This window comes from Paenibacillus sp. NRS-1760 (assembly GCF_050467785.1).
Lineage (GTDB): Bacteria > Bacillota > Bacilli > Paenibacillales > Paenibacillaceae > Pristimantibacillus.
Genome location: NZ_JBITPK010000010.1, coordinates 115,344 through 173,014, shown reverse-complemented (window position 1 = coordinate 173,014; position 57,671 = coordinate 115,344). Strand labels below are relative to the sequence as shown.

The 57,671-nt window shown below is 44.3% G+C and carries 55 protein-coding genes and 1 other annotated feature (2 of these 56 cut by a window edge); of the genes, 6 read left to right on the top strand and 49 right to left on the bottom strand.

The genetic code is table 11. The features are described from left to right. The 8 genes from ACIFSR_RS11860 to ACIFSR_RS11825 form a co-directional block, all read right to left on the bottom strand. Positions 1–48, bottom strand: partial view of a glycoside hydrolase family 9 protein gene (locus tag ACIFSR_RS11860; protein WP_430057529.1) — the 5' portion only. Its footprint begins 1,800 nt before the window's first position; 48 of the gene's 1,848 nt are visible here — the first part of the coding sequence; its start codon is at positions 46–48; the stop codon falls past the left edge of the window. A 30-nt stretch (positions 49–78) separates the two neighbouring features. Further along, a complete protein-coding gene (locus tag ACIFSR_RS11855; protein WP_339207601.1) occupies positions 79–774 on the bottom strand; it encodes an SDR family oxidoreductase in 696 nt (231 codons plus the stop codon). A 58-nt stretch (positions 775–832) separates the two neighbouring features. After that, positions 833–1,291, bottom strand: coding sequence for a VOC family protein (locus tag ACIFSR_RS11850; protein WP_339207600.1), 459 nt, complete (start codon positions 1,289–1,291; stop codon positions 833–835). A gap of 249 nt (positions 1,292–1,540) precedes the next feature. Further along, a complete protein-coding gene (locus ACIFSR_RS11845) occupies positions 1,541–2,590 on the bottom strand; it encodes a LacI family DNA-binding transcriptional regulator (RefSeq protein ID WP_430057527.1) in 1,050 nt (349 codons plus the stop codon). Positions 2,591–2,759: 169 nt separating this feature from the next. Then, on the bottom strand, positions 2,760–3,962 hold the full coding sequence (locus tag ACIFSR_RS11840) for a GTP-binding protein (protein WP_430057829.1): 1,203 nt from the start codon (positions 3,960–3,962) through the stop codon (positions 2,760–2,762). 527 nt (positions 3,963–4,489) lie between these two features. Continuing rightward, on the bottom strand, positions 4,490–5,053 hold the full coding sequence (locus ACIFSR_RS11835) for a hypothetical protein (RefSeq protein ID WP_430057525.1): 564 nt from the start codon (positions 5,051–5,053) through the stop codon (positions 4,490–4,492). A gap of 195 nt (positions 5,054–5,248) precedes the next feature. Next, entirely contained in the window at positions 5,249–5,638 is a 390-nt protein-coding gene (locus tag ACIFSR_RS11830; protein WP_339207598.1) for a tautomerase family protein, read from the bottom strand. Positions 5,639–5,729: 91 nt separating this feature from the next. Beyond that, positions 5,730–7,133, bottom strand: coding sequence for a PLP-dependent aminotransferase family protein (locus tag ACIFSR_RS11825; protein WP_339207597.1), 1,404 nt, complete (start codon positions 7,131–7,133; stop codon positions 5,730–5,732). A gap of 103 nt (positions 7,134–7,236) precedes the next feature. Here ACIFSR_RS11825 and ACIFSR_RS11820 point away from each other — a divergent pair, with 103 nt between their 5' ends. Then, a complete protein-coding gene (locus ACIFSR_RS11820) occupies positions 7,237–7,782 on the top strand; it encodes a pyridoxamine 5'-phosphate oxidase family protein (RefSeq protein ID WP_430057523.1) in 546 nt (181 codons plus the stop codon). Positions 7,783–7,814: 32 nt separating this feature from the next. On the opposite strand, the gene ACIFSR_RS11815 is transcribed toward ACIFSR_RS11820, so the two are convergent. The 16 genes from ACIFSR_RS11815 to ACIFSR_RS11740 form a co-directional block, all read right to left on the bottom strand. Next, positions 7,815–8,294, bottom strand: coding sequence for a GNAT family N-acetyltransferase (locus ACIFSR_RS11815; protein ID WP_430057522.1), 480 nt, complete (start codon positions 8,292–8,294; stop codon positions 7,815–7,817). Positions 8,295–8,414: 120 nt separating this feature from the next. Then, positions 8,415–10,277: a glycoside hydrolase family 127 protein gene (locus ACIFSR_RS11810; RefSeq protein WP_430057521.1), complete on the bottom strand. Its 1,863-nt coding sequence runs from the start codon at positions 10,275–10,277 to the stop codon at positions 8,415–8,417. A 9-nt stretch (positions 10,278–10,286) separates the two neighbouring features. Continuing rightward, a complete protein-coding gene (locus ACIFSR_RS11805; RefSeq protein ID WP_076267977.1) occupies positions 10,287–11,117 on the bottom strand; it encodes a carbohydrate ABC transporter permease in 831 nt (276 codons plus the stop codon). Next, positions 11,114–12,052 (bottom strand): carbohydrate ABC transporter permease, encoded by a 939-nt coding sequence (locus tag ACIFSR_RS11800; protein WP_076268074.1) that lies wholly within the window; start codon positions 12,050–12,052, stop codon positions 11,114–11,116. Before ACIFSR_RS11800 ends, ACIFSR_RS11805 begins: the two co-directional genes overlap by 4 nt. A gap of 84 nt (positions 12,053–12,136) precedes the next feature. Then, the gene (locus tag ACIFSR_RS11795; RefSeq protein ID WP_430057519.1) at positions 12,137–13,573 is read right to left on the bottom strand and encodes an ABC transporter substrate-binding protein; all 1,437 of its coding nucleotides are present in this window, start codon (positions 13,571–13,573) and stop codon (positions 12,137–12,139) included. Between the two features lie 124 nt (positions 13,574–13,697). Continuing rightward, the gene (locus ACIFSR_RS11790; RefSeq protein ID WP_430057517.1) at positions 13,698–15,470 is read right to left on the bottom strand and encodes a sensor histidine kinase; all 1,773 of its coding nucleotides are present in this window, start codon (positions 15,468–15,470) and stop codon (positions 13,698–13,700) included. Positions 15,471–15,472: 2 nt separating this feature from the next. Next, a complete protein-coding gene (locus ACIFSR_RS11785; protein WP_339207591.1) occupies positions 15,473–17,065 on the bottom strand; it encodes a response regulator transcription factor in 1,593 nt (530 codons plus the stop codon). 226 nt (positions 17,066–17,291) lie between these two features. Further along, the gene (locus ACIFSR_RS11780) at positions 17,292–17,861 is read right to left on the bottom strand and encodes a histidine phosphatase family protein (protein ID WP_430057515.1); all 570 of its coding nucleotides are present in this window, start codon (positions 17,859–17,861) and stop codon (positions 17,292–17,294) included. Between the two features lie 39 nt (positions 17,862–17,900). After that, entirely contained in the window at positions 17,901–18,857 is a 957-nt protein-coding gene (locus ACIFSR_RS11775) for a serine hydrolase domain-containing protein (RefSeq protein WP_430057513.1), read from the bottom strand. Then, positions 18,854–21,256, bottom strand: coding sequence for an ATP-binding cassette domain-containing protein (locus ACIFSR_RS11770; protein ID WP_430057511.1), 2,403 nt, complete (start codon positions 21,254–21,256; stop codon positions 18,854–18,856). The genes ACIFSR_RS11775 and ACIFSR_RS11770 overlap by 4 nt, the downstream gene beginning before the upstream one ends. A 120-nt stretch (positions 21,257–21,376) precedes the next feature. After that, positions 21,377–22,396, bottom strand: coding sequence for a DUF4871 domain-containing protein (locus ACIFSR_RS11765; RefSeq protein ID WP_339207586.1), 1,020 nt, complete (start codon positions 22,394–22,396; stop codon positions 21,377–21,379). After that, entirely contained in the window at positions 22,393–22,947 is a 555-nt protein-coding gene (locus tag ACIFSR_RS11760) for a sigma-70 family RNA polymerase sigma factor (protein WP_339207584.1), read from the bottom strand. Before ACIFSR_RS11760 ends, ACIFSR_RS11765 begins: the two co-directional genes overlap by 4 nt. A gap of 16 nt (positions 22,948–22,963) precedes the next feature. Then, a complete protein-coding gene (locus ACIFSR_RS11755; RefSeq protein WP_339207583.1) occupies positions 22,964–23,866 on the bottom strand; it encodes a phosphotransferase in 903 nt (300 codons plus the stop codon). A 209-nt stretch (positions 23,867–24,075) separates the two neighbouring features. Continuing rightward, entirely contained in the window at positions 24,076–24,807 is a 732-nt protein-coding gene (gene pyrH / locus ACIFSR_RS11750; protein WP_339207582.1) for a UMP kinase, read from the bottom strand. A gap of 206 nt (positions 24,808–25,013) precedes the next feature. Beyond that, positions 25,014–26,087 (bottom strand): Gfo/Idh/MocA family protein, encoded by a 1,074-nt coding sequence (locus tag ACIFSR_RS11745; RefSeq protein ID WP_430057509.1) that lies wholly within the window; start codon positions 26,085–26,087, stop codon positions 25,014–25,016. 4 nt (positions 26,088–26,091) lie between these two features. Next, complete coding sequence (locus ACIFSR_RS11740) at positions 26,092–27,219, bottom strand: Gfo/Idh/MocA family protein (RefSeq protein ID WP_339207580.1); 1,128 nt, start codon at positions 27,217–27,219, stop codon at positions 26,092–26,094. A gap of 177 nt (positions 27,220–27,396) precedes the next feature. On the opposite strand from ACIFSR_RS11740, the gene ACIFSR_RS11735 reads away from it, so the two are divergent. The 3 genes from ACIFSR_RS11735 to ACIFSR_RS11725 all read left to right on the top strand — a co-directional run bounded on the left by ACIFSR_RS11735 (position 27,397) and on the right by ACIFSR_RS11725 (position 30,047). Continuing rightward, entirely contained in the window at positions 27,397–28,251 is an 855-nt protein-coding gene (locus ACIFSR_RS11735) for an AraC family transcriptional regulator (protein WP_430057507.1), read from the top strand. Between the two features lie 99 nt (positions 28,252–28,350). Further along, a complete protein-coding gene (locus tag ACIFSR_RS11730; protein WP_339207578.1) occupies positions 28,351–28,803 on the top strand; it encodes a MarR family winged helix-turn-helix transcriptional regulator in 453 nt (150 codons plus the stop codon). Positions 28,804–28,832: 29 nt separating this feature from the next. Next, positions 28,833–30,047 (top strand): MFS transporter, encoded by a 1,215-nt coding sequence (locus ACIFSR_RS11725; RefSeq protein ID WP_339207577.1) that lies wholly within the window; start codon positions 28,833–28,835, stop codon positions 30,045–30,047. On the opposite strand, the gene ACIFSR_RS11720 is transcribed toward ACIFSR_RS11725, so the two are convergent. Next, entirely contained in the window at positions 30,039–31,811 is a 1,773-nt protein-coding gene (locus ACIFSR_RS11720) for a PAS domain S-box protein (protein ID WP_339207576.1), read from the bottom strand. The genes ACIFSR_RS11725 and ACIFSR_RS11720 overlap by 9 nt on opposite strands. Before the next feature lie 9 nt (positions 31,812–31,820). Here ACIFSR_RS11720 and ACIFSR_RS11715 point away from each other — a divergent pair, with 9 nt between their 5' ends. Further along, positions 31,821–32,036: a hypothetical protein gene (locus tag ACIFSR_RS11715; RefSeq protein ID WP_339207575.1), complete on the top strand. Its 216-nt coding sequence runs from the start codon at positions 31,821–31,823 to the stop codon at positions 32,034–32,036. Between the two features lie 55 nt (positions 32,037–32,091). Here ACIFSR_RS11715 and ACIFSR_RS11710 read toward each other — a convergent pair whose 3' ends face one another. The 19 genes from ACIFSR_RS11710 to ilvB all read right to left on the bottom strand — a co-directional run bounded on the left by ACIFSR_RS11710 (position 32,092) and on the right by ilvB (position 53,761). Continuing rightward, on the bottom strand, positions 32,092–32,295 hold the full coding sequence (locus tag ACIFSR_RS11710; RefSeq protein WP_339207574.1) for a hypothetical protein: 204 nt from the start codon (positions 32,293–32,295) through the stop codon (positions 32,092–32,094). 43 nt (positions 32,296–32,338) lie between these two features. Further along, positions 32,339–32,710, bottom strand: a complete 372-nt coding sequence (locus ACIFSR_RS11705) for a carbohydrate ABC transporter permease (RefSeq protein WP_430057504.1) — start codon at positions 32,708–32,710, stop codon at positions 32,339–32,341. Then, positions 32,707–33,093 carry a hypothetical protein gene (locus ACIFSR_RS11700; protein WP_430057503.1) on the bottom strand — a complete coding sequence of 129 codons (387 nt, stop codon included), beginning with the start codon at positions 33,091–33,093 and terminating at the stop codon, positions 32,707–32,709. The genes ACIFSR_RS11705 and ACIFSR_RS11700 overlap by 4 nt, the downstream gene beginning before the upstream one ends. A gap of 185 nt (positions 33,094–33,278) precedes the next feature. Next, positions 33,279–33,557 (bottom strand): hypothetical protein, encoded by a 279-nt coding sequence (locus tag ACIFSR_RS11695; RefSeq protein WP_430057501.1) that lies wholly within the window; start codon positions 33,555–33,557, stop codon positions 33,279–33,281. Between the two features lie 228 nt (positions 33,558–33,785). Then, positions 33,786–35,015 carry a 2-oxoglutarate dehydrogenase complex dihydrolipoyllysine-residue succinyltransferase gene (gene odhB / locus ACIFSR_RS11690; RefSeq protein WP_430057499.1) on the bottom strand — a complete coding sequence of 410 codons (1,230 nt, stop codon included), beginning with the start codon at positions 35,013–35,015 and terminating at the stop codon, positions 33,786–33,788. Between the two features lie 6 nt (positions 35,016–35,021). After that, positions 35,022–37,937, bottom strand: a complete 2,916-nt coding sequence (locus ACIFSR_RS11685) for a 2-oxoglutarate dehydrogenase E1 component (RefSeq protein ID WP_339207570.1) — start codon at positions 37,935–37,937, stop codon at positions 35,022–35,024. 293 nt (positions 37,938–38,230) lie between these two features. Further along, a complete protein-coding gene (locus ACIFSR_RS11680) occupies positions 38,231–39,235 on the bottom strand; it encodes an acetylxylan esterase (protein ID WP_339207569.1) in 1,005 nt (334 codons plus the stop codon). Between the two features lie 166 nt (positions 39,236–39,401). Then, complete coding sequence (locus ACIFSR_RS11675) at positions 39,402–40,109, bottom strand: DNA alkylation repair protein (protein WP_430057496.1); 708 nt, start codon at positions 40,107–40,109, stop codon at positions 39,402–39,404. Positions 40,110–40,201: 92 nt separating this feature from the next. Further along, on the bottom strand, positions 40,202–41,725 hold the full coding sequence (locus ACIFSR_RS11670; RefSeq protein ID WP_339207567.1) for a leucyl aminopeptidase: 1,524 nt from the start codon (positions 41,723–41,725) through the stop codon (positions 40,202–40,204). Between the two features lie 232 nt (positions 41,726–41,957). Beyond that, positions 41,958–43,328 (bottom strand): ATP-binding protein, encoded by a 1,371-nt coding sequence (locus ACIFSR_RS11665; RefSeq protein WP_430057494.1) that lies wholly within the window; start codon positions 43,326–43,328, stop codon positions 41,958–41,960. Between the two features lie 198 nt (positions 43,329–43,526). Continuing rightward, a complete protein-coding gene (locus ACIFSR_RS11660) occupies positions 43,527–44,846 on the bottom strand; it encodes an anti-sigma factor domain-containing protein (protein ID WP_430057493.1) in 1,320 nt (439 codons plus the stop codon). After that, the gene (gene sigI / locus ACIFSR_RS11655; RefSeq protein WP_430057492.1) at positions 44,843–45,658 is read right to left on the bottom strand and encodes an RNA polymerase sigma factor SigI; all 816 of its coding nucleotides are present in this window, start codon (positions 45,656–45,658) and stop codon (positions 44,843–44,845) included. Before sigI ends, ACIFSR_RS11660 begins: the two co-directional genes overlap by 4 nt. Positions 45,659–45,889: 231 nt before the next feature. Continuing rightward, positions 45,890–46,306: a hypothetical protein gene (locus ACIFSR_RS11650; protein WP_076268004.1), complete on the bottom strand. Its 417-nt coding sequence runs from the start codon at positions 46,304–46,306 to the stop codon at positions 45,890–45,892. 311 nt (positions 46,307–46,617) lie between these two features. Further along, the gene (locus ACIFSR_RS11645) at positions 46,618–47,166 is read right to left on the bottom strand and encodes a peroxiredoxin (protein ID WP_076268005.1); all 549 of its coding nucleotides are present in this window, start codon (positions 47,164–47,166) and stop codon (positions 46,618–46,620) included. 144 nt (positions 47,167–47,310) lie between these two features. After that, positions 47,311–48,390 carry a 3-isopropylmalate dehydrogenase gene (gene leuB, locus ACIFSR_RS11640; protein WP_430057490.1) on the bottom strand — a complete coding sequence of 360 codons (1,080 nt, stop codon included), beginning with the start codon at positions 48,388–48,390 and terminating at the stop codon, positions 47,311–47,313. A 362-nt stretch (positions 48,391–48,752) separates the two neighbouring features. After that, positions 48,753–50,297 carry a 2-isopropylmalate synthase gene (locus ACIFSR_RS11635; RefSeq protein ID WP_339207562.1) on the bottom strand — a complete coding sequence of 515 codons (1,545 nt, stop codon included), beginning with the start codon at positions 50,295–50,297 and terminating at the stop codon, positions 48,753–48,755. 120 nt (positions 50,298–50,417) lie between these two features. Then, positions 50,418–51,410 (bottom strand): ketol-acid reductoisomerase, encoded by a 993-nt coding sequence (ilvC, locus tag ACIFSR_RS11630; RefSeq protein ID WP_076268008.1) that lies wholly within the window; start codon positions 51,408–51,410, stop codon positions 50,418–50,420. A 123-nt stretch (positions 51,411–51,533) separates the two neighbouring features. Continuing rightward, positions 51,534–52,019, bottom strand: a complete 486-nt coding sequence (gene ilvN / locus ACIFSR_RS11625; protein WP_076268009.1) for an acetolactate synthase small subunit — start codon at positions 52,017–52,019, stop codon at positions 51,534–51,536. Next, on the bottom strand, positions 52,016–53,761 hold the full coding sequence (gene ilvB / locus ACIFSR_RS11620) for a biosynthetic-type acetolactate synthase large subunit (protein ID WP_339207561.1): 1,746 nt from the start codon (positions 53,759–53,761) through the stop codon (positions 52,016–52,018). The genes ilvN and ilvB overlap by 4 nt, the downstream gene beginning before the upstream one ends. A 514-nt stretch (positions 53,762–54,275) precedes the next feature. Between ilvB and ACIFSR_RS11615 the strand changes: the two genes are divergently transcribed. Continuing rightward, positions 54,276–54,776 (top strand): GNAT family N-acetyltransferase, encoded by a 501-nt coding sequence (locus ACIFSR_RS11615; protein ID WP_339207560.1) that lies wholly within the window; start codon positions 54,276–54,278, stop codon positions 54,774–54,776. Positions 54,777–54,790: 14 nt separating this feature from the next. Here the strand turns inward: ACIFSR_RS11615 and ACIFSR_RS11610 are convergent, their stop codons facing one another. From ACIFSR_RS11610 to ACIFSR_RS11590, 5 genes are all read right to left on the bottom strand, one after another. Then, a complete protein-coding gene (locus ACIFSR_RS11610) occupies positions 54,791–55,171 on the bottom strand; it encodes a hypothetical protein (protein ID WP_339207559.1) in 381 nt (126 codons plus the stop codon). Positions 55,172–55,357: 186 nt separating this feature from the next. Then, positions 55,358–55,717: a 50S ribosomal protein L20 gene (gene rplT / locus ACIFSR_RS11605; protein WP_054028358.1), complete on the bottom strand. Its 360-nt coding sequence runs from the start codon at positions 55,715–55,717 to the stop codon at positions 55,358–55,360. A 50-nt stretch (positions 55,718–55,767) separates the two neighbouring features. Beyond that, positions 55,768–55,965, bottom strand: a complete 198-nt coding sequence (gene rpmI, locus ACIFSR_RS11600; RefSeq protein WP_053374531.1) for a 50S ribosomal protein L35 — start codon at positions 55,963–55,965, stop codon at positions 55,768–55,770. 34 nt (positions 55,966–55,999) lie between these two features. Next, the gene (gene infC / locus ACIFSR_RS11595) at positions 56,000–56,497 is read right to left on the bottom strand and encodes a translation initiation factor IF-3 (RefSeq protein ID WP_144376751.1); all 498 of its coding nucleotides are present in this window, start codon (positions 56,495–56,497) and stop codon (positions 56,000–56,002) included. Positions 56,498–56,553: 56 nt separating this feature from the next. Next, positions 56,554–56,711, bottom strand: a sequence feature (ribosomal protein L20 leader region). 66 nt (positions 56,712–56,777) lie between these two features. Continuing rightward, on the bottom strand, positions 56,778–57,671 hold the 3' portion of the coding sequence (locus tag ACIFSR_RS11590; RefSeq protein ID WP_076268014.1) for a glycosyltransferase family 2 protein. The gene runs 345 nt beyond the window's last position; only the last 894 of its 1,239 coding nucleotides appear in the window; its start codon lies beyond the right edge, outside the window; the stop codon is at positions 56,778–56,780.

The following is a 57,671-nucleotide window of genomic DNA, read 5'->3' as shown; positions in this document are numbered from 1 at the left end:
AGTAATGATTCCGCCTATGACATACAAAGTACGTCTGCGTATGCTCATCAGCCACCGCCAATTTTATTTTGTTCTGCCTTACAGATTCATAGGAGCGCCGTTATGATCAATAAAAAGTGCATCTGCTTCCGTTTTCCCCTCGACGATGTTCAAGATGCCAGCTGCAGATACTGTCGCATCTCCAGGCGCTTGCTCGCCTCCCATATCTGTTCTGATCCAGCCGGGATGAAGCGCATGAACAACAAATCCTTGCGGTGCAAGCTCGTTCCGCAGCTGAGCTGAGAACATGTTCAGAGCAGACTTAGACAACGCATACGAGTAGTCGCCCCCATAAGCGCCTGTAAAGCTTCCTGCTTCCGAGCTAATATTAATGATGCTTTGCCGCTCTCCTTTACGAAGCATAGGCAAAAAATGCTTGAGCACAACGATCGGCCCAAAAAGATTAGTCTGGAACGATTGCTCTACTTGCTCCAAGTCGAGCTGCTCCAGCTTCTGATCCCGTCCCAGCAATATCGCTGCACTGTTTATAACCGCATCCAGACTGCGAACTCGGTTTTCTGCTTGCTCGGAAGCGTAGCGAACCGAATTCTCATCCGTAACATCAAGCGGCAGGATCGTTACTTGATCCGGAAATTTTGCGAGCAGCTCTTGCAAGCCCTCTGCGGATGATCCCGGGCTGCGAACCCCAGCTAACACATAATGCCCTCGTTCGCATGCTTCACTAGCAATCGCTAAGCCAAGACCTCGATTGGCGCCTGTAATTAATATGTTCATACTGCTCATTCCTCCTATTCATTCATCACCTATATTGGGAAGCTTGTTATCGCATCATTTACTTTTTATCGTTTTCCAGCAGCTCCAGCATGATCTTCAAATTTTTAAAAGTATCCATATAAGCGTATCGTCCGCCGGTATACTCTCCCTTTTGAACCAATGCCATTCCGTTTTTCTCCATGGATGCTACAATTTCTTTCATGCCGTCAACGACAAACGCGATGTGATGCGGGCCTTCACCATGCTTGTCGAGATGCTCTCTCCACGTACTTGGATGTTCATCCGGCTCGATAAGCTCAAGCTGCAAGGAACCCATATCAAAAAAAGCAAGCTTAGCGCGAGCCACGGACGACTCCCCATTGTATTCCGTTTGTGCTTTATCTACCGTGTCAGTCCAAAACCAATTCGGCTTTTCTATTCCAAAAAAATCGGCATACGCCTGCGAGGTTGTATCAATATCATGAACTAATAATCCAATTTGAGTTACTGTACGTGTTCCAATCAAGTTTTTATCCATGCCAGTTTCCCCCTGTAGGTTGATTTTATCGTTATAAGTGCTGTAAAAGCCGTGTAATCACTATTCAATATCCGGATACTCCAATTCATTGAAATTCCTTCACCTACATCCGCATTCCCCCTCTCACAAAACTACAAAACGTGAACGCGCGTTCATTTGAAAGTAAAAAATAATGTGCAGTTCAAACCTAACTTTAGAAGCCATTATGCAAACCATAACGACCTCTAACTACGTAGGTCCTGGTCTTAACTATGAATCTTCTCTTGCCCTTTGGCAGGAATCACGGACAACAAGCTCCGTGCTTGCCGCAACCGGCTGATAGTCGCCCGAACCATTCTCAATGCTGGAGATCAAGGTTTTCGTTAATTTGTCCATCATGTCTGCAAAATCAACCCGAATCGTCGTTAATGCCGGGCTGGAATGTGCACTCAATATATGGTCATCAAAACCTACGATCGATACATCCTGCGGCACACGAATACCGGATTCCTTCAATGCTCGAATAGCTCCGAATGCAACGCTGTCGTTTGCCGCAAATAACGCTGTCGGCAATTCCATCTTGGATTTCATAAATTCCTTAATGGCCATGTAGCCGCTTGATTCGTTAAAATCTCCCGGCAGCATCCACTGCTGCACGAGCGGTAATTGATGCCTTGCCATTGCTGCTTGAAAGCCGCGCCACTTGGATGGTCCGGAGTATCTATTCATATCTCCGTTAATCATGCCAATTCGCTCATGTCCCAAGCTGACTAAATAATCAATCGCTTGCCCTACACCCGTTTCGTTGTCAAAGTTGAACACAATACGATTGGATTCGGTCCGTCCTGGCAAGTGCTGATCTACGATTGCCACCATAAATCCTTCGGCTATAAGCTCTTCAATAAGCGGTTCATGATTAGCTGCTCCAATGAACACGCCTCCATCGATTCTGCGCTGATAGAAGCTCTCCTTAATTGTACGAGCCTCATTCTGATCTTTCATATCGTGAACGATATGAGTCAGCACATAATATCCATGCGAAGAAGCGTTTTCAATAACCCGGGCAAGCAGCAAGCTTGAAATGCTGTCGCCGGATACTCGCCCGGAATCGGCCATAAACAAACCAATCGTTCGCGTGCGTTTGCCTGCCAGCACCTGCGCGGATAGATTAGGGTAATAATTGTATTGCTGAATAACCTTCAATACCTTTTGCTTTGTCTTCTCAGGAACATTCGCATAATTGTTAATAACACGGCTGACCGTGCTTCTGGAAACACCTGCTAGCTTAGCAATTTCCGTACTGTTAATTTCCTTGCTCAATCCTAGTCCCTCTTTCCGTAAACACGCGTTTATGAAAATATGGTACCAATGTTCCGAAGCGCTGTCAATTTATAATTGCAAGCTGCTTTAAAGATATTAAAATAGAAGCAGCCTCAAAGGTTTCCCTGAGGCTGCTTCTTATATAAAAACAACACTGACAGCCGAAATATCAGTACATCTGATCATTCATCGCATTCGGAAATTCATCAAGAAACACGTTCCAGTCAAGCGGCAGCTCCTCGTCTCTCAGCAGGCAGTGGTCGAGCGAATCGGTCAGCTGCTTACGATTCATCGCGATGCCGATAAGTACAAACTTATTAACACGATCACCATATTCCTCGTGCCATACGTTTGCGAGCTCTGGGTCTTCGAGCTGTAATTCTTCTCGTTCCGCATCCGGCAATGCAGCAGCCCATAAACCAGCCGGTCCAAACTGTATGGAAGGCCCTGCTTGGCTCAAGCTTTGGGCATACGCGCTACGAGTCGCAAGCCATACAATACCTTTGGCTCGAACGACTTCCTCTGGCCAGCGCTCCATCCAAGCTTTAAGACGCTGCGGATGAAATGGCTTCGCACGTTCGTATACGAAGGAGGATATACCGTACTCTTCCGTTTCCGGTGTATGTGATGGAGCTTCCAATTCCTTTATCCACCCTGCTGAACGACTAGCTTCGTCAAAATTAAACAACGACGTATTCAAAATTTCTTTCGGATTAACTTCGCCTTTGGAAGTACGAATAAACTTGGCGCGCGGCTGCATGGTCCGGAGAACCCCTTCTAGTTCCGCCAATTCCTCATCATCAACAAGATCACATTTGTTCAAAATAAGCACATCGCAAAACTCGATCTGATCAATCAACAAATCAACTACCTCGCGTATATCGTCTTCGCCAACGGCTTGACTGCGATCAAGCAATGTTTCACCTGATGCGTAATCATGCCAGAAGCGATAAGCATCAACGACCGTTACCATACAATCCAGCCTGCAATATTGTGTTAAATCAATCCCTTGCTCTTCATCGATATAGGAGAAGGTCTGAGCTACGGGAACAGGCTCACCAACACCAGTTGATTCAATCAGAATATAATCAAAGCGATTTTCTTTCGCTAAGCTCTCTACTTCCTTAAGCAAATCTTCCCTAAGCGTGCAGCAAATACAGCCATTGGACATTTCGACAAGCTTTTCTTCTGTCCGTGACAAGCCGCCCCCATCTTTAATAAGACTAGCGTCTATATTCAATTCACTCAAATCATTTACGATAACAGCAACTTTCAAGCCATCGCGATTATGTAGGATATGATTCATAATCGTCGTCTTGCCAGCGCCCAAATATCCGCTCAATACAGTTACAGGCAGTTTTTTAACAGTCATCATTGGCACCTCCAATTAATTTAAGCTTTCGATTAAACGTAATAATTACGATTATATAGCAAATAAAAAAAGCGAATTCAATTAATAGTAATCATTACGCTTAATGAGTATAACGATATCTTGCTAACTCGTCAAGATCGTATTTATTACAATTAAACAACCATGCTTTTTGTCCCATTTATCGTTTTTCCATAAAAAACAAACTTAATTGAGCATTAATTAATTTTGTTCGGAATATCTGATATCCTGCTATTTTATAAAGTTGAATGTATTATTTCCCCCATCCGAATACAATCTATATCCGTATTATCATTTAACACGACTAGTTTATTGCTGTTCGGCTCCAATAACTTGAAAATTTGCATCTTTTCCTTCTTTTTATGATTATAGTTCCACACGTACATTCTCCATATAGATTTGTTTGTAATTCCCTTTTTCAAATCCAAGCTTCTGTACAATAAATCTTTTTTGCACGAATGCACACAAACGAGCCCCCCTACTTTATTCAAGTTCATTCTCTCTATCCTTCAGTCATATCCGCCTTCTGCTTCTGGCAGTTTCTGATAGGCTTCCTTCCCTGCAACGATTTGATGAATGAACTGTCGCAGTTCCAGCAATTGTTTTGCATCCTTTGTTAACTCGCAATATTTCTCGGTCCAAGTAAATGTCTTGGATTCCCCGTTTATACTAACCTCCCAGCTGTCTTCCCCGTAAGGAGTCCGTTCACACCCTATAGCAGCAGGCTTTAAGTTTTTTGTTCCCATTATATTTATTTCTCTCATTTTCTCATAAATGATGCGCATCTCTTCTGTCGTAAACGCAATTTTTGCAGATGCAGTCCCGTTCATCACTAAATCCTTTGTAGCTGTATCTAAGAAAGTATTAATTTCATTTTTGTTTATTTCGCTGTATCCGTAACGCACCATGAAATCAAAATCACTCGGCATTTCTTTAGGCATATTGTTTGATTCTATAACGATACCATTTGTTGGTTGATGCTGATCAACCGTGTTTATCCCTGCACTCGTCCCCTTGCTGCAACCACTTGCGATAACTGCAAATAGGAGTAAAACTGAGCATAAACGTTTCATTTTAATGCCCCCCAATTGAATTTATGCAATGTTAAAGACGTAATTGGGAGATATTAGTTGCATCTATCCATCTCGTTCCTTTGTGAAATTATTCATATCCTCGCACCTCGCTAAGTGTATGATCATTACACAAAAAAAGCCGATGACCCCTTTGCTTTGGATTCATCGGCTTTCTATATTTGGACTCTCTCTGCACTACACATTAACATTATAGGAAAGCTGCAGTTCATCCCCTGGCAGGCCGCGAATGCCCCAGTTATATTTTGGAGTTTCAAAAATTGTTATTTCGATATCTTCAGGAGAAATATGCAATTGTGCTTGAATGTGATCAAAGAGCGAACGAATAAGCTGTTTTTTGGAATCGATGGAACGACCTTCAAATACGCTTATTTCGATAATCGTATACGCCTCGGTCCGTCCAGGAGCGTAATAAAAATCTTCTTTCTCCATTGCGAAAAAACGATGAAACTTCTTATCGAGCGGCATCTTAAATACATCCACTACACAGGAATGAATAACTTCTGATAATTGTTGTTTTATCGGATTTAATTGATCCTTAAGTCCAAAAACTTTCACCTGAGCCATTCTACTAATCACACCTTCCTTATTTCAACGGTTATTAGTTTAATCTTGTATTTTCAGTAAAATTATAGCACATGCAATTAGAATAAATCTCTTATGCTGAGCCAAACCAAGCATGGCTTAGCAAACGAATGCCTTCTTCAATATCATCCTCGCTCATTCCGCCAAATCCGAGCCATACAAGTGATGCCGGACAGCGCTCACTATCCATCCAATGTACATTCGGAGAATACACCTTCACCCCATTTTCTGCTGCCCGTTCGATCAGCTGGCCGCTTTCTCTGTCCTTAACATCAAGCAGCAAATGCAGTCCTGATTTGCTCCCAATGATACTTACACGATCTCCCATATACAGTGATATCGCAGTAACTAAAGCTTTATGCTTCGCTTGATACAGTCTTCTCATTTTGCGTATATGTCCAGCAAAATGTCCGCGATTCATAAACAAAAACACGGCCTGCTGAATGATAGGTGATGCAGGCTGACTGTAAACGGAAAATATCTCATCCCGCTTTTCTAGCATGTTTGTTGGCAAGACGATATAGCTTAATCGGGCCGCAGGTAAAAACGATTTCGAAAATGTCCCCATATAAACGACACGTTCTCTTGAGTCCAATGCTTTAAGAGAGGGAATCGGCTGGCCAACATATCGAAACTCACTATCGTAATCATCCTCGATAATGACAGCGTCGTTTTGGTTTGCCCACTGAAGCAGCTTCATTCGTTTCTGTACTGACATCACCATGCCTAATGGAAATTGATGTGATGGTGTCACATACACTGCGTTGGCATTGCTTAATTGCAGCTCTTCTATGTTCAAGCCATCAGAATCGACCAAAATGGGCGTAATTTTGCAGCCATGATTTTTAAAAATCGTTCGAACGCCATTATAGCCGGGTTCTTCCATAGCTATGTTTTGCCCCCCTAGAGAGAAAAACTGTAATAACATGCTAACGGCAGGTTGTGTTCCGGAACAAATGATAATTTGATTGGAGCTGCACGATACTCCGCGAGATTGAAATACGTATTTTGCAATTTCTTCCCTAAGCTCCTCTTCTCCTTGTGGATGTCCATAACCCAATATTCGATAAGGGTCACCATTTAAACCATCCGACAAACATTTTTTCCATATCTTCATCGGGAAACGATGCCATTCAATATCACCATAGTTAAAATCATACCGATACCTTTTCCAATTAATATCCTTAGTGGAGCCCACTTGAACTGAATCTCGATTGGTATTCACATCCTCTAGCGGCAGCACTCTTATCCCATTCCGACTTTTACTATCCACATACCCTTCTGCAAGCAGCTGCTGATAAGCAGCTTCTACAGTGTTTTTGCTAATCTTCAAATAGTGTGCCAACTCACGAATCGATGGAAGCTTAGTACCTTCAGCCATTAATCCAGATTCAATTTGATCCTTAATATACGTATACAGCTGCGAGTATAAAGGATGTTTTCCCTGCTTATCGAGTAAAGGAGTAATCTCAATCATATGCAGCACCTGACCCCATGAAATATTCGGAATCTGCCCCTTTTCACAGGGACAATTGTTCATTACTATTACATTATCATAAAGACAAAGGGTGTGCCTAAATATGTTTCCTGTAAGATTACAGAAAAGAGAGTGTACTGATCAGGGCAAGATTCAATCCTTTTTATTAAACGCAAAAACAGGATTCCTTGGCCTATCTGCCGATGGAATCCCTTACGTTGTTCCGTTAAATTTCACTTGGCTGAACGACACTGTTTATTTTCACGGTGCTGCTGAAGGGCGGAAAATCTCCTATATCGAGCAAAATCCAGAAGCTTGTTTTACCGTAAGCGAAGAATATGGAACATTAACTGACCCCGTGCCTGCTCATACCGATACCTCTTATATGAGCGTTATGGTTTCTGGGAAAATACAGTTTGTTAATGAAATAGACGAGGCTTCAAAAGCTATGCAAAGCATGCTGGACAAATATGTGCCTGGCTACTATAAGCAACCGTTGTCCAAATCGCATTTGGAAAAATACGAATCATCTTTGGGAAGTAAAACCAAAGTTTTTAAATTAATAGCAGCTTCCATCTCTGCGAAAGAAAACGAGAAAGTAGAGAGCGCTATGTTTTATCCAGGTAAAACGGTACACAACGATTTGTAATAACGATTAGACAACGAAACTCGTAATCATCATTACCGATGAGCAATCGTCAATTGGAACTTTTGCCTTGAACCGCCTTCGGGACCGTTTGGAATCGATTCCTCCAAGGGAATGAAACCAAATTTTTCATAAAGGCGCCTTGCAGGCATCCCGTCTGGAATATCATCGCCAAATGTTGTGACTGCTATTTCTGAAGGAACATCTACAAGCGTTAGAACATGATTCAGCAATGCCGATGCCACGCCTTTATTTCTTGCTTTAGCGGAGACAGACAACCAGCCGATTTTGTAGCTTGGGGCGTTAGATGTAGAAAGCAATAGTCCCCCTAACAGGCTGCACCCTGGCGAACCATCATATTCCCGCACGCAGAACGCGCGATTTTGAAGTATATTTCTCTCTAGTGCCAGAACAAAGTTTGGATCATCTACCATTGGGCCAAAGAGGTACTCCACCTCAGCAGCCAGCTCTAACCATCCATTTAGATCTTCTAATGTTGCGTTTACGACATTCATTTATTATGTCTCCCTTTAACTGCTTCCTGAACAAAAAACCGAAAGATAGACACTTTATAAAAAAGCGTCTTGTCTCTCGGATTTTTGCTTATCTATCTATTTCATTTTAAAGCATTCTGCTTAATAACGATATAAGTGACGATCTTCTTTTTCACGAATCCATACCTGCATGAAGCCCGCATCTCGGTTATCCCATGCATAATAAGGAATAAATAAACAAGCGCTGCCTTCAGCCACTTTTCCTTTCAGAACAGTCACGCCGCCAAGCCATTCTGCTCGGTGCTCAATGAATAGCGGGTCATGTGCTGCAAGAGAAAATTCATCGTAGGATAACTCCATATTATCAGTCTGCTCTATGCAGTACACCACAGGTCCGCGCTGCAGAGCAATTCTTCCAATGTTAGCTTCCACCTCCGGCCGTGACCGAATAACTTCAACTGGCATATCCAGCTCTAATACAATGGAGTCTCCCTGTGTCCAGCAGCGATTCAATACGAGATAACCATTTTCGATCTTTCCTTCCGATGGCTGCGGCTGCTCCCCTAGAAGCGATAGCTTATATCCTCTGCACCAGCCAGGAACACGAAGCCGGATATCGAACGTTTCCGCTTGATCCAAGATTACCGCAACTTCGATTTTTCCATCCCAAGGATACGCGGTTGTCTGCTTAAGTTTGACGGTTGTCCCGCCTTTTATTTCCAAAGCAGTTTCCCCGTTCATGTATTGATTGACGACTACTCCAGCATCCGTAGCAGCATAAGCATATTGTCCAATGGATGGTAAAAATCTAACTAGGTTAGTCGGGCAGCAAGAAGTGCCAAACCAATCGACTCGATGATGCTCGCCCTTTGATGCAAGCGGATTGACGTAGAAAAATTTGTCGCCAGACAACGAGATTCCCGCTAAAGCGCCATTGTACATTTCCCGCTCTACAACATCAGCATATTTGGCATCGCCAAACAACAAGTTCATCCGGTGATTCCAAAAAACCATAGCGATCGCCGCACAGGTCTCGCAGTAAGCCGATTCATTTGGTAGATCGTAATCATGTGTAAAGCCTTCATTATGCTGAGATGGCCCGATGCCGCCTGTCACATACATATTCCTTTCAACCGTATGCGACCAAACGCGGTGCAGCGCATCAATATACGTCTGATCACCGGAAGCATGCACGACATCAGCCATCGCGGTGTACAAATACATCGCTCGTACAGCATGTCCTGTTACCTTCTCGATATCGCGAACAGGTACATCATCCTGGCAGTACGCAGGGCCCCATTTCTCTTTGTCCCAAATGGCACCTTTACCATGACCATGACCTCGTTCTTCAAGCAGCCAAAGCGCCAGCTTCCAATAACGATCCTCGCTGGTCGTGCGGTAAAGCTTCACAAGCGCAAGCTCAATTTCCTCATGCCCTTCCACCCAGTGCCGCTTGCCAGGGCCAAATACGCGATCATAATGATCAGCCATTTTGCATGCTACATCCAGCAGCTTCCGCTTTCCTGTCGCTTCGAAATAAGCAACCGCTGCTTCAATCAGATGGCCGCCATTATACATCTCGTGTTTTTCCATATCCGACCATTTGAGATCAGGCGCTTCAAGCGTGTAATAAGTACTTAAATATCCATCCGCTTCCTGCGCCGCAGCTATGAGCTCAATAATCCGATCGATCTCTGCTTCCAGTACTGGATCACGATCCGTCATAAGTGCATAAGCGGCACCTTCAAGCACCTTATACACATCGGAGTCGTTGTAATACATCCCTTCAAATTTGCCTTCCAGCAGTCCGCCTGCTATTGCAAAATTGTCAATTCGGCCTGTCTCCTCGCATTTGACTAAACATGTCTTCATCGTAATATTTTTGAGAACTTCCAGCCGCGGCCTCCAGAAAGCATCATTGATCTCAACTTTCGTAAAAGGTACGTTTTGCCAGCCTTTTATCGCCTTCGTTTCCGTTAATGTCATGTCTAACCATCCTTTCATCGCTAATTGTTATCCTTTCAATCCCGTTAACGTAATGCCTTCCAGAAAATAACGCTGGCCGATTAAAAATACGAGCACGCAGGGCATAACGACAGTTGCTGAAGCCGCCATGAGCAAATCCCATTGCGCTGTATAGCTGCCTTGAAACATTTGCAAGCCAAGTGCTAGCGTAAAGCGGCTGTCACTCTTCAAATAGATAAGCGGCCCCATGAAGTCATTCCATGAACCTAAGAAGGTAAATAGCGCAACGACGATAACAGCCGAACGGCTAAGCGGCATAAGAATACGCCAGTAAATTTGAAAATAATTAGCCCCGTCCACAAAAGCAGCCTCGTCAAAGTCACGCGGAATCGTCATGTAGAATTGGCGCAGCAGGAAGATATTAAAGATACCTCCGCCAAAGAACGCCGGTACGATAAGCGGATAGAACGTATCATAGAAGCCCAGTGTTTTCCATCCAAGAAAGCTCGGAATTAACGTAACCGCAGCAGGCAGCATCATGCTGGTCATGAGGATTGCAAAAATCGTGTCTCTGCCTTTCCACTGAATACGAGAGAAACCAAAGGCTGCGATCGTACTCGTCAGCACAGTTCCGATAATAACGCTGAAAACTATAATAAGCGTATTCTTGAAAAATTGTCCGAAAGGCAGCACGGTAAGTGCTCTCTCGTAGTTATCCCATTTAAAAGGATTTGGAATCCATTCCGGCGGCATAACGAAAATTTGCGATAAATCCATCACTGAGCTTCGAATCAGCCAAACGAACGGAATAATAAACATAACTGAAATAATAATAAGGGCCGCATAACCTGCTGTCAGCTTGAGCTTGGACTCTCTCATGATTTTTCCCCCTCGTAGTAAACCCAAGATTTCGAGGTTTTGAATACGATAAACGTAAAGAACAAAATAATGATAAATAGAATCCATGCCAGGGCAGATGCATAACCCATCTCTGTATCACGGAATGCTGTACTCCACAAATAAAACACGAAAAATAAACTTTTATTATTCGGCCCGCCCTGTGTCAAAATGTAGGCTTCGCTAAACACCTGGAAAGAACCGATAATCGTCATGATGGTATTAAAGAAGATTGTTGGCGTTACCATCGGGATCGTAATATGGCGCAGCTTATGCATCCAACCTCCGCCATCGACATCAATGGCTTCATAGTACTGCTTCGGAATACCCGAAAGCCCCGCTAGAAAAATAATGACCGTGCCGCCTATTCCCCAAAGCGTCGTTAAGACAACAGATGGAATAACACTGCTCTCGCCAAACAACCAGTTGCTTGTCGGCAAATGAAGCCATGCGAGCACCGTATTAACTAAACCAAGGTCTGGATTAAGCAGCCACAGCCATATCATGGACGATGCAACCGCTGGAACGATACTTGGCAAATAAATAATGGTGCGGAACAACGATCTACCCTTTACATTCATATTAAGGAGCAGCGCCAACAGAAAAGAGATGATGATAACGGCAGGTACCCGCAAAATAACAAAATAGAAGGTAACGCCTAGTGATTTATAAAATAAATCATCTTCACCTGAGAACAGCTTGGCGTAATTATCGAATCCAATAAATGAGGTTGTATCCTTGAACACGCTGTAATCGGTTAAACTGAGCACCAAACTAGCAATCATAGGACCAAGCGTAAATATGATGAAGCCTAGTATGGCAGGAGCTGTAAACAATAACCCGTAGAATAATGCCTTACGCTCTCTTATGCGACTTTTTTTACTGACTGCTGGAATGGTTTGCGCAGGAATATCCATGCCCATACTTGCCTCCTATCCTAAGAAGACGGCGGTCTTCAGGAAGAACGCCGTCAATCCGACTATAGTTCTTTCTTTAAATGGTTATTGTACGTCACGGCGTCCTTGAACCTGTGCTTGTGCTTTCGCAGCGATAGAATCCATTGCCTCTTGAGCGGTTTGCTGACCTAACCAAACTTTATCAAGTGCTGGATTAACGATATCCATAATTTTATTAAAGTTTTTCACATAAGCGGTTGGTGTTGCATGGCTGTTGCTCAATACCATCTCAACGACCGCATCCTTGTAGCCCGATGGGCGAGAAGGCAGGTTTTCAGTCCATCTGGTTAGGTAAGATTCATCCGTGTACCACTCTTTATGAGATGGCATCCAAGTGCCGGCAGTTAGCAGCTCGATTGAAGCTTCAGGATCAATCAGTGCCTTCAAAAGCTCCCATGCTTCCTCCGGATGTTTTGTTGATTTAAACATCGAGAACATGCCAGAAACGACAGTCGTCATCGGCTGTTTCATAACGGGGAGCACGCCAACGTTAAAATTGAATTTGGATTGTGCCAAGCTTGTGCTTGCCCATTGACCATCAAATGCCATCGCTACTTTTTTGGTTTGCAGCGCAACGTTGGTGCCTGGTATATTTTTCGCTTGAACAGGTGACGGCGCTACATGATGAACATTAATAAGATCGGAAATCTTCTGAATAGCTTCTACAGCTTCTGGCTGGTTCAGAGCAAAGGTTTTGCCGTCCTCAGACAAGAAGTCTCCGCCATTCGAATAGATGAAGTTGCTGTATGCGCCCCACCAAGTTGGTACGTTGACTCCGAATTGTTTAATATTTTTAGGATCAAAGCCTTCTTCTGTCGCATTCTTGCCTTTGTTGTCAATCGTAAGTTTCTTCGTAACCTCTACGAACTGATCCCATGTCCACGCTTCAGAAGCTTTGGCTGGCGGAGGTGTTAAGCCTGCATCCTTAAATACATCTTCGTTATAAAATAAAGCAAAAGATTCTGGGCCAGGCGCAATACCGACTACATTGCCTGGCTCCGAGGAATACATAATGTTAGGAACGAGTCTATCCACAGTCAACTCCGTATCCTTATCAAGGAAATCCTGAAGGTTAACGAACTTGCCTTCTTCCGCTAAAGGAAAAGCGATCGTGCTGGACTCCATCATGGCAATGTCCGGCTCATCGTTGCCGGCTACCATGGTCGTTAATTTCGTATCGTAATCCGCTGAAATGGCTTGGAAATCAACTTTAATATTTGTATGCTTAGCCTCAAAACTAGCGACTGCTTTCTTAAATGCTGCGATCTCATCAGGTGCGCCCCAAGCGGTAAGACGCAGTTTGATCGGATCTTTGGATACATTTTCACCGCTGCCTGTATTTTCGGTGTTGCTTGAGCCATTCGTCGCCCTAGCCTGAGAATTTTTGTTACCCGAATCAGACTTCGTGCAAGCCGATAATACGCTGATTGCCATAAGCAGCACAACTAAGAGAACGGAAACCGATTTCCATTGTCTTCTCATATTCGTAACGAGCCCCTTTCATTTATCCATCTCATTGGCTCATAGCTGCAGTCTATGATGGTTTTATTGTAATCGATAGATAACGCTTTCAAAACCCGAGTATTATTGGAATGGTGGACTATTATTAGGTATCGAGCGGAAGTCTTATCAGAATGCTGGCACCTGATCCTGGCACGGACCGGATCTCGATGCCGTATTCATCACCGTATGCCATCTGTAAACGGGAGATCGTATTTTTAATGCCGACCGAAGAAGATTGTTTGTACAAAATCACCCTGATCATCTCTTCGCTTATTCCTCGTCCATTATCCCTAATCTCAAAAAAACGTTTTCCCTCCTCTGCCCAGCCGCGAATGAGGATAACGCCCCCCTCTTCCATCTGATTAAACCCGTGCAAAATAGCATTCTCAACAAACGGCTGAAACAGCAGCCTAGGCAGCTTATGATCATAAAGGATCGGATCAATTTCATAGTTAACGGTAAACTTGCCTTCGAACCGCGCAGACATAATATAAAAGTAGTTTTTCATCCATTCGATTTCCTCTGACAGATGAACGGCGCCCCATTCCTTCCGAGAAGTATAATGCAGCATATTGGACAAACAGACGAGCATCTTGCTTAACTCCTTCTGATTATTTTCAATCGCTGTCCAATTCATAATATTGAGCGTGTTATACAGAAAATGAGGATTCATCTGCATATTGAGCGCATGAATTTCTGCTTCCTTTTCCTTTAGCTTAATCTCATAGTTTTCTTTGACGAGCAGGTGAATCCGATCATTCATCCGGTTAAATCGCTGCATCAAGATGCCGAATTCGTCATTCGTGCTGACTTCCACGCGGGTTTGAAAATCGCCTTCGCCAACGGATCTCATCGCTCCGAGCAGCTTCTTAATCGGACCTGTGATGCGGCTTAATATAAAATAGGCAAATAAAAATGCAATTCCGCTCAATATAGCAGCTAACACAATCGTTGAGGTTCGAATAACAGGCACAAGGTTGCTTACCAATGCAGACTCTGGCGTTATTACGATCGACAACCATCCGGTTACGGTTGAGCGGTCAAAGCATATGATCATATTCTCGCCGTTCAGCTTCATTCGCTGAGTACCGCTTCCCGTCATGCGGAATGAATCCACCCAATTCTCGTTGAAGCTTTTTGTCACTTGTGACACATCACTGCCGGCAACTACCATGTCGTTCGAATCTAATACCATATAGCGGGAACCGACTGGTATGCTCTTCTCAAACAGGGCATCCAGTACGGTTGATTTGAAGCTTATCGTAAGCACTGGACGCTCCACATTCGGATTCAGCTTAATTAATGTACTGTCTTCCATATGTGAGAAATTGAGCAAACGCGTGGCTGAATATAAATAGCGATAATCGATCATGCTCTTGGAAAGATAAGACTGATCAAACATCTCCGTAAAATCATAGGTAGGATACCAAATCATTTTTCCACCCGCATGCACAGCTTGCTTGTAAATAGTTGAAAGTGTAGGATCTCCTTGCGGCATATTTTGCGAATTGCCGAAGGTGAAGTAAGAAGTCCAAAGCTGATAGGCGTACACATCATTGTTTTGTGAAAAGTATTTGCTGAGAATAGTAGATACGCGTCGATCAGCTGCCAGCAGCTCCTCAGCCTTTGCTGGATTCAGCTGACTGAAAATTTGAAACAGATCCTTGTCTACGAACAAGGCCAAACTGTTCTGATCGACAACTTTGAGCTTCGTATCGATGACTTCATTATTTTTTTTGACGATCTCATAAACATTTTTTTGCGCTTGCTCCGTCACAACCTTAAGGCTTGTTCGATAAAATAAAGTGCTTAACACAAGGAACGGCAAAGCAATTAGAATGATATAGCTGATGAACAACCGTGATCGAAATGTCATATTCATATCTCGTCTCTATTCGTTGTAAGGGATTTGTGCTTATAAGCTTCCGGCGATAGACCATTCTGCTTCTTGAACACTCGGCAAAAATACTTCGTATCGCGATAGCCGCATTGCGCAGCTATATCATAAATTTTCAAATGGCCATCTCTGAGCAATTGTTTTGCCCGTCGCATCCGAGCCTCGGTAATATGGTCAGAAAAAGACTTTCCGGTACGGCTTTTAATCAATGTGCTGAAATAAGACGGATTAAAGGCAAACTGTTCAGCTGCCATCTCTAGTGTCAAATCCTCCATATAATTCTCTTGTATCCAGCTCAAGCACTGTTCCATAATAATCTCGTTTTTCCCTTGCTTCATGTTCCGTAACGCTTGGTGCAGATCACGAATTTGAGACTCCAAGAGCGCCAGCAGCTCACCATAACTATCGCATGCAGGTATTTCCGTTACGACAGTATTCGTGAGGACGCTTCCAAAGTTTCTTTCGACAACATCTCTTGTTCTGCTTTTAAGCTTCATAAGTGTGAGTGAGGCACACTCTTTAATAAGCTGCGGCTCCGTGTGGCCCTCGCCTGCCAGTTCTTGAAAGGCAGATCGGCACAGCATGATGGCAGCCATTGGATCGTTATCCTGCAACGCTTCAAAAAGCCGCTCCCCATCTAAGTGAAAGGACTTGCTGGAGTGGTTCAGCTCATCATGAAATAGGACCCCTTGCCAGCAATCATGGAAATTATACTCACATGCAGTTTGAGCCGTTCGGTAAGAATGCGGCAGCTGCTCTACTAAAGATAAACAGCTCGTCCCCATGCCATGAACAAGCCGGCCATACGGCAGCCACTCCTTGTTTGTTTCGCTAAATGCCAATCGAATCTCATCGCGTCTAAGGAATGGGCTCGGCGTACGCACTATGGTAATCGCTTGGAATACGTCTTCTCGAAGCGAATTAATAGAGAAGGTACTGGCTTGACCGTAGCAGGACCCTAAATGCTCCAGCTGCTGCATCAACGCAGGTGTATAGAGGCTCTTATCCTCGTCAAGATGAATGGTGAGTTCAGAAAAGATAACTGTACCGCTTCCTTGCACAATTTCGAGCGCTTCAAGCTCCACTTGCTCCGCTGCTGATAGATTGCCGCTTAACCATGACAAAAGCAGATTGTTCTGGTAGGCAGAGGAGGTTAACTTAAGCCGATGCTGCAGTTTTTCGGAAGCTTCACTCTGCATGGACTCCGCCGCTAGTTGTGCATCAAGCCGCCCCAAAATATCCTCCACTTTATCTATATCAATCGGCTTCAACAAGTAGTCATAAGCGCCATGACGCAGAGCAGTTTGCGCATATTCAAATAAATTATAAGCCGATACCATAACTACCTTCGGTCGATGTTCCTTATCCTCAAGCCATTTCAATAAAGTCAATCCATCCATATTAGGCATCTGGATATCCGTCAGTACAATTTGCGGTTGATCCTGTTGAATGATAGCGATAGCAGCTGCCCCATCCTTCGCTACTAATATTTCAGCTTTTGGCCGCATCGCACTAACTAATTTAGCCATTCCTCTGAGATGCCTTGGCTCATCGTCTACAATTAGTATTTTCAATTCGCTCACGCTCCATCTTCATGCGGTCGCTTTCACTCATTTACTGATGAATTTCCGCATTAGTTGTTAATTTAATAGCGAGTATAACACTAAATATCTGGTCTGTTGCAAAAAAATAATACATGATCCTATATATGTAATGAACGATCTCGTTGGAATGATAGCATACAAAAAGGCCATCCTTTGCAGGATGACCATTGGTTTCAATGGATTCTCGTCGCCTTACTTAAGTCCATATCCTTTCCACATGCTCAAGCTTATTCAGATTAAATGTTAATTTATAAATATCTGGCTTCGAGGTCGTATTCCAAAAATCAAATCCAAACTTATGATCATAATGGTTCATAATGATCGTCATTATATTTCCATGTGTACCCAAAACAATGTTTTTACCTCGGTGCTCCTCCAGTATTCTCTCTATGACGGGTATCGCTCTTTGTTGTACGCTTCGAGTCGTTTCGCCGCCCTCCAAAGCAAAATCGATATCGATAAAAGATTTCCTTATCGCTTCATACAGAACGTCCCAAGTAGCCTTATAATCCAAACCCTTTATCGCTCTTTCCACCAGTTCTTCATACTCTACAATCGTCATCGCTTTCCGCTTTGCTAAAAGCTCAATCGTCTGCACCGCTCTGGTGTAGGAGCTGGATGCCATAAAATGAATATCGACATCGCCCAGCACCTCTGCAACACGTTTTGCTTCTAAGAAACCCTCCTCCGAAAGCCCGCGCGTTCGTTCTTGTCCAAATTCAAAAGGCGATTCTGCGTGTCTAACCATATAAATGACCGTATTCATAGGTTTATCCTCCGTTAATGTTCAGATCATAAGCAGCTTTTATTTAATCGCTTGGCTAAGAAACAAGTCATGAATATCCGGATACGATTTGCTCGATGGTGTGGGTGTCGCTTGTATGACGGATACAAATTGATGCTCAGGAATGACATTCACCTCTTGCCCGCCAAATCCGCGACATCCATATCCAGCTTGAGACAGCCACCACAAAAAACCATAGGACGGATAGGATGGGGTTATCGCTTGCTTCACAAACGCTGGAGAAACAATCTGTTTGCCATTAATACTGCCATCTCCTAAAAATAGCAAACCTACCTTAGCCATATCTCTAGCAGACAAATCCGATTGTTCTTCACCCTTCATTACCGTATAGGAGAAACCGCATGGACTGCTCGGCCAAATTCCACTGGCGATATCGAGCGGTTTATACATTTCATGATAAATGAGATCGTAGGATGTGCTTCCATAGGCTTTGCCTATGACCGCTGATAACAACATGACATCCCATTCCTTATACTGAAAATTCATGCCAGGAACACTGTGCATGTCAATATCAGCGATATGCGATAGCCAGTCATTCGTACGCATCATTTGCTGCATCATCGGACAATGGTAATGAACACCGCCATTCCAGTAAATGCCTGATGACATCGTTAGCAAATGCCGAATCGTAATCAGCTTATGATAATGATGGTTATGACCAGCAAAGGCGGGCAAATAATTGCCTATCGGTTCTTCCAGATTATTAATCAAGCCTTTGTCCAAACAGATGCCTACAGCGATGGCTAAAATACTCTTCCATACTGATTTAATGGAATGCCTCGTATTTTCATTACACTTATTGAAGTAACGTTCATAAACCAGTTTCCCATTTTTCACAATGATCACGCTGTTTATGAGTCTATATCGCTTTTGCTTCACATAATCATCTATCTGCTCTAGAAGTTTAGCATCCATTCCCTCCGCCTCGGGAGTGGACAACTGCCATTCAAAGCTCATTTCAACACCTGCTTTATATATTTCCCGATGATGGAATGACTGTTCGACATTAGTTCAGTCGGCATACCCTCCGCGATAATAGCTCCCCCGTCACTTCCGCCACCAGGTCCCATTTCGATAATATAATCACAATTGGCGAGCACAGCTGGATCATGCTCTGTAATGATAACTGTATTGCCAGCATCTGCGAGCTGCTGCAGCAATGTCATCAGCCGCTCCGTATCTGAGAAAGAAAGGCCTGTCGTCGGTTCATCCAAAATATATACATTATTTTTCCCGCTTTGCCTGCACAGCTCCTTGGCAAGCTTAATCCGCTGCGCTTCACCGCCTGAAATAGATGGCGTCTTTTGGCCGAGCGTAATATAACTCATCCCTACACTTTCGAGCGTACTGAGCGTGGCCGATATCATTTTGTCATAAGCCAAAGATTGTTCTTTTCCAAAAAAAATGCCGGCCTCTGCGACACTCATCATCATAATTTCCTTAATGTTCTTTCCCTCAAGCCTTACACTTAGAGCCTCTTCAACAAATCCGGTTGCCCCGCACATATCGCACTCTACCTCTATGAAGTTGCCGAAGCCAACATAATGGTTTTTAAAACCTTCGCCCTTGCAGCCTCTACAGCCTCCTTCAGAATTAACGGTAAACAGACCGGCTGTATATCCTTTTTCCACCGCATCAGGTGTTTTGCTGAACAAAGTCCTGATTCGATCAAATATACCCGTATAGGTTGCTGGACAAGAGGTTTTGCTCCTTCCAATGGGCTTCTGGTCCACCACTATACATTTTTTAATCTGCTCGAATCCAAGTAACGTCACCTCGTCTTGCAGCACATGCTCTGTATCATCGTTGTCATATATGAACTTGCTTTGGAGTGATTGCTTAAGCTTTGGTACTAGTGTGTGCTGGATTAAGCTGGATTTGCCGCTGCCCGATACTCCCGCTATTCCCACCATCAGTCCAAGAGGTATCGTCACGGAGACATCCCGAAGATTATGTAGGCTCGCATGCTCCAGCCTAAGTACTTTGCTTGGATCGGCTAACTTATATTGTGTTTTGACATGCAAGGTTTTGGTGCCATTCAAATAAGGGGCTGTTCGCGATCGTTCACAAGCCATAAAATCAAGGTAGCTGCCTTGGAAAATGAGCTCTCCTCCTTGAACTCCCGCTTCGGGTCCAAGATCGACAATGTAATCGGCAGCTTGCATAAATTTATGATCATGCTCTACAGCAACGACTGTGTTTCCTCGCTCCACTAAGCCTTGAATGATGCTTATCAGCATCTCCTTCTCTACTTCATGCAATCCGATTGTAGGCTCATCGAATATAAAAATAATAGAATCCATATCCGCAATAATAAAAGACGCCAGAAACAGACGCTGGATTTCACCGCCTGAGAGCGTAGGAACAGGACGCGATAAAGAAAGATGATGCAGGCCTACATCGACCATACACTTAAGTTTCATGACCATTTCATCCAGCAAGTTTTTGCTTGATACATTGGCCTGCTGCTTTTGCAAAAAACCAAGCAGTTCGTTGATGTACATATCCTCGAGCTCTTTAATCGTTTTCTCATCAATTGTGGTATGAATCGCCTGAAGGCCAAGACCTGTGCCTTTACATTTGGGGCATGGGATCGAATCCGCATTAATCCCCCATAAATTCACTTCTTTGTCTTTGCTGCCATGTCTCTTCACTTTGCTGGCCATATGTTTCATCATATCTGTAAAAACAACAATGGCACCTGCAAATCCACTCTTGCGGCAGCCATACTTAAAGGAATGAAAAACATCATCCGGCAAAACACCGATTTTGTCATTTATATCAATCTTGTATATTTCACAAAACTTTTTGAAGTTTCCTCTATGAAAACGATGCTTGACCAAAAAACCATCAAACACGTTTTTTATTTGTGTTTCCGGATTAAGAATCGCTTCTTCTTGAATCATCTGATGGCTTCCCGTACCAAGACACTTCACACACATTCCCTTAGGTGAGTTCCTCTGAAACAACTCCATGGAGAGCGGCAGCCCGTCATTGTAGGCAGGATCACGTTTGCCATACGTTGCAAACAAAATGGCAAGTAAATTTCCGATTTTTGTCCGCGTGCCTACTGTACTTCTAGGATTGGATTGCCGGACGATACGCTGCTCAATTGCTACCGCAGGGGACAAACCCGTTATTTTATCAAAAGAAGATACCGCATCAACCATATACTGCGTACCCGAGAACAATAGATAGCGCCGCTTTCCTTCTTCATATAACGTATCGAAAGCAAGACTCGATTTGCCGCTTCCCGATACGCCTGTTATGACTGTCAGCTTATTTCTTGGAATACGAACATCGATATCCTTGAGGTTATGCAGCCTTGCTCCTTCTATCTCTATGAACGCTTTCATGCATGCACTCCATTCTGGCATAGATCTCATACCCATAATTTACCGCACATACGTTCTTATGTAAATAGTTTACTAAAAAGGCTGCCTAATGGCAGCCTTCTCGTTTTAAAATAATGAATATCAGCTCGCCGATTCCACCTGAATAGTAATACTGCTAAATAACTTATCTTGAATGTATACGTTTAGCCGCCACATGCCGGCTTCGGGCAGTACCATCGATGATGGAATAACAGCGTCTGCCCCATTCAGCGGAGAGCCCACACTGCGCGCAGAGAAAACTTCAATCTCCTGCGTGGTGCCTTCTTTTACGCCCATAACGTTAAAGCTGCCCGTGAGTTCCTTCTTGCTCCCCCAGAAATACCACATGTACTTATTTCCTTTCCCCGCAACAATCGGCTGCTCGTCGAGGATCAATCCTTGCTCATTTTGATAAGGGCCTACAAGAAATCCAACCTTGTCTTTCTCGCCAGCAAGCACATAGTTGTGAGGCATTCCATCGTTGCCTGTATAAGGCAATTTGAACGTAGATGTGCTTATCCATGGCGAAGGCTCCTGCACTGCCAAAACAAAGTCACCGTAAAATTGTTCATTCAGCTTGACCTCGAATGTCCATGTTCCGCCCAGCGGCAGGCTAAAGCTGGTTGTAAAACGTTCCAACGTCTCATACCCTGAGCTCGGCTCTGTAATGGTCACAGGGGACATAACGGTCAACCGTTTTCCCGATTGCGCATGATAACCTTCAATAGAAATGTTTTTGCCAAGAAAAACATCAATGGGCTGCGTGAAATGGAGAACATAGCCTTGCATGACACCTGCAACCACATTCTCTTCAGGAAATATTTGAAATATCATTTGGCCGTTCTTCCTGTATTCCGTTCGAATCTCCGCTACCCTGCCGCTTCCATTTGTTCCGACGATTTGTGAAGGGCTCGTAAACAGCTTGCTCAAATCTGTGACAAACAGAATATAGACAAGGACGGCTGCGATTGCACTCAGTGCTCCCAGACGAGCAATATAAGACTTTTTCTTCGGTTTATCATTGGCCCTATAAACAATTTTCTCCTTCAATTGCTCAGTGAAGCGAGGATTCACAAACGGGGAGCGGCTAAGCGCTTCTTCCCACTGTTCTGGCTCCTTCATATGATGTTTCCTCCTTTTGAATCACTTTGCAGTAAACTTGTCATTTTTTTGCGTGCGCGGTGCAGCCTCGATTTAACCGTCCCTTCCGCTATTTGCAGCAAACTTGCCATTTCTTGCATGGATAATTGATAATGAATTTCCAGTATGAGGACTTCTCGGTAGCGCAGCGGAAGCTTCATAACGGTGTTCCAAATATATTTGGTTTCCATAAGGTCAAAAACTTCTGCTTCCGCTGATCTGGATGTTTCCCTTCTTGTTACGAAATCCATCACAATGACCTTAGAAAAATAAGCACTTCTTTTGTACTTATACGTTTTGTTTCGTGTAATGGCAAGCAGCCAGCTCTTCATACTGGCTTCGCCTCGAAATGTATGCAGCTTCTCATATACTGTCAAAAAAACATCCTGACAAATGTCATCTGCCGCATCGGCATTCCGAATTAAAAAGAATGCAAAATTCCAAACGTCGTTGCCATGTGCATTCATCAAATCAATCAATACGGCATCCGTTTCAAATCCTTTTGCCAAATACTTCACATATTCGAGCTCCACCTCATCACCTCTCTAATTAAGAAGACCCTTCTGCGTTCCTAAAGTTCCCGAATAGTTGAGGAAAGGACATCCATTTGTGATAGTCAAAAGCCGGCCCCTTAATTTCGAGTAAGCAGAAGAAATATCGGTACAATTCACGCACCTGTAATAAATCAGGGAAAGGCAGCACTTCAGCATAACCTTTGCGGAAATAATGAGCTCCCGCTTCATCCAATGAACATTCAATCGCTATTAAATCCATTTCACGAGGACCAAGCACATACGCTTCTGTATCAACGATTGCGCTAACACGTTCTCCATTTGATAGAAACTGTCTCGGATCCATATCGAGCATGATGCATGCGGCATACTCCGGTACCGGCATATTTTCAGCTAATGAACAGTAGTAATTAAGAGATTCATAGATTGCCGTATTTTCCTTGTAATAACGAGCGGCCAACACCCTTAATGCATCTGCTAGCTTCTGAGGGAAATCAGCCAATGCATGCCGAACTGATCCATTTAGAGAACCCCATTCCTTAACTTTATGGGAATGGATCTCCGCAATCGACCTGCCGAAATCCTCCATCAGCATCGCGGATTTATTTTGAAATGACAATGGAATTCCGTTTATTTTTTCAACCGAAATCACTTGTCTTCCATCGATCACGGCCTTGCCAAGCACACTGGGAATAGCGATATTGCTTGTCAATCGTGAAAGATATTGATTAATAATCTCCATATCAAACGTCTCGCTTAATTGTTTCCCGAACAAATTGCTGCATGCCCATACAAAAGGAGCATCAACGGTCTCATCTACGCCGGATGATCGAACAACGTATTCCCCTGCTTCCGTGATGACTAGAAACACGTCACTAGCAAAGCCACCCAGAGTGGACTGTGACATAATAGGTTCAGAAAATAATGATTGTAGGTTCATGCTGTACCTCCCATCCAAGATAATCAAATTTTTACATATTATCATTCAAAAATATAGACTTATAATTACAGCTCTGTTATGATGTTGAATAAGGTCTTTATAAAATTCCCGACTCCTAAAAACATCAAAGGACTGCTTAAAAAGTACATTTCCCGGCTTTCATTAAACGGGAGTACCTTTATAAGCAGTCCTTTTTATTTCAACAGTTATTAGTAGGCAAGAACAGATTCACCACTAATGATGGTTCCATTGTTTCCGCCTTCACAAATTTCTTTCATGGATCCGGGCTTGTCGAAGTTGAACACATGCATAGGCAAATGATAGTCTCTAGCCAATATAAAGGCTGACTGATCCATTACCTTCAAATTATATTGCAAAACATCATTGTAATGAAGAGATTTGAACCGCTTCGCATCGGCATCGTATTTAGGATCGGCATTAAAAATGCCATCTACGCCTTGTTTTGCAACCAGAAGCGCCTCGCTATTCACTTCAATGGCCCTTTGTACCGAAGGATAATCCGTTGTCACGTAGGGTTGACCGTTGCCTCCGGCAAATATGACGATATAACCTTGCTCCAAATGGTGGATTGCACGCAGTCTGATGTATGGCTCGGCGACCGAAGTAATCGGTATCGCTGTCATGACGCGTACTTCTTTGTCTGTTTTAGCTTTCAGAACCCCGCGAAGCATCAAACTATTAATGACGGTTGCAAGTGTGCCGATGTTGTCTGCTTCCGCCCTTTCGATTCCCCAGCTTTCTGCCATATTGCCGCGAAATATATTCCCCCCGCCAATAACGAGCGACACCTCAACACCTAAACGGACCACCGATATAATTTCATTCGCAATGTAATTTAACCGTTCAGGCTCAAAACCGAATTCAGCATTTCCTGCAACTGCCCCGCCGCTAAGCTTAATAAGAACTCTCTTGTACCTCATTCGCCGTTACACCTCCATAGGATAAAAAAAAACACTAAAGCAATAGATGCTTTAGTGTAAAAGTGAAATGGGAATATGAAAAATACAATTGATAAACGTAACCCTGCGCTTGATCCTCATATTCCCACTCCTTCCATTTATTAATTCTCACATATTTTATACTGAGTACGAGCAAAAAAGCAACTACCTATTAGCAGCAAACATTTCTACTCCACTTTTGTCGCATGCTTCTGAGCAAGAAGCGACAGCTCAGCAGCTTTGAATGCATGCTCCTGCGTCATAGCAAGCTCAGTACCGTTCAAGCAATCGAGAATGAGCTGGCCAAAATAAGGGAAGCCGACTTTGCCGCGAAGCTGAATATGCTGCTCGCCATCTGCATTTACTAAATAAAGCTGGTCTCCGTCCTTATCTTTAGCGATATCAATGTACTTCCTCATCTCAATGTAGCCTTCAGTTCCGAGAATCATAGTACGACCGTCGCCCCATGTTCCAAGACCGCTTGGTGTTAGCCAATCGACACGGAAGTAGCCGGTTGCCCCATTCTCGCCAACAAGCGTCATATCTCCAAAATCCTCAAGTTCTGGATACTCCTTATTGGCATAGTTGGCCACCTTGCTGTTTACAACATTGGCATTCTGATTGCCTGTAAAATATAGAAATTGTTCAATTTGATGCGATCCGATATCACAAATGATGCCGCCATACTTTTCCTTCTCAAAAAACCATGACGGGCGGGAGGCAGCGTTCAAACGATGCGGCCCTAGTCCAATGACTTGAACAACACGTCCAATTGCACCTTGTTCGATCAATTGACCCGCATAAACTGCGCATTCCACATGCAATCTCTCGCTGTAATATACTGCGTATTTTTTTCCTGTATCTGCGTATGCAGCGCGAGCGTCCGCGAGCTGTTCAAGCGTTGTAAATGGCGCTTTATCGGTAAAATAATGTTTGCCGCTCTGCATGACGCGAACGCCTAGCGGTCCGCGCTCCGATGTTACCGCTGCAGCTGCAACCAGCTGCACCTCATCATCGGAGAGCACCTGCTCTTCCGACTCCGCTGCCCGCACCTGCGGATATTGACGGATAAATGCTTCAACCTTAGCGTGGTCAGCGTCGTATACCCATTTTAAAGTGGCGCCCGCTTCCACAAGTCCGTTGCACATGCCATAAATATGACCGTGATCAAGACTAACAGCGGCGATTACGAATTGCCCATCCTCAACTACTCTATTCGGCTTTCCCTTTGGCGCATATTTCATGCCATCTGCATTACTCATCGATCTAGTCCTCCTTCTGATAGGCTGAGCTTGCGATTTTCTCTTGCAGATGCTTATAGAACAACTCCTCATCAATCGGCAAATCTACCCAGCCATCCGTCCATGTCGATAGCAGCATCGCATTCGAGAGCATAAGCCCTTTGATGCCTTCCTCACCTGGAGCAATCAATGGTTCATTGAAGAGAATCGCATTCACCCAGTTTTGTGTAATGCCTTTATGATCAGGGTTGCTGCCATGAATCGGAATTTCACATTTCCAACATTCCGGCTGACCGAAGCCGCCTTTGAACTGCTTGTTGAATTCCGGCTCAGGAACGGTTAGACGCCAGAATGTTAATTGGTTATTTTCAATTACAATTTTACCGCGATCACCGCTCACTTCCAGTCTGTTCGTGCCTGGCGCTTCGCCAGTCGTCGTCACGAACACTCCAGTAGCTCCGTTCTCGTACTCTACGAATGCGGTTACATCATCCTCAACCTCGATGTCACGATGCTTGCCGAAGTAGCAGAAAGCACGGACGCGCTTTGGCATCATACTGATCGTCCATTGCCACAAATCGAGTTGATGCGGATCTTGGTTTAGCAGCACTCCGCCGCCTTCACCAGCCCAAGTTGCACGCCAAGTACCGGAGTCATAATAGCTTTGAGAGCGATACCAATTGGTTATAATCCAATTGGTTCTTCTTATTTCACCTAGCTCACCGTTATCTATCAATTCTTTCAGCTTCACGTATATCGGGTTTGTCCGTTGGTTATACATCATGCTGAATTTCACATTTGTTTGGCTGGCTGCGTCATTCATCTCGCGAACCTGCTTCGTATAAACACCTGCCGGCTTCTCGCAAAGCACATGCAGACCACGCTTAAAGCAAGCAATAGAAAGCTCTGGATGGGAGAAATGCGGCGTCGCAATGAGCACTCCGTCAACAAGTCCAGAGTCCATCATTTCATAAGGATCCTCATATAACCCGACTTGATCGCCAAGCTTTTCTTTTGCCCACGCAAGATTTGCTTGTACACAATCACTAACTGCGGTTATTTCAACTCCACTGACTTCACCTTTTAATAAGTAGCCAATATGACCCTTGCCCATATTTCCTAGTCCGATAATTCCCAAACGAACGATCTGCATCCTAAATACCGCCCCTTTATTTACAATGTTATAATAGCAGCTGCTTTCACAATCGTTTTGCCTGCCTATATGGTAGCATTTTGGGATGCAGTGGGCTTCATTCGCATTAACTTGTTTACGCTTTTATTTGACTGTGGTTGGTGTATAATGATGGTATTTATGAGTGGAGGCGAAAGGATGAGCAAGCAGCAACAAATCAAATTACCGTTCACAATGGGAACCAGCTCTGATTTTAATGCTCATATTCCCTATCATAGTCACTTTCATTACGAAATCTATTATTTCCATGGCGGCAAAGTAAACTATCTTATTAATGACCGCATCTATGTTCTGGAGCCTGGCGACTTGCTGCTTATGCACGGGATGACACTGCACCGGGCACATGTCGATCCAAGCGCAGTTTACCACCGGTCGATCCTACATTTTGATCCGTATTACTTCAAGCAATTTATTCAGCCTTCATTTGCAGCGGACCTGCTCGAGCCCTTCGAGAAGCTTCAAAATATACGTTTGCAGCTGAGGGGCAATGAGAAAGCGGAAATAGAAGCTAGTCTTCATAAGCTTGAACAGCTTTACGTACTTCAGGACAGCTTCTCCATTCAGCGATTTCAAGCTTTAATGCTTGATTTTCTTATTCAGATCAATCAGCTTTGCCAGAAGCCGCTGAAGGATAAACCAACCTTTCCGACCTCCAAAGAACGCCATGTTCAAGCAATCATCTCCTATTTGGAGTTCCATTATAATGATGATATTACGCTAGAGGCGATTCAAGCAGAGCTGCACTTAAGCAAATACTATTTGGCTAAAACATTCAAAGAGGTTACTGGATTTACAATCTTCCAGTTTCTCATGCAGCGTAGAATCTATCAGGCCAAAATCGAGCTTATCAACACCATTCACCCCATTACCGACATTGGTTATGATGTTGGTTTTAAGCATCCCTCTCATTTCAGCCGCGCTTTCAAGCTGCATACCGACCTTACACCCGAACAATATCGCAAGCAAAATCATGTCTCTTCCGATCAATTGTAAACCGCTTCATTCCAAATTTGTGGATTGAAGCTCTTGACCCATTTAGTTGATAAGCGTATTATTGTCATAACAACTAAATGAAAATAGCAGGTGAAAGCAATGGAAATTATACAATCAGTAGGCTATATGCTCAGCAATACAGGCCGTAAACTAAACCTTCGGCTGCATCAGCTTTTTCAAGATTATGACGTTACGCCTGAACAGTGGTCGCTGCTCATGTATCTTGATGAGCACGATGGCATGACTCATAAAGATTTGGCACAGCGCTCCGACAAGGACCCAGCCAACATTACACGGCTTGTTGACCAGCTTGAACGAAAAGAGCTTGTCCGACGTGTCGCCAATCCGAATGACCGCCGATCGCAGCTGCTTTATTTAACCGCTAATGGCAGAACATGTTCTAATGAACTGGCACCTATCGAAGAAAAATTTGTTGCACAGCTGTTGACCGATATTTCGGAAGACGAAATTCAATCATTCAAAAAATTTATCGCCAAAATAACTAAAAACGCAGAACTGAACCACGAATCAAACACAAAGACGAGTGAATGATCGGCGAACATCTGAGAGGGGAACCTATAATGAATACGAATAAATTATGGAGCGCCGACTTCATTAAAATATGTTTAAGTAGCTTTTTTCTATTTTTTGCTTTTTATACATTAGCAACAGCATTGTCCGTTTATGTAACCAATGGACTTGGAGGATCTGATACGCAGGCCGGATTATCGATGACTGTTTTTGTTATCGCCTCAGTACTGCTTCGACCCTTCGCTGGCCAATTGATGACCCGTTATGGGGAACGGAAGATCGTTATTATTTCGTTGCTGCTGTTTCTATTGTTTTCGATTGCATACTTAGGTGTTTTTGGCTACGCGATGCTGCTGCTGGTTCGTTTTTTTCATGGCGGCACGTTCGCTATCGCAACTACCTCTACGAATACGACTGCAATCGGAATCATACCCGAGCATCGCAAAGGAGAGGGAATAAGTTACTTCAGCTTATTTATGAGCCTCGCGATGGTCATCGGACCTTTCGTTGGCTTAACGATAACAACGCATGGCGGCTTTACAGCGATGTTCGCATTATGCGCGGTGTGCGCGCTCATCTCCTTCATCCTAGGCGCTTCAACAGCCAAGAAATCTGCCGCTGCCAAAGCTGATCAACCGATCATAAAAACGAAGAGCAAGCTGCATTGGCGCGATCTTGTAGAGAAGAAAGCTGTGCCCATTTCACTTAGCGGGTTTGTAGTCGCGTTCGCCTACAGCGGGCTCGTAACGTTTATGTCGGTTTATGCTCATGAACAGGCTATTGATCAATATGCCAGCTATTTCTTTGTGTGCTTCGGCATTATGATTGTATTGCCTCGTCCGCTTGTCGGTAAATTGCTTGACCGTGTAGGAGAACATGTCATTGTATATCCCAGCATCGTTATATTTGCCATCGGCATGCTGCTGCTTAGCCAAGCAAGCTCGCCAGTTATTCTGCTTGTTTCCGGTGCTGTCATTGGTCTCGGATACGGCGCCCTGCTGCCTTGCTTTCAGACCATAGCCGTGCTTGCTGCTCCGGCACATCGCAGAGGGCTCGCTACAGCAACATTTTATTTGCTGTTCGACCTTGGATATGGCATTGGTTCCTACACGCTTGGCTCCTTGGCTTCAAGCTACGGGTACAGTGTTATGTATGTACTTTGTGCCATTATAATTGCCTTATCTTCCGTCATTTATTTCACACTTCACCATAAACGCAAAAGATTGTTGGCGACATCAGTCGATAACGCCTATAGCTCATCCTAGGCCTATCGTAAGCTGATCCTCAACAGGCAGCATAATTTCCACGACTGTTCCTTCGTTCATCACACTGCTAATTTGAAGCGTACCCTTGTGCGCTTCAATAATGCGGTTGCTGATCATTATGCCAAGCCCAGTCCCTTTTTCTTTCGTTGTCAGAAAAGGTTCGCCGATTTTTGAAATAAGCTCCTCCGGTATACCTGGACCGCCATCTATAATTCGGATATGAACGAAGCCATCCTCCAAGCTTGCAACCGTCACAACAACTTCGCCGCCCTGCGGCATCGCTTCTAATGCGTTTTTAATAATATTCAAAAAAACCTGCTTAAGCTGGTCCACATTGCAAAATATACTCGGCCTTGTATGGTCAAAACAAACCTTCAACTCCACATTTATAAGAATAGCTTGTGTTTCCAGCAAAGATAATACACTTCGCAGTATCGGCTCTAGAGGCTCGCTGCGATAGTTCGCGAAATGCGGCTTCGCTAACGTCATAAACTCATTTACGATTAAAGTAATACGGTCAATTTCATTGGCCATAATTGAAAAATAATGCGGGTTCTCCGGGTATTTACTGCTCAAAAGTTGTGTAAAGCCCTTTAGCGCTGTTAATGGATTTCGAATTTCATGCGCTACTCCTGCGGCAAGCTGACCAATTGCCGACAGCTTCTCCGAACGAATAAGAACCTCCTCCGAGCGTTTGCGGTCGGTCAAATCACGAATCACACTGAGCATGACATCCTTGCCTAAATAATTATTTATCCGAATGCTTGATATTTCTACATCCAATAACTGTCCGTCCGGACGTACAAGGATTCGTTCCACAAATGACGTCGGTTCATCCGACGACATGATTAAATCCATCTGCTCCAATGAAGAAGCATGATGGCTGGGATGAATAAATTCGAATACACTTCTTCCAATGACCTCTTTTCCAGGTTCAATCCCAAGTGCATGCAGGGCTAATTTGTTTGCATATAGAACGATTCCTTGATCGCTAATAACGATGGGCTCGGGAACAAACTTAATAATTTTCTGATAAAGGTTCGCATTGTCCCTTAGCAGATTTTCCTTTTCTCGTTTAAAGGTTACATCTTGGATCGTGCCGAGCAAGGACAGCTGTCCATTGAACATAATGATGGAGCTGTTGCCTTCCAAATAAATGATGCTGCCGTCTTTTTTTCTGCCTTTACACTTAAGCGGAAATTGATTTAATCCAATCGCCGATCCATGCATTATCTCGTTTTTGTGACGATTGATTTCATCCATTGACACCAAATCGCTTGAATTGAGTTCATACATCTCCTCTAATGTGTAGCCATACATCTCCGCCAAATAAGGATTGGCATAAACAATCTTATTGCATTGTCCTACAAAGACACCAGCTACGACATTTTCCATCAAGCTTTTATATAAATAATCCTTCTCATGCAAGGAGGCTTCCATTCGCTTCTGCTTGGTTATATCATGAATAATAAGCTGGACAGCATTTTTACCATCAAATTTCACAGCTACTGCTCTCATTTCAACCTCTATCGCTTGCTGATCCATACGAAGCAGCTCGAAGTAGGTAAACGTAGAAGGATTAGCCTCTATAATTAAATAGTTGATCATAGCTGGAAACCGCTCTAAATATTCAGGATGTATAAATTTGTTTATGGGGTCTCCAATAATATCATCGAAATTGCTAATGCCCAGCATGGTTAGCATTGCATGGTTAGCAAATACAATATTACCTTCTAACACAACAATAAGCCCGTCAGGAAGCATATGAACTAAATGCCGATATCTCTCTTCGCTTTCCCTCAATTGTTCGTTAACCTCGACGATTTCAATCCCCTCATCTCATCTCATTTCAACAAGCAGCTTCATCCTGTTGATTACTTTCAACATCCCCAGCCTTCTTCCTGCTCCGCTTCGATTTTAAAATACAAAAAAACATTGCCGCCAGCAAGTGTATCGATTAGCGGCAATGTCTATAAGAGAATCATTTAATCCGTTTTTCTACTCATTCATAAAGCCGTGCCACTAAACTCTAGCTGATAAAATGTTAACCTTTCACCCCAGCTACATTAAGTCCACCCATAATGTAACGCTGGAAAATAAGGAAAAATATTAACCGCGGAACCATCGTAATGGAGAGCACCGCAAACTTCACGTTCCACTGAATCGTAGAGCCGGAGTAGACCACATATCTGAAAATACCTGTTGCAAGAGAAGCACCATCACAGCGTAACCAAGCTTTACTTGCCAACGTTTGAAATCAAATGACGAGATTATGGAACGCTCGGTATTTTTCATCCTTTTTCACTCCTATTCTGCAATTTCAGGTAGAAGAAGGAGAGCACCATCATAACGGCGAACATCATCGTACCCATTGCTGTTGCTTTGCCAAAATCCAAATAAGTAAATGCATTTCTGTTCATAAGCAGCATATAAATTAATGTCGCGTTGTCCGGACCTCCGGCAGTCATAGCCAGTTGTGCTTGGAAGCTTTGCGAGGTGTTAATGATTTGAAGTAAAAACATCAGGAACAGCAATGAGCGCAAATTAGGCAGTGTAATAAACTTAATTCGTTGCCATACGCTTGCACCGACGATTGAAGCCAAATAGATGAGCACCGCTCCGCCAAAGTTTTGCCACGTTTCCATAATAACGATCGAGATCATGGACATGCCTTTTGTGAAAAAATCAATTGTTGATGAATGGCATATAGCCACTTTTTCCCATCAATCTCTAGCGTATAATATCCACCTTTGGAATTCGATACGTAGTCCGGCAACGGGAGGATCTTTCCGATGGAGTAGTTGTTTGTTGTTGAGATGATCGTATTATCTTCATTTAAAATCAATAATTCGCCATCCTTCGCCACATTATCAGGATCAAGATCACTTGCCAGCACACGTTCAAGTCCCGACGCGATCAAGTACCCAGCTTCTGGTGATCGCCCATTCGTTATGCTGTTCATTTGTTTAACCATAACAAGCGTCTCCAGATCGGACGGATTATCTCCGAATTGATGCAGTACCTTCAGCACTTCCCGTCTGTGCACGATAAGCCTCCTTATACCATGGAAGCGCATCCACATTTGTAGAGAAGTAGATGCCTCGCGTCTGCATATCCAAAGAAGGCACAAAAGAGTAAAGGCTTTCAGAATCCGGCATGAAAAAAATACGCTATTTTAGGAGATGTTTGTTTGAGCAGCATCTCATCCAGAGACGTGAATCGTCTAAAACGCTAGTAGGATGAAGACAACGGGATATTAAGCATTTCCTGAATTTCCTTGGTCATCATGATCGAATTCATTGTCTCTTCCATATGCATGATTGTTCGATCAATCGTTACATGACTCGATTCCACCCACTTCACCAGCGTCGAACCCACTTGCCGTTCCGTAATTTCTGCGACATTTCGCGAGACAACCCAATCCATAAAAATAACAGGTATAACGACTAGTGCAATAAACAATGCGATGAACCGCTGGAGCATTGTGAGATTAGTAAAGGATTCTCGCATCTATTATGCAGCCTCTCTCCATTGAATACTTCTTAAATCTTAATTGTAGCCGATAATACGCCCGGTTCCATGTTCAATATTATGTTTATTGTAATCGATATTCAGATCTTTTTTCGACATCTTTTTTCAAAACATAATAAAACGGCCATCTTAATCGCAAAAAAAAGAGACTGTCCTTTGAGTAGATCACTCTACTTAAAGGACAGTCTCTAATGTGATGCTTTATATTTAGCCTTCGAGAAGAAGTGCTTCTGGATCTTCAAGAAGCGCTTTGACGGTTACGAGGAAGCGAACAGCTTCGCTACCATCTACGATACGGTGATCGTAAGACAATGCAAGATACATCATCGGACGGTTTTCCATACGAACGTCATCGATTGCTACTGGACGAATTTGAATTTTGTGCATGCCGAGAATACCAACTTGAGGTGCATTAAGAATTGGCGTGGACAGCAAGGAGCCAAATACGCCGCCATTCGTAATAGTGAAGCTTCCGCCTTGCAAATCAGAAATGGCAAGTGTGTTTGATCTTGCTTTACCAGCAAGTTCAACGATATTTTTCTCGATTTCAGCGAAGCTTAGACGGTCCGCGTCACGAACGACCGGAACGACAAGACCTTCTTTTGCAGATACTGCAATGCCGATATCATAGAATTTTTTCGTAACAATATCTTCGCCGTCAATTTCAGCATTAAGCAGCGGGAATGCTTTAAGCGCACCAACTACAGCTTTCGTAAAGAATGACATAAAACCTAGGTTTACATCATTTTTCTCGAAGAAAGCTTGCTTGCGGCGTTTGCGCAAATCAAGAATCGCAGTCATATCCACTTCATTGAAAGTCGTCAGCATCGCTGCTGTGCGTTGTGCTTCAACTAGGCGGTTAGCAATCGTAACCCGGCGACGAGACATCCGTTTGCGTTCAGTCGGCTTCACATCTTTGCCTGCGTTAGCAGGTTCTGATTGTGTTAGCGGAGCAGATTTAACCGGAGTGGCAACCGCTGGTGCAGGTGCAGCAGCAGGAGCTTGTCCTTGCGCTGAAAGATCAATGCCTTGCTCACGAGCACGTTTACGAGCAGCTGGCGATGCATTAATCGTTGCTGCACTTTCATTTGCAGAAGAGGCAACAGGCGCTGCTGGAGCAGCAGCTGGTGCAGCTACTGCGGCAGGAGCAGCAACAGGAGCTGGCTCAGCTGCCGGAGCAGCAGGTGCGGCTGCGCCGCCCGCTGCTTCTCCAATCGAACCGATCGCTTCACCTACAAGTACAACTTCTCCGTCTTGTTTAGCGATGCGAGATACAACACCGCTATTGTCAGCGCTAATTTCTATGTTAACCTTATCGGTTTCAAGCTCTAGTAGGACATCTCCCTGATTGACGGAGTCGCCTTCCTTCACGAACCATTTGGTAATTGTGCCCTCAGAAATGGACTCGCCTAGTTCCGGTACAATAATTTCAGCCATTAGTCACTACCCCCTAATCAAACTTGTTTCAACTGGTTTGCCGTTCAATGCTGTCGAAATAATCCATTTTTGTTCTGCGGCATGTACTTCTTGGTGTCCGCTTGCAGTACTTGAGCGATCAGGTCTGCCAACGTAGCGAACAGCTGCCTTCTTAGGAGCTAACGCGCGAAGACGCGGTTCCATGAAGCTCCATGACCCCATGTTTTGCGGTTCTTCTTGTACCCATACGATTTCTTCAAGCTTGTCGAATTGCTTCACAATGCGTTCGATTTCTGCATGAGGGAACGGATACAACTGCTCTACTCTTGCAACGCGCAGCCATTCATAATCTTCAGCATTTGTCGATGCAAGCGCCTCTTCAATATCGATAGCTACTTTACCTGTGCAAAGAAGCAAACGTTTTACTTTATCCTTCTGTTCCTTCGGCTCTGTCAGCTTGAATTGCGGAAGCACCGGCTTGAATGAGCCTTCGCTGAACGCAACACCATGCGACGCAACACGAGGGTTACGGATCAAGCTCTTAGGCGCCATTAGAACGAGCGGACGAACATGCTCCGTGCCAAGCGACGCTGCTTGCTTGCGCAGCAAGTGGAAATATTGAGCGGACGTTGAAAGGTTCGCAACGGTCCAGTTGTTATCAGCTGAAAGCTGAAGGAAACGTTCAAGTCTAGCGCTTGAATGCTCCGGTCCTTGGCCTTCATAGCCATGCGGCAGCAGAATCGTAATGCCTGATTTTTGCGACCATTTCGCACGGCCAGCTGAGATGAATTGGTCAAAAATAACTTGGGCAACGTTGGCAAAGTCACCATATTGCGCTTCCCAGATAACAAAGGTTTCAGGCGCAAATACGTTGTAGCCATATTCAAAGCCGAGTACTGCCGTTTCCGACAATGGGCTGTTATGAACAGCAAAGGATGCTTTCGCTTGCGGCAAAATGTGCAGCGGCGAGAACTTAGCTGCCGTCGCATTATCATTAAGCATGATGTGACGATGTGCAAACGTTCCGCGCTCCGAATCCTGACCGCTTAGACGAATAGGTGTACCGTCTGCAAGAATCGTTGCGAATGCAAGCGTCTCGGCATGTGCCCAGTCAACCTTTTCCCCATCGTTCAAAGCTGAAGCTCTGCGCTGCAAAATACGTTGAAGCTTCGTATATTCGGTGAAGCCTTCTGGACGGTTAAGCAGCTCCAGGTTGATTTCACGAAGCGTCTCAAGCGGAACTGCAGTGCGTACTTCTTCGCCTGTAGGTAGCGTTGTTTTGTTTTGCTCACCGCGAAGCTTCGGCTCGCCTTCCTTCGCTTTCATTGCATCATAGGCTGCTTGCAGCTTGCCGTTCGTACGTTGACGCAATTCTTCAACCTGCGCTTCCGTAATCGCCTTCTCACCCTTCAACTGTTCGCTGTAAAGCACGCTTACGGTCGGATGATTGCGAACCTTTGCATACATCAGCGGTTGTGTTACTTCTGGATCGTCCATTTCATTATGGCCGAAACGACGGTAACCAATCAAATCAATAACAAAACCTTTATTGTAGCGGAGACGGTATTCACAAGCGAGGCGTACTGCTGCCAAGCAAGCTTCCGGCTCATCCGCATTTACGTGTACGATTGGAATGTCGAAGCCTTTCGCAAGATCACTTGCGTAATGCGTCGAACGTGAATCAATGCTGTTCGTCGTAAAGCCGAGGCGATTATTTGCGATAATATGAATCGTACCGCCATTGTGATAACCTTGCAGCTTGTTGAAATTGAGCGTTTCCGCAACAATTCCTTCACCAATGAAAGCCGCGTCGCCGTGAACGGCAATCGTCACTGCTTTCGCTGGATCTTGTGTAGGCATTCCCCGCTTGCTGCGATCTTCTTGAGCAGCGCGTGTGAAGCCTTCAACTACTGGATTAACAAATTCCAAGTGGCTCGGGTTGTTCGCAAGGGTAAGATTCGCACGAATCGTTTCGCCTTCCTTCACAGCTCTGTCAGCACCTAGATGATATTTTACGTCGCCGGTCCAGCCATAATTAAGGCCCATTGATCCTTCAGACGGAATAAGCTCTTTATTCGGAGCATGGTGAAATTCAGAAAATATTTTCTCATAAGGCTTGCCAAGTACATGCGTCAGTACGTTGAGACGACCGCGATGCGCCATGCCCATAAGGATATGGTTTGCTCCATCATGCGCTACGGAGCGGACGATTTCATCAAGCACTGGCACGAGCATATCTACGCCCTCGATAGAGAAACGTTTTTGTCCAACGAATGTCCGGTGCAAGAAGTTCTCGAAATACTCAACTTCCATTAGACGCTCAAGCAGCGCTGAACGTTCTCTTGCAGACAGCGGTGCTGGGAAGCTTCCCGACTCCGCCTGTTTGTTAAGCCAATTGCGTTCACTCTCATCATGAATATGTGTAAATTCATACGCCGCTGAACGGGTATAAATCTCTCTCAAGCGGTTGATTGCTTCCCAGCCATTCGAGATTGATGCTGGCGCATTATCCCAAATAAGTGATGCTGGAATAGAAGTTAAATCCGCTTGCGTAAGTCCGAAAGTTTCTGGCTCAAGCAGCTTTGTATCAGCAGCAGGGCTGAAGCCGAGCGGATCAATATCTGCAGCTAAATGGCCGTATCTGCGAATGTTCAGCATTAGCTGATGCGCAGCGACAACCTTTTTCAACATATTTGAATCAATCGGACCAGGTGCTGCTGCATGTGATGCAGCCTTTTGCTCGCTTGGCTTAGCCGTAATGCTCGGAGCTTCTCCTTGTAGTGTAGCCGGAGGTTCCCCGAAACGTACAAAAAGCTCACGAACTGTAGACTCCACGGAGTCTGGATCAGTTAAGAAACGCTCGTATTGCTCCTGCACATACCCAAGGTTGGGGCCATAGTAGCTTTGCCAAGGCGAATAATTTCGCTCATCATGGTTGCTCATTGCAGAAAATTCCACCCTCTCTATTCATTGCCATCCTATTATTTTCTAAGGCGATGCTCGCCATACATGCTCGCCAACTTGCACTTGCCTAAATCGTTTTCAATAATAATCAAGCAAACACTAATCCCTTAACATATAAAGGGAAAAGTAAGAAAAATGAACATGTGTCAGGGACACCGTTTTATAGCTCATATATATTCTAGTACATAGTACGCTCTCCATCCATAACCATATTGGCATCGATATCATCCATTTGAAGCATTGATTGTCTCTTTTGGACAACTAATTGAGCATTAATTCTGATCTTGCTGCTCGATTGCATCAATTGAAGGCTTTAGGCCGTTTTTCAGCGCTTCCTGTAAAAACAAAATCGATTCTCGGTTCTGGTATTCGCTTACCTCATGACCTGAAAATGGATAATCATTTAGCTGCTTAAGCGATCGTATCCGATTGTATACGGCGTAGATGGTCTCTGGCATACACACGGTATCTTTCCAGCCAACCGACATCAACACAGGCGCCTTAATGCGTTCAGCCAAATTCAACAGGTCAAAATGAGCTAGCGTAGACAACACTGCGTTGAGCCGATCAGGATACCTTTTAATGTACTGAGCAATTTCCGTAAGCGAGCTCGTCGAATTCATTAGGCCAAAATCCATATGGCACATGTTCGGAATATCGGCAACGACCGCGCTTACCTTGGAGTTCAGCGCTGCAGCAAGCAATGACAATCCGCCCCCCTGACTAGCGCCAACAACCGCAATCCGCGACTCGTCCACCTCATCCTGTAGGGCAGCTGTATCCACCGCTCTAACCGCATCCATTGTAATCGCCTGGTAGTAGCTGCGCTCGGTATTCGTTATTCCCTGTGAAACCCAGCCTTTGACGAAACCTTCATCAGAGGTTAACAAGTTGCCTGTTTCGCCACCTTGCCCTCTAGCATCAACTGCAAAGACGGCATAACCCAGCAGCAGCCATGCAGCATAACGCTCTGGTAGTCCCTTGTCGCCTGTATAACCCTGAAAAATAACGACACAAGGCAGCTTCGCACCGATTAATCCTTGCTGAGGCACGATGTATAACCCGTGAATAGGCGTATCATCTCCGCCTTTAAAAGTTAAACGCTCCGTTCTCACCGTTGTGATTGGAGTTTCAACCGTTTGTCTCCTCACATCAAGCGGCCTCTCTGCATAGCTGTTTAATACATTTTCCCAGTATTGATTTAACTCTTCAACATCCATCGTTACGGATGGCCGATAAGCTAATAAATCATTTTTCCTTCTATTTATTGCATGCATATAAGTATACCCCTATTCCACTATGTATTTTCGTTCCGACACACAAAGAAATTGTTCTTTGAGGCATAAATAAAATAAGCTATCTCAAGTTTAACTCATTGAGCCAAACCAAAAATAGCCTTTTTTGAAAATGAATTGTTCATTATATACCATAGGGCATTAACAGTTAGCAGATACATGTTTTTTTCTTAACGCCTGCTTTGCCCAAAGAAACTGTTTTTTGGATGTAATCACTAGCTAACGGGACCTTGCACGCTGTATTTCCGACATCTACATGTACCTTGCCGATGAATGCTGCAACGGCCTCTGCTTCTTCACGCAGCTCCGAGACATAAATACCGACAATCATAACGAAGGTGTTCATCGTATAACGAACACGATTTTGCTCCGTATGAATAGTTTTCTTTATTCTGTTTAACAAAAAGCGTATTTCATCATAATCCAGCTGCTCGTCCGGTGTAATAGAGATGTAATTCGCATAAGTGCTCCAGCCGCACGTGGACACCATCTCTTCCGAGGAGTCTATCCATTCTACTGCCAGCTCATGGGCAAAAGGGCTTTCCGCTGCGACACCTGCTACCGTATATTCTGCTGCCATATACCAATAAGCTTGTTTGACCCATTGCTGCAGCGTCTCTTTAGCAATCGTTTTTGGATTAACTGAAAGTCCAGCCAAGTACATCGCATCGCTATTACTGGACGCAAACAGCTTTAGCGCTAGCTCTTCGTCTTTTTTCACATATTTAACAAGCTTCTTCAAATCACCGATTTTCACACCAAAGAGCGGCTCCATCGCTCCATGACGAATGAAGGTCATTTTTGTTTGCTCATTGCCTAGCCGCTCTAATTCCTTCATTACCTCTTCATAGGTCATATGTCAGCCCTCCATTTTAGTCCACGTATTACTTCGCAAATAAAGAAGGTACGCCATGCGCGGCGAACCTCCAAATCATCACATCTCAAAGCTTATTCTTGCTGTACAATCAATTCAACTAAAGTTCTAACCATAACGCCGGTAGCTCCCTTAGGCTCCCAGCCTCTGCTCGAATCCAGCCATGCAGTTCCGGCAATATCGAGATGCACCCACGGCAATCCTTCGGCAAAATGTCCAATGAACAACCCGCCGGTTATCGTACCGGCATATCTTCCGCCGCTATTTTTCAAATCTGCTGCATCGCTTCTAATCTGCCGCTTATATTCCGGATAAGAAGGAAGCTGCCAGATTCGTTCGCCAGCTCTCTCTGACGCAAGCTGCACCTGTTTGTAGAGCTCGTCATTGTTTGTAATAGCGCCTGTTGCGTGCGTGCCCAAGGCTACGGATACGGCACCAGTTAACGTTGCCACATCGATCAGCTTCGTTGCTCCCCTTGTAATTGCGGTCGTAAGTCCATCTGCCAGCACTAATCTGCCTTCAGCATCGGTATTCACAATTTCAACGGTATGGCCGCTCATCATGCGCAGCACATCTCCAGGTTTAATCGCTCGGTCCGAAGGCATATTCTCAGCTGTCGGAATGACTGCGATAACGTTGATTGCTGGTTTCAGCTCTCCAATGACGCGAATAGCACCCAGCACAGCAGCTGCGCCGCCCATATCGGAAATCATATCCTGCATGCCTTCCGCTCTCTTCAAGGAAATACCGCCCGTATCAAACGTAATTCCTTTTCCGATTAGTCCCCATGCCTCTTCTGAATTTGGATTGCCTTTATAGTGAATAACGATCATACGCGGTGGATTTATGCTGCCTTGTCCAACGCCTAATAGACCGCCCATCCGCTGCTCAGCCGCGCTCCACTCGTCAATGACTTCTATTTCCAAATCAAGCTCACGCGCTAATTCCTCTGCATGATACGCCAACCGTTCTGGCGTAAGATCATTACCAGGCAGATTCGTAAGGTCTCTCGCCAAAATGACCCCTTCAACATACAATCGGCCTTTTGTTATCCCTTGTGTCCATAAAGCGGCTTCCTCCGCTGATGCAGCTGCTCCCTGTGGTACGAGTGCAACCTCTTTCAGCGAAAATCGCTCCGCTTTTTCCCGTTTTAACGGCTGTCGATCATGAAGTGCGAGCAGCAAGCCCTCAGTCAGCGCTTGTGCAGTAGACTCTGCTCCAAGGTTTTCAACTTGCCCTTCAACAAGTGCATCAGACAGTAGTACTTGCACATTTACCGCCTGTAATTTTTTCAATGCTTTGGCTGCAGCCGCTGCTGCAAGCCGCAGGCTCGTAGCTCCGCCATCCTGATCAAGGCCAACAAACACGATATGAGACGCAGGATACAATCCAAGCGTCGGCACAATCTCCGTTTGCTCCGAATCCGCTTTAAACAATCCTTTAGCATAACGTCCTCTAAGCGCTTCATCGATTTGCGGCTGTACGATCGGGGTAACTGCTTCTGATTGCGTCAACTCTTTTTTACTGACAAAACGAATAACCGCATCTAAATTTGCTTGCTCTGTACCGCGAACTCCGTATGTAAATTGAATACTCATTATTATTCCCTCGCTCTCCAAATGGATTTACCTAACCGAATCCATTTCATTTGAATCGTTTCAATCGCTTTTTTCAAACTCATTATACCTAAGCGTTCTCCTCTTTGCCATGTTTATAATTGCAGACTTGTCACTTAGCTATCATGATATGAAAAAGCAAAATACTCCCCGCCCACGATTGGGGGAGAGCATCCGATTCAATTCAGCTAAGCCAATCCATTTGCAGTGAACATTAAGCTAATGGCAGTGTCAGAATAAATTCAGTCCCTACCCCTAATTGACTATCCACTCTAATCGTACCATTATGATTGCGAACAATTCTGTAGCTTACTGATAAGCCTAACCCTGTACCCGACTGCTTCGTCGTAAAGAAGGGGTCAAACAATCTGCTCATCGTTGCTTTGTCCATGCCTTTTCCATTATCCTTAATAATAATTTCGGCAAATTGTCCATTTCCACGCGTAATAATATCAATAAGGCCTCTACGCTCGCTCTGAACTTCTTCAATCGCATCGAGTGAATTTTTAATAATGTTCAAAATAACCTGCTTCACTTGTTTAACATCAATCGAGACGAGATGCTCTGAGCAATAACACTCCGCTTTAATTTCGCAATTCCGCATCAAAGCTTCACTTTCGGTCAGAAGCACAACCTCTTTTATTAAATGATCGATAGACACCAATTGTTTCATTGGTGCTGATGGCTTGGACGAATTTAGAAATTCATAAATGATATCATTTGCCCGGTCGATTTCCGTTAAAATAATACGAGCGTATTCTTCTTTGCCCACTTCCAGTAAATATGGCCGCAATAGCTGAATAAAGCCGCGAATGCTTGTCAACGGATTTCGAATTTCATGTGCAATTGCAGCAGCAATTTTCCCGAGCATGGCAAGCTTGTCGTTTTGCAATGCCGTCTGCTCAATTTGCTTATATTCAGAAACATCCTTCACGCTAATTAAAAAATCACCGTCTAACTGATCACCGTATGTAACCGTTACCAATAAATGTTTACCATCTTTGTGTTGGAACTCATAATACTTGCTATGCATGAGAAACATTTCTTTGTAGAGTCTAAGAATTGTTCGCTTCGTGCTGCTAGTAAGCCGCCGATGTCTTAATATTTCCTTTATCGTACAACCAATTAATGTTTTCCGAGGGATGTCGAGCAGCTTGGCCATTTGCACATTAATAAACGATAAAATTCCATCACTATCAAACAAAGCAATTCCGCTGTCCATGTGCTGCAAAACATTTTCATACTTATTTTTGACTCGTTCAAAGGAGCGGTTGGACCTGAAAAGCATCTCTCGCATTTCAGTGAATTTTTGCTCCGTTGATCTCTCTGGCTGCAAACGAAATCGGCAAGCAACCATAATCTCCATTAAAAAAACAAAGGAACGATTATATAATCGCACAGCCTCCTCCGAGTCAACATTTGCAGCCAAAGACTGTATGCATTCCTCATGTACGGCAATAATTTCTTCAGGGTTTATTCCGTAAAGCTCCTTGCCAAGCTCGTTAGCATGGAATAATGATACTTCCTTACCACTCCGAATATACTCGGCAAGCGCCGGGAAATAGCGCTTTCGAATGGCCAACATCTTGTACTCCTCCCCGGCAACATCTATAAATAACGGTTACAGTTACTACTAATCATAGGGCGAGTTTACAATCGCTGTCAATCGGAAATCCTGTCGAATTATGCACCGTAAATAGGAAAAAAGTCTGCCCGAAAGTCATCTAGGACTTTAGCCTACTGCATTCATTTCCTGCTATTTGTTCATTTTTATATCGGAAGTCTAATCATTATTGTTGCTCCCCCGACCTTTATACCATCTATCCCAATCGTGCTTCCATTCCTTATCTTTTTTATCATCATATCGATTTTTCCAATTATCATTTTCTTGTTTGCCTTGTTGACTGTTTACGTTATTATTGCGATTAGTATTGCGATCTCGATTTCGATCATTGTCATCATCATCATAATCATCATTATTTCGATCATGATTATGATTGTTATTATTTTTGTCGTCATCTTTATGATCGTTTTTACCGCCGCTCGGCTTTGTAGGCTGAACTGGCTTAGTTGGTTTCCCTGGCGTAATTACCGGCTTGTTGCCCCATGTCCCGTTTTTATTGGGCTTATTAGTTGCGTTTCCTTTATTTACTCCGCTAACGACAGGTTTAGTTGGTTTTTCCACTTTTACTGGCTTGTTTGCAGTTGGAGTCGTAGTCGGTTTAATCGGTTTCGGTTTCGTCTTTGTTTCTTCCTTTTGCTGCTTAACCTTATCCTCTTTTTCCAGTGCTACCAGCTTCTTGAGCTTTTCTTTGCTCGTATCTCTCGCATTGCTTACAATCGTCTTCACGCCGCCGATAGACGCTGTTGCCTGATCGATGGATTGCTTTTTCAATTGCTCCAATTCGATACTGTAGCCTTCATCCTTTGCCATTAAATATACGGCCATCTTGCCTGAAGAAATACCATTTATAGCTGCTTCCTCACGCACCTCATTAGGCAGCGACAACGTTGTAATTGTAGCGCTTGCTGCTTCTGCCTCAAGCTGAGCGAGCAGCATTCTCAGTTTCTCGTCGACTTTTCCCGTCAAAATATTCTCAAAATCGCCTTTACTCGCAAAATTGTCGTCTAATAAAACACTCGTAATAAAAATATCTTTGTTTGGCGTATCCAGGTAATGTGAGCCTTTAGCCCTCTCCAATATTGAAGCAGCAACCTCTTCCACATGAATACCTGCGTATTTGAGACCTTTAATAATGACTTCTCCATCTTCATTAAGTGCGCGAAGCTCACGTACCTTCTCGTTTTCATCGACGCCCAGCTCTACGCTTGGATTAATATCCATGCTCACGTAAGCAACTACGGATTGTGAGTCTCTTTGCATGAAAAATAAAAGTGGAACAAAGAGAATCAGAATAAGGGCGGCAGCACTTCCATACCAATAAATCGGCCTCTGGATGACGCGCTTCTTAAACTCTTCTTCGAATGTGACTTCTTCTCCGATTTGTGTAGTTCCCTGAATAAGGGCCTGCAAAAATTGACCGTCTGCCGTCATCACAACTGCATACTGCTTATGAATGCTCATAACGACTCCACGTTTCATTTGCTTGCCTCCTTATTCTCAACGATGCGCTCATCGGATATATGTAAATAATCATGCATGTAAGGGTATGTTCCAGAAATGATTAGTGCGATAGCAATAATGTATTTTCGATTTCTTTCCACCGTTTTGCGAGAAACACCGCACATTTCGGTCAGCTCTTTTACAGCCAGCTTATTCGTTTGCCTTAAAGAATCTAATAAGTCCGTTTCACTTACAAGCGTTTGCGCGATACCAATCAACAGCTTTCTTGAATCGGTATGCTTGGGAGAATTGTCTACCAATTCTGCAAAGGAAATGCCAAATCGCAAAAGCTCTTGATTAAGCTCAGTAATCTCAAGCCTTCTCTCGTCCTCTGTGCGCTTCATTTCAAATGCAGTCATCGCTTGTCTTGTCTCGACTGAATTATATTGAGGCTGCTCCTCATCCTCTGAGTCGAACATACTGTAAGGCACAACCTGAGAATGCCTCTGTTCTTTTCGGACATGGTCAATAAGCCGACGACGAATGACGGTTTCAGCAAATCCGAGAAATGATTTTCCAGCACTGCTGGAAAATTGATTGATGGCTTCATTAAATGCGAGCAACGCTATGCTGAATTCATCATCTCGACTCGGATCGATATACCGTTTACAAAATCGACTTGTAACTTTGATTATATAAGGCTTATAGTCTGCTATGAACTGCTCACGCAGCAGCTCGTCACCTTCACGAATTTGAGCAACCCATTGTTCTGGAGTGAGCTTCTGCTCATCCTCTGCTACTTTGGCAGAAACAGACTTCCGCAGAAAGCGTTTGAACAAAACAAGTAACAACCGCTCCACCTCACTATTAGTATGATTCGTTTCTGTCTGCCCGGTTTCGGGGGGTACATTCTGAGAAAATCTTAATTTACATTAAAAAGCATCTTTAGTGTCCTTTATATCGCCAGAGAACCGTTGATTGAGAAACAAACGAACTTAAAAAATTACAAAATGATACATTTTTATATTTTCAAAAAAAGAAAAGCCCCCGTGAAGGAGGGCTCACCATTCATGTTTAAAAAACTAAACGGAAGTACGGCGTTGACGGAGCTTATTCCTTCTATTGTTGAGCATCCCTAGACGCTTCTTAAGAACAAGCTGCCATTCCGTATCCTCAATTTGCTTGGCAAAGCTTAGCAAATCAAGCGCCATATCGATTTGACTGTGGACAACATCCATTGGATCCTCATTCTCATGGTTAACACAATTCTCAAGCAGCGCCTTGCCTTCTTGCTCTACGTACTCCTGAAAATCAACTTCAGCAGCACCGTCGCCATGTGCATATTCGGCTAGTATCTCATATTCATTTTCGATTAAATAATGAATATCTACACGGTGACAGACAGGACAAAACATAATGGGCACATTGTGAATATGCGTCCGAATATGCTTAAGTGTACCTTTTGTTCCAATCATACTAGCTCCACAGCAAAAACTCATTGACGACTCCTCCTTAGAGGTTTGCGTAGCAAACCTATCTTCGTAAGCATCAACTTAGGTTTGCGCAGCAAACCTATCTTCGTAAGCATCATCTTAGGTTTACGTAGTAAACCTATCTTAACAACCATCATCTAAAGTTTGCGTTAACAAACCTATCATTTTTTATTATCTGTTGCTAAGTATACCATATTCGCTCTGCATGGACGAAATTCCTGCTTTCTCCTCACATTATCCGTATCCCTATGTAGACAAAAACAAAACCCGTACCATTAAATGGCACGGGTTTTGTTTTTACTGCTATTCGAAATATATTATTTCGATACCAATGTTTGTTGACCTGGTTTCCAGTTGATTGGGCAAAGACCACCGGATTGCAAAGCTTGCAATACGCGAAGAGTTTCGTCTACGCTGCGGCCAACGTTGTTGTGGTTAACAACTTGATATTGTACTTCGCCTTCTGGATTGATGATGAATAGACCACGAAGAGCGATACCTTCTTCTTCAATCAATACACCGTAGTCACGAGCTACGCTTTTCGTAATATCAGCAGCAAGAGGGAATTCTAGTTGACCTAGACCATTATCGTTAACCGGCGTGTTGATCCATGCACGGTGACTATGTTTGCTATCAATGCTGACACCAAGAATTTCTGTGTTCAAGCTTTTGAATTCAGCTGCAGCCATGCTGAGTGCAGTAATTTCAGTTGGACATACGAATGTGAAATCTAGTGGGTAGAAGAACAATACCAACCATTTTCCTTTATAATCTGCAAGTGAAGCTGTACCAAAATCTTTACCATCACCTGTTGCCGTTTCCATTGAAAAATCAGGGGCCTGACGGCCTACCAAACGCTCTGCCATAATAGAAAACCTCCTTGACCTATCCATAAATTTTATTGTTTATGTCACTTCGTCTGTGTGACTTACCTAGTAAATAGTATCACTAGTTTATAAACAAGTCAATATTATAATCAATATTTATTTATAATGATTATAATCTAGATGTTATTTTCTAAGAGCAGCTACGATCAAATCGCCCATTTCTGTTGTGCCGATTGCTGTGCTCTTATCAACAGCAATATCACCTGTACGGTGGCCTGCATCAAGAACTTCTTTCACCGCTGCTTCAATTGCTGCAGCAGCTTCGTGGTAACCAAATGTAAGGCGGAACATAAGCGCTACGGAAAGAATTGTTGCAATTGGGTTGGAGATGCCTTGACCCGCGATGTCAGGTGCTGAGCCATGTACCGGCTCATACAAGCCGAAGCTGCCTTCGCCAAGCGATGCAGATGAGAGCATTCCGATTGAGCCAGTCAGCATTGCAGCTTCATCACTAAGAATGTCGCCGAACATATTTTCTGTTACGATGACATCAAAGCTCGAAGGACGACGAAGCAATTGCATTGCACAGTTGTCAACAAGCACGTGCTCTAGCTCTACCTCTGGGTATTCAGGAGCAATCCGGTTTACCACTTCGCGCCATAGACGGGATGTTTCTAGTACGTTTGCTTTATCAACAGAAGCAAGACGTTTGCCGCGAGTCATAGCGATATCGAATGCTTGACGAACGATGCGCTCGATTTCTTGCACGTTGTATACGCATGTATCAACCGCTTCTTCGCCGCCAGCGCCTTCACGACGGAATTTCTCGCCAAAGTAAATACCGCCAGTCAATTCTCGAACAACGATGAGATCCGTGCCTTCAAGCACTTCTGGCTTCAAAGTTGAAGCTTCTTTCAAGCAATCGAATACGGTAGCTGGACGAATGTTTGAGAAAAGGCCAAGTGCTTTGCGAATGCCTAGCAAGCCTGTTTCTGGACGAAGCTCCTTGGAGTTGTTGTCCCATTTTGGTCCGCCTACTGCGCCAAGCAGTACCGCGTCTGCACCTTTGCAAAGGTCAAGTGTTTCTTGCGGCAATGGTGTGCCTTTCTCGTCGATTGCAATACCGCCGAACAAGCCGTGTTCTGTTTCGAATTTGTAGCCGTAAAGCTCTTCGGTTTTTTTGAGCACTTTAAGAGCTTCGCCAACTACCTCGGGGCCGATACCGTCGCCGGTAATAACTGCAATTTTCTTAACTTCTGACATAATAATGTAACACTCCTCGTTTTAAGTTAAACTTGTCCATTCAACGTTTTCAAAAATATAAGAATTTATAAGTTTGTTAGCTTATAAAGGGCTTATATTTCACAGTCAAAGCTGCTTCAGCGTCCAAAGGACGCCAAAGGCGTTTTGGCTTGGCGAATCCTGTTGAAAAATGCAAGTCTACACATTCATTCTCATTCTATTATCATTTGTACCATAAAAACGAGTTGATTACCAAGATATAAAATCTATTTACTCTATAGGCAGTAACTATAGAGTCATTGATTATCCCTTTTTTGAAGCTATATCTATCAAAGAAAAAAAACAGTCCGCCCAAAGGTTATACTCTGGCGAACTGCTTCTTTTTAGATTAGACTCATCTTATCGCGGCGCCCTGGCGTCTTGCGCTTCTCGATCAGTCGGTTAAGTGCATCGATGTATGCTCGCGCGCTAGCTTCAAGAATGTCCGTGCTAAGTCCACGTCCTTGAGCAGAAACATCATCCTGCTTTAGTACAACATGAACCTCGCCTTGCGCATCCTTGCCTTGCGATACTGATTTGATCGAATAATCTTCAAGCTCCACGACTTCCTGTGTCACCTTGTCGATCGCGTTATAGATGGCGTCTACGGAACCGTTGCCGATTGCCGCTTCATCTATGATCTCACCCTCCGCTTTACGAATCCGAACGGATGCGCTTGGCGTAGATTGATTGCCATAACTGACTTGGATCATTTCTAATTTAAATACTTCCGGCGTATCAATTAGCTTCTCTTCAAGCAGAGCAAGAATATCCTCATCACTTACGGTTTTCTTGCGATCTGCCAAATCTTTAAATTTAGCAAATGCCGCATTAACCGCTTCGTCCTCAAGCTCATAACCTAGGTCGATCAGCTTCTCACGGAACGCATGGCGTCCTGAATGCTTGCCAAGCACCAGCTTGGATTCCTTCAGTCCGATCGTATCCGGTGAAATGATTTCATACGTCGTTTTTTCTTTCAGCATGCCATCCTGATGAATACCAGATTCATGCGCGAATGCATTGGCACCAACAATTGCTTTGTTGCCTGGAACGACCATGCCCGTCAGCTTGCTGACAAGGCGGCTCGTCTTGGCAATTTCTTTCAGGTTCAGCGTCGTTTGAGCTCCGAAGTAGTCCGGGCGCGTAGCAAGCGCCATTGCAATCTCTTCGATCGCTGTGTTACCAGCGCGCTCCCCAATACCATTGATCGTACCCTCAACTTGATCTGCACCATTCAAGATCGCTGCCAGCGAATTTGCAGTCGCCATGCCGAGATCATTGTGACAATGTGCGCTCAGCTGAATTTTTTCGATATTCGGTACATTTTCCTTCAACACCTTGAAGATGTTCCCGAATTCTTGCGGATTCATATAACCGACCGTGTCCGGAATGTTTACGACCGTTGCTCCCGCTTTAATGGCCATCTCAACGACCTGACACAGAAAGTCCAGCTCTGTACGTCCTGCATCCTCTGCTGAGAATTCAACTTTGTCAAAATATTGCTTTGCATACCGAATGGCACGCTCTGCCGTTTCAAGCACCTGCTCCTTCTCCATTCGCAGCTTATGCTTGCGGTGAATCGGACTTGTAGCAAGAAATACGTGAATGCACGGATCCTGTGCGCCGATAAGCGCTTCACGAACAGCATCGATATCCTGCTCACGCGAGCGAGAGAGTCCGATAACTGTAGCATTTTTAACTGCTCGTGCTACCGCATTAACTGCAGCAAGGTCTCCCGGAGACGCAGCAGGGAAGCCAGCTTCCATGCGGTCCACTCCCAGCCTTTCAAGCTGAAGGGCAATCTCTACCTTTTCCTTCGTGTTCAGGTTAACCCCAGGAGATTGCTCTCCATCACGAAGCGTTGTATCGAAAACATATATTTTCCGCATTTGTGCAATGCACCTCCGTGAACAAAATGATCCCGGTGCGCTCGGACCACATGGCGATACTACGTGCTCATCGTCAAACGATCCGGCGAACCGGGATATTTTCCTACATTCTATCTTTTATTACTTCTTGATCCAGTGCATCAATTCACGAAGCTGTGCGCCTGTTTTTTCAATCGGGTGAGCAGCTTCATTACGGCGAGTAGCTGTAAGCATTGCACGGTTCGATTGGTTTTCCAAGATGAAGTCACGAGCAAAACGACCGGATTGGATATCTTCCAATACACGTTTCATTTCTTTTTTCGTTTCTTCAGTAACAATGCGAGGACCAGTTACATAATCGCCGTATTCAGCTGTGTTGGAGATAGAATCGCGCATGGACGCCATTCCGCCTTCATACATCATATCAACGATCAATTTAAGCTCGTGCAAGCACTCGAAGTAAGCCATTTCTGGAGCGTAGCCAGCTTCAACAAGCGTTTCAAAACCAGCTTTAACTAGTGCAGTAGCACCACCGCAAAGAACAGCTTGCTCACCGAACAAATCTGTTTCTGTTTCTTCTTTGAAAGAAGTTTCGATAACGCCTGCACGAGTACAGCCGATACCTTTAGCATATGCAAGACCGATAGCTTTAGCATTGCCAGTAGCATCTTGCTCAATAGCGATTAGTCCAGGAACGCCAAAGCCTTCTTGGTACGTACGGCGAACCATGTGACCAGGAGATTTTGGAGCTACCAAGAATACATCTGTATCTTTGTTTGGAACGATTTGTCCGTAGTGAATGTTGAAGCCGTGGGAGAACATAAGAGCCGCGCCTTTTTTCAAGTTAGGAGCGATTTCATCATTGTACACTTTCGCTTGTGTTTCATCAGGAAGCAAAATTTGAACAACGTCAGCCACTTTAGTTGCTTCAGCAACTGTAAGTACTTCGAAACCATCTTTTTTAGCAACGTCTGCGGATTTACCAGGACGAAGACCAATAACAACTTTCAAGCCGCTGTCGCGAAGATTTTGTGCTTGAGCGTGACCTTGGCTGCCGTAACCGATAACTGCAATTGTTTTACCTTGTAGTACGCCTTGATCAGCGTCTTTTTCATAGTACATTGTAACTGCCATATTAATAATTGCCTCCTTTAGTTTAACCCTTTTGAGCGGGTGTTTAAGCAGAGAATGACCCTTAAGCAGCGGTTCTCCCCTTAAACTCCCGCTCAAAGCGGGATGTTGAATGATGAACTCTTATTACTTGGAATTGCCTCTGTTTAATGCTGTTACTCCTGTGCGCGACAGTTCACGAATGCCATACGGTTTAAGCAATTCAACCATAGCATCGATTTTTTCAGTGTCCCCTACTACTTGTACCATAAGCGAATGAGTGCCAATGTCCACAACCGCTGCGCGGAAAGTTTCAACAACACCTAAAATTTCCGGACGAGATGCTGGCTCTGCATTCACTTTAATGAGTGCAAGCTCGCGGCCAACCATTGGATTTGAGCTAAGATCAATGACCTTAATAACGTCAATCAGCTTATAAAGCTGCTTCGTTACTTGCTCGAGCGTATGATCATCACCAGAAGTGACGATGACCATACGCGACAAGCCTGCTTCTTCACTGGAACCAACCGTTATGCTTTCAATGTTGAAGCCGCGGCGTCCGAACAAACCAGATACGCGCTGTAGAACGCCGGGCTGATCGTTAACGATTACTGCGATCGTGTGTTTTTTCATTCCGCATCCCCCATGATCATTTCGTCGATGGTGCTTCCTTGCGCTACCATTGGGTACACGTTCTCTTCTTTCCGAACGACGAACTCAACAACAGCCGGACCAGGATGGCGTAATGCTTCTTCCCATGCGGCACGCGCTTCTTCTTTGTTCGTTGCGCGGAAGCCTTTAACTCCGTAAGCTTCTGACAGCTTCACAAAGTCTGGGCTGCCTGAGAGATCAATATGACTGTAGCGGTTGTCATAGATAAGCTCCTGCCACTGTCTTACCATACCGAGCACCTGATTATTGATAATTACTACCTTAACCGGAATGTTGTTAATTGCGCAAATCGCAAGCTCTTGCGCACACATTTGCATCCCGCCGTCACCATTAATGGAAACGACTACGCGATCCGGATTCGCCATTTGAGCGCCGATAGCAGAAGGGAATCCGAAGCCCATTGTGCCTAGCCCTCCGGAAGTAACCCATGAACGAGGCTTGTTGAACTTGTAATACTGTGCAGCCCACATTTGATGTTGACCAACGTCAGTTGTTACAATCGCATCGCCATTCGTTGTCTCATGGATCAGCTCTACAACCCACTGCGGCTTAAGCTCAACGTCAGAATCCGTATAGCTGAACGGATATTGCTCACATGAAGCTTTGAGCTTCGCACGCCAATCATCCGCTTTATCTGCGCGTTTCGCGAGCTTATTTACAATCTCAAGAACAGTCTTCACATCGCCGACAATCGGGATGTCTGTTGGTACGTTTTTGCCGATTTCCGCTGGATCGATATCGATGTGTACGATTTTCGCCAGTGGAGCAAAGCCCGCAAGCTTGCCGGTTACGCGGTCATCGAAACGAGCGCCAATATTAATTAGCAAGTCTGCGCTTTGAATCGATTTATTTGCCGTATATGTGCCATGCATGCCTGGCATGCCTAGGAATAAATCATTGCCGCTTGGGAAAGCTCCCAAACCAAGCAATGTTGTTGTAATTGGTATTTGCGTTTTAGTAACGAATTCGAACAGCTCTTCATGTCCGCCAGAGTAAACGACTCCGCCGCCTGCTAGTATAAGCGGGCGCTCCGCTTGCTCAATCGCCTTAATCAGCTTATCCACTTGATTCTTGTTAGGCGTGACCGTTGGATTGTAACCACGGATGCTTACTTCTGTTACTGGCTTGAACAATGTCTTAGCCGCTGAGATGTCCTTCGGAATATCGATCAATACTGGGCCTTTGCGCCCTGTGTTGGCAATATGGAATGCTTCGTGAATAATACGAGGCAAATCCTCAACGTCGCGAACCAAGTAGCTATGTTTAGTGATTGGCATTGTGATTCCCGTAATGTCTGCCTCTTGAAAAGCATCGCTGCCAATCAGGCTGGAGATGACATTACCGGTAATAACAACTAGTGGTACGGAATCCATATATGCAGTTGCAATTCCCGTCACGAGGTTTGTTGCACCAGGACCTGATGTAGCGATACATACGCCTACTTTGCCGCTTGCGCGGGCGTAACCGTCTGCCGCGTGAATCGCGCCTTGCTCGTGCCGTGTTAATAAATGATTGAAATCGGGGTTTCCGTGCATCGCGTCATAAATGTACAACACTGCTCCACCTGGATAGCCGAACACACAATCTACACCCTCAAGCAATAGACTTCTTAGCAAAATTTCCGAACCAGAAATAACCTCAGGTTTCGAAATTCTTTCCTTCATTTCCTCTTTTGACTTCAGTGTTGCACCTTGCGTTATCATCAGTCATCCTCCTCTCAGAAAAAACAAAAAAACCTCTCGTTCCTCATGCTCCAATACGAAGCAACGAGGGACGAAAGGTATATCTTCCGTGGTACCACCCAAATTCGTTACACATCTCCCGATGTATAACCTCTACAAGTAAGAACGTCATGCATATACGTTCTACCAATGGCACTGTAACGCTTGCCCTGCGATTCCCCCTAATAGGCAACACATGGTTGCTTTTCAAGGAAACAGCTCCGAGGTGAGCTCGTAGAAAAGGGATTTTGGCGATGGTTGCAGCTAATCCATCCGCTCTCTGTTCAAAAGGGCCCTAAGCACTTCGTCCTCATCAATGCTGATTTTGTATTTACCACATGGTACGAATACCAGTACGTGGTAGATAAGACTTTCCTTATTATATGCCGTGAATCTCAGTTCGTCAAGAACCATAAACAACTCTTGTTGTAAAATGTATTCGGCGCAATCCTTTAGCGCGCTACATATACTAGTTTAGCCCTAATGCGGCAAATTCATGCTGCGTCCCAGATCCATTTGGCGCGGTAGAAATGGAATGATGAGCATGATTCGTATTTATGAGCCAAGGTATGATCAAGCCGAAGTGGTTCGCCTCATTCGCAATGAGCTTATTCCCTTATCCCATACGGTACACCAACATGATGCGCAAACGATTCGAGAGCTCCCAAAGCGTTTCCGTCGCGGTGTTACTTTTGTAGCATCCTTATCTAAAAAAAGCCCTCCAGTCTCCTTCATCCATTTTGAAGTGATGGGTGAGGTGCTTTATTTAGATATGATGGTCACGCATCCTGATCACCGGAATAGACACTGGGGCAGAAAATTAATAGCTCATAGCGAAGCTTACGGCAAAACGCAGAATTGCAAAGTTGCCAGGCTGTTTGTCGATCAGGTTAATGGTAAAGCACATCAACTCTATAGTAAGCTTGGTTACTATACCGTCCAATACTATCCTGAGCTGCGCTGCTACGAATTACTTAAACCGCTCACCCCGCTATGATTACTTAATTGCCATTAAAAACCGTTGTAGCCCTGGTTTCCATAACCGCCGTAGCCAGCATTACCGTTATAACCAGCATTGCCACCATAGCCACCATAGTTGCCATTACCGTATTGGTTAAAATTGTTGTTGCAGCAGTTGCCGCCGCCGTAGCCACCACCAAAGCCGCCGCCCCATAAAGGAAGCGTGCCGATGGCAAGAAGGTCAAACAATACGAGAGGCAAAATTGCTTTCGTTTGCACGAGCTTGCCTTTGTCTTTTTCGAGTGGAGCGACGATCAGTTTATTTTGGTGTACCCGAACGAGCTTGCCAGTGACGACAGAGCCGTCAGGACGTACTGCATAAATGGATTTGCCGACCAGTTTCCGTACTTGCTGCTTGGAAACGTTACGCATGCGAAATCCCTCCCTTCCCGTTGTCCTACAGCATATTCGCGGAGGGTGGCATCCGTCTGTTTATTTGTCCTCTGCTCCAATAAATGTGCGCATGTCGGTTCATTTTCGCAAAAAAAAAACCGCAAAAAAGGCTGTCCAAAAATCATCGATTAGATGACTTGGACAGCCCTTATATGAGGTCAACGCCTAAGCGTTAATTTTTTCTTTTGCAATGCCAGCAAGCGAGTTGAACGAAGTCATATCGTTAACTGCAAGGTCAGCAAGGATTTTGCGGTTTACTTCTACGCCCGCAAGTTTCAAGCCGTGCATGAATTTGTTGTACGAAAGTCCGTTAATACGAGCTGCCGCGTTAATACGAACGATCCACAGTCTGCGGATGTCACGTTTTTTGTTGCGACGGTCACGGTAAGCGTACATTAGGGACTTACCAACTTGCTCCTTCGCTGTTTTAAACAGACGATGTTTCGAACCGAAATAACCTTTAGCTAGCTTTAGAATTCTTTTGCGACGACGAGTGCGGACAAAACCGCCTTTAACTCTTGCCATGAGTGGAAACCTCCTGTAGGTTGAATTAGCTTATTTGGTGTAGCTTATTATTACAAGTTAGAAAGGCCTTGTTTCAAACGACGAACGTCGCCAGCAGCCATAAGCGGTTGGCCAGCAAGTACGCGTTTTTGACGACCGGATTTGTGTGAAAGCAAGTGGTTACGGTAAGCTTTGTAACGTTTTACTTTACCAGTTCCAGTAATTTTAAAGCGGTCTTTCAGACTGCTGTGAGTTTTCATCTTAGGCATATCAGTTATCCTCCTTAAAGTTCTTCATCAGTTGTTAGCTGTTGGTTTTGGGTGCCAAAATCATAATCATGCTCCGGCCTTCCAGCTTAGGAGCGCGCTCAACGCTGCATAATTCGGCAACCTCTTTTGAAAGACGATCCAAAATCTTTTGGCCTAGAGATGCATGAGCAATCTCACGACCGCGGAATCTTACGGATGCTTTCACTTTATCGCCTTCATTGAGAAACTTAACAACGTTACGAAACTTCGTTTGGTAGTCATTTTCATCAATGTTAGCACGGAACCAAACTTCTTTAAGATCAACAATCTTTTGGTTTTTGCGTGCTTCTTTTTCTTTCTTCTGCTGCTCATAACGGAATTTTCCGTAGTCCATGATGCGGCATACCGGCGGTTTAGCCGTCGGTGCGACGTTCACCAGGTCCAAATTCAACTCGATAGCAAGCTGCATAGCATCGCGAATGGATTTAATACCGATTTGCTCGCCTTCAGCACCTACTAAACGCACTTCTCTGGCCCGGATTTCATCATTGATTTGATGTTCTCTGCTAATAACGTGCCACCTCCAAAAATGGTTTGTTCATGTCTCCACGCAATAAAAAAATGCGGGTTCGCTCGAACCCGCATCTCATAACCGTACATGTATGTCAGAGCATCACTTCAGTTGAAATGATGGAATGACTAATCGATTATCGCGAACCAGCCAGCCTGAGCCGAAAGGTGAGAAGCGGGTGCTTCTGCTTGTGCGTATTAAGTTAGTTGTAAATGTTACCGTGTTACTATACCATGGCCTACAAAGCCTTGTCAACAAGCGATTACACTTGTTTGCTTTGAACTTCTTCAAGACGGATGACACGTGTATGCTGGGTATGACTCCACTTTTTGTTGTTTTGCGTGAAGAATGCATGCACCGTTATCGGCCACCATGACAAGGTGAACAATAGAAAGGTCGGAATCCGCAAATATAGCTTCCACGAAACTTTAGCCATATACATGGATAAAGGTATTTGCACAAAAATATATGCCATGTACGGAATGCTCAGCCAAATTGGAAGCAGGTTGTACACGGAGGTGACGTTATCTCCGCCTGACAGCAGGATGTCTCCCCAAATGATCGCTGCAATAAAAAATCCAGCCAAATAATTATAAGCATTGAACACATAAAGGGCCGCATCAATCTTCGTCATGCTGCGATCCTTGATTCCCTGCCAAAGCAGAGGAAGCATATGTTTACGAGTAACATCAAAGTGTCCTTGCATCCAGCGAAGCCTTTGGCGAGCTGATGCTTGGAACGTAATCGGCTTCTCGTCGAACACCTTTGCCTCAAAGTTGAACTTCGGATAAATTCCGCGTTTAATGCAGCGGACTGTAAATTCTAAATCTTCAACCAAGCTTGTTGCTCCCCAGCCCATTTCCTGAAGCAGCTTTGAATCAAAGCACATGCCTGTTCCACCTAGAAAATTGGCAAGGCCAAGATTTGTACGCGGAAGCTGCCAAAGCCGGTTGCAGAACCAGTAGTTGATTGCATTTGCTGAGCTGACCCAAGAATCATTTGGATTTTTTGTATCCAGGTAACCTTGAATAACTCGGAATCCATTGCTCAAATCATTGTTCATGTACTGCAAGAAATCAGTCGCTACAAGGTTATCGGCATCAAAGATTGCTACGCCGTCGTAACTCTTTGGCATAGCCCACAGCTCTTTAAGCAT

Coding starts and splice junctions, on each gene's coding strand:
- ACIFSR_RS11855 (WP_339207601.1), bottom strand. CDS start 774: ATGAACATATTAATTACAGGCGCCAATCGAGGTCTTGGCTTAGCGATT.
- ACIFSR_RS11850 (WP_339207600.1), bottom strand. CDS start 1,291: ATGGATAAAAACTTGATTGGAACACGTACAGTAACTCAAATTGGATTA.
- ACIFSR_RS11840 (WP_430057829.1), bottom strand. CDS start 3,962: ATGACTGTTAAAAAACTGCCTGTAACTGTATTGAGCGGATATTTGGGC.
- ACIFSR_RS11835 (WP_430057525.1), bottom strand. CDS start 5,053: ATGAAACGTTTATGCTCAGTTTTACTCCTATTTGCAGTTATCGCAAGT.
- ACIFSR_RS11830 (WP_339207598.1), bottom strand. CDS start 5,638: ATGGCTCAGGTGAAAGTTTTTGGACTTAAGGATCAATTAAATCCGATA.
- ACIFSR_RS11825 (WP_339207597.1), bottom strand. CDS start 7,133: ATGATTGAGATTACTCCTTTACTCGATAAGCAGGGAAAACATCCTTTA.
- ACIFSR_RS11820 (WP_430057523.1), top strand. CDS start 7,237: ATGTTTCCTGTAAGATTACAGAAAAGAGAGTGTACTGATCAGGGCAAG.
- ACIFSR_RS11815 (WP_430057522.1), bottom strand. CDS start 8,294: ATGAATGTCGTAAACGCAACATTAGAAGATCTAAATGGATGGTTAGAG.
- ACIFSR_RS11810 (WP_430057521.1), bottom strand. CDS start 10,277: ATGAAAGGATGGTTAGACATGACATTAACGGAAACGAAGGCGATAAAA.
- ACIFSR_RS11805 (WP_076267977.1), bottom strand. CDS start 11,117: ATGAGAGAGTCCAAGCTCAAGCTGACAGCAGGTTATGCGGCCCTTATT.
- ACIFSR_RS11800 (WP_076268074.1), bottom strand. CDS start 12,052: ATGGATATTCCTGCGCAAACCATTCCAGCAGTCAGTAAAAAAAGTCGC.
- ACIFSR_RS11795 (WP_430057519.1), bottom strand. CDS start 13,573: ATGAGAAGACAATGGAAATCGGTTTCCGTTCTCTTAGTTGTGCTGCTT.
- ACIFSR_RS11790 (WP_430057517.1), bottom strand. CDS start 15,470: ATGACATTTCGATCACGGTTGTTCATCAGCTATATCATTCTAATTGCT.
- ACIFSR_RS11780 (WP_430057515.1), bottom strand. CDS start 17,861: ATGAATACGGTCATTTATATGGTTAGACACGCAGAATCGCCTTTTGAA.
- ACIFSR_RS11775 (WP_430057513.1), bottom strand. CDS start 18,857: ATGAGCTTTGAATGGCAGTTGTCCACTCCCGAGGCGGAGGGAATGGAT.
- ACIFSR_RS11770 (WP_430057511.1), bottom strand. CDS start 21,256: ATGAAAGCGTTCATAGAGATAGAAGGAGCAAGGCTGCATAACCTCAAG.
- ACIFSR_RS11765 (WP_339207586.1), bottom strand. CDS start 22,396: ATGAAGGAGCCAGAACAGTGGGAAGAAGCGCTTAGCCGCTCCCCGTTT.
- ACIFSR_RS11755 (WP_339207583.1), bottom strand. CDS start 23,866: ATGAACCTACAATCATTATTTTCTGAACCTATTATGTCACAGTCCACT.
- pyrH (WP_339207582.1), bottom strand. CDS start 24,807: ATGAGGTACAAGAGAGTTCTTATTAAGCTTAGCGGCGGGGCAGTTGCA.
- ACIFSR_RS11745 (WP_430057509.1), bottom strand. CDS start 26,087: ATGAGTAATGCAGATGGCATGAAATATGCGCCAAAGGGAAAGCCGAAT.
- ACIFSR_RS11740 (WP_339207580.1), bottom strand. CDS start 27,219: ATGCAGATCGTTCGTTTGGGAATTATCGGACTAGGAAATATGGGCAAG.
- ACIFSR_RS11735 (WP_430057507.1), top strand. CDS start 27,397: ATGAGCAAGCAGCAACAAATCAAATTACCGTTCACAATGGGAACCAGC.
- ACIFSR_RS11730 (WP_339207578.1), top strand. CDS start 28,351: ATGGAAATTATACAATCAGTAGGCTATATGCTCAGCAATACAGGCCGT.
- ACIFSR_RS11725 (WP_339207577.1), top strand. CDS start 28,833: ATGAATACGAATAAATTATGGAGCGCCGACTTCATTAAAATATGTTTA.
- ACIFSR_RS11720 (WP_339207576.1), bottom strand. CDS start 31,811: ATGCTTCCTGACGGGCTTATTGTTGTGTTAGAAGGTAATATTGTATTT.
- ACIFSR_RS11715 (WP_339207575.1), top strand. CDS start 31,821: ATGCCGATATCTCTCTTCGCTTTCCCTCAATTGTTCGTTAACCTCGAC.
- ACIFSR_RS11705 (WP_430057504.1), bottom strand. CDS start 32,710: ATGATCTCGATCGTTATTATGGAAACGTGGCAAAACTTTGGCGGAGCG.
- ACIFSR_RS11695 (WP_430057501.1), bottom strand. CDS start 33,557: ATGCGAGAATCCTTTACTAATCTCACAATGCTCCAGCGGTTCATCGCA.
- odhB (WP_430057499.1), bottom strand. CDS start 35,015: ATGGCTGAAATTATTGTACCGGAACTAGGCGAGTCCATTTCTGAGGGC.
- ACIFSR_RS11685 (WP_339207570.1), bottom strand. CDS start 37,937: ATGAGCAACCATGATGAGCGAAATTATTCGCCTTGGCAAAGCTACTAT.
- ACIFSR_RS11680 (WP_339207569.1), bottom strand. CDS start 39,235: ATGCATGCAATAAATAGAAGGAAAAATGATTTATTAGCTTATCGGCCA.
- ACIFSR_RS11675 (WP_430057496.1), bottom strand. CDS start 40,109: ATGACCTATGAAGAGGTAATGAAGGAATTAGAGCGGCTAGGCAATGAG.
- ACIFSR_RS11670 (WP_339207567.1), bottom strand. CDS start 41,725: ATGAGTATTCAATTTACATACGGAGTTCGCGGTACAGAGCAAGCAAAT.
- ACIFSR_RS11665 (WP_430057494.1), bottom strand. CDS start 43,328: ATGTTGGCCATTCGAAAGCGCTATTTCCCGGCGCTTGCCGAGTATATT.
- ACIFSR_RS11660 (WP_430057493.1), bottom strand. CDS start 44,846: ATGAAACGTGGAGTCGTTATGAGCATTCATAAGCAGTATGCAGTTGTG.
- ACIFSR_RS11650 (WP_076268004.1), bottom strand. CDS start 46,306: ATGAGTTTTTGCTGTGGAGCTAGTATGATTGGAACAAAAGGTACACTT.
- ACIFSR_RS11645 (WP_076268005.1), bottom strand. CDS start 47,166: ATGGCAGAGCGTTTGGTAGGCCGTCAGGCCCCTGATTTTTCAATGGAA.
- leuB (WP_430057490.1), bottom strand. CDS start 48,390: ATGTCAGAAGTTAAGAAAATTGCAGTTATTACCGGCGACGGTATCGGC.
- ACIFSR_RS11635 (WP_339207562.1), bottom strand. CDS start 50,297: ATGCGGAAAATATATGTTTTCGATACAACGCTTCGTGATGGAGAGCAA.
- ilvC (WP_076268008.1), bottom strand. CDS start 51,410: ATGGCAGTTACAATGTACTATGAAAAAGACGCTGATCAAGGCGTACTA.
- ilvN (WP_076268009.1), bottom strand. CDS start 52,019: ATGAAAAAACACACGATCGCAGTAATCGTTAACGATCAGCCCGGCGTT.
- ilvB (WP_339207561.1), bottom strand. CDS start 53,761: ATGATAACGCAAGGTGCAACACTGAAGTCAAAAGAGGAAATGAAGGAA.
- ACIFSR_RS11615 (WP_339207560.1), top strand. CDS start 54,276: ATGCTGCGTCCCAGATCCATTTGGCGCGGTAGAAATGGAATGATGAGC.
- ACIFSR_RS11610 (WP_339207559.1), bottom strand. CDS start 55,171: ATGCGTAACGTTTCCAAGCAGCAAGTACGGAAACTGGTCGGCAAATCC.
- rplT (WP_054028358.1), bottom strand. CDS start 55,717: ATGGCAAGAGTTAAAGGCGGTTTTGTCCGCACTCGTCGTCGCAAAAGA.
- rpmI (WP_053374531.1), bottom strand. CDS start 55,965: ATGCCTAAGATGAAAACTCACAGCAGTCTGAAAGACCGCTTTAAAATT.